This is a genomic window from Xanthomonas sp. 3075, assembly GCF_014197275.1.
Classification (GTDB): Bacteria; Pseudomonadota; Gammaproteobacteria; order Xanthomonadales; family Xanthomonadaceae; genus Xanthomonas; species Xanthomonas campestris_B.
In genome coordinates this window covers 1-57,671 of record NZ_JACIFI010000003.1, presented here as the reverse complement: position 1 = coordinate 57,671, position 57,671 = coordinate 1, and the positions used below count along the sequence as shown (strand labels likewise).

The following is a 57,671-nucleotide window of genomic DNA, read 5'->3' as shown; positions in this document are numbered from 1 at the left end:
ACGGCTGATGCAGGCCCAGCGTGGCGGCAAGGGCGGCATATACGTCAAATCGGCGGGCAATGATTTCACTACGCTGTTGGATGTGGATGCACAGGGCAAGCTGATCGATCGCTGCAGCGACCAGACCCGGCAGCTCGGCGTTGCCTGCAGCACGGCCAATATCGACAACTTCAACAGCCTGTCGACCATGATCGTGGTCGGTGCGGTCAACGCCAACGGGGTGCGCGCCAGTTACTCATCGCCCGGGTCTGCACTGTGGGTATCCGGGCTCTCCGGCGAATTTGGATTCCAACGCAGGTTCGACCCACATCCGGAGACCTTCAAGGCGTCGTACGGGCTGCTCAATGCAACCAGCCCGCAGCCGTTCTATTCGCCAGCGATCGTCACCACCGATTTGAGCGGCTGCAAAGCCGGCAACAATCGCGACCGCACGCGCGCAATGCAGAATGCGCTGGACAGCAGCAAGTCCAAGATCGATGCATCGTGCAACTACACCGCACGGATGAACGGCACCTCGGCTTCGGCCCCTACCGTCGCAGGCGTTGCGGCGTTGATGCTGAGTGCCAACCCGCAGCTGACCCTGCGCGACGTCAAATACATCCTGGCGACCACTGCGGTGCAGGTCGACCCCAAGCAGCCAAAGGTGTTCTACAACGGCAGCGTGATCGAGCCAGGCTGGATCACCAACGCGGCCGGACATCATTTCAGCAACTGGTATGGGTTCGGCCTGGTGGACGGAGCCGCCGCAGTGGAACGCGCCGTGCATTTCACCTCGCTGCCGGCGATGAAAGACACCCAGTGGACGGTCTACGACGGCAAAAGCAGCACCATCGGCGGTGCCGGGTCACCTGCACGATTGTCGATCGACATCAGCCAGTCCTTCAAGGTGGAAAGCGTGCAGCTCTACTTCTCTGGCACGCACAAGGATCCTCGCAACCTGCGCACCGTGCTGGTCTCGCCCAGCGGCACCCGCAGCACCGTGATGACGCCGTTTTCCACGCTCGACAAGAGCGACGAAGGCTTGGTGGTGTTCCTGACGTCGAGCAATGCCTTCCTGGACGAACCCTCGGCCGGACGCTGGACCCTTGAGGTGGACGACATGCTTGCCGACAACGGCAAGGAACAATTGACGGAATTCGAAATGCGCGTGGTGGGCCACTGACATGAAGACATCTCTGATCGCCCTGCTGGGTGTCGTTGCAGCCAGTGTTTGCGCGCCCGCCTCGGCACAAGTGTTCGATAGCGCACGCCTGCGCGCTGCCGCGACCGGGCAAACGGTTGTAGTGGGTCGTGCCAGTTTCCGGCTGATTCCCGGTGCGGTGGTCCGCGTGGCCGACACGGCGCGCGCCGCTGGGCGCACGGCGTCGCTGCAAAGCACGCAAACCAGCGCGGATGCGCCGTTAGCGCGCTTCGATCGCTACGCCGTCTATCTCGACAGCGCGAGCGCCGCACGCACCGCAGCGCTCACGGAACAACCGGCGACTGTCGCGGCAGCGCTGGAAACGCGCAGCGGCCAGCTGGCACTACTTGGCGCCTCGATCAAATTGTTCGACACCACCCCTGCCATCGCGCGTGCACTCGCAACGCGCACTGGCGGCAAGCTGGTCTATGCATCGGCCATCGATGGCAGCGCGATGATCGGCTACGACTCGGTGGCAACTGCCCTGAAAAACTGTGCGCAATTGCAGGGCAGCGCGGGCGTTGGAGCGATCAAGCCCGACGTGATTCCGCGCGCGGCACGGCCGTTGTAATGCGGCTGCGGTGATGCACGCCACGCTGTCACCATGGGGGGCAGCGCGGCGCAATGACGCAGCCCGCGTTACACCGGCAGCGGGCTACGTTCGGCGAAGTGTCCACGCCAATACGGGTAATACGGATACGGCGGCTCCACCGCGCTCACCGCATCCAGACGTGCGCGTTGCTCGGCGGTCAACAACCAACCGACTGCGCCCAGGTTCTGGCGCAACTGGGTTTCGTCGCGCGCGCCGATCAACACCGTGCTCACGGTGGGCCGTTGCAGCAGCCAGTTGATCGCGATCTGCGGCACGCTGCGGCCGGTTTCTTCGGCGATCGCATCGAGTACATCGACGAGCGCGAACAGGCGTTCGTCGCTGATGGCCGGACCGGCGGCCGCAGTGGCATGCAGCCGGCTGTTGTCCGGTAGCGGTTGGCCCCGGCGCACCTTGCCGGTCAGCCGCCCCCAGCCCAACGGGCTCCACACCACCGCACCCACGCCCTGATCGATGCCCAGCGGCATCAGTTCCCACTCGTAATCGCGCCCGGCCAGCGAGTAATAGGTCTGGTTGGCGACGAAGCGGCTCCAGCCCTGTGCGTCGGCCACCGCCAGCGACTTCATCAACTGCCAGCCGGCGTAGTTGGATGCACCCAGGTAGCGCACCTTGCCGGCGCGGACCAGGTCATCGAGCGTGGATAGCGTTTCTTCCATCGGCGTCATCGCATCGAAGGCATGCAGCTGCAGCAGGTCGATATAGTCGGTGCGCAGCCGTCGCAACGACGCATCCACTGCACGCAGTAAACGAAAGCGCGAAGCACCTGCGTCGTTGGGTCCATCTCCGAGCCGCAAGCCGGTCTTGGTCGACAGGATCACCTGATCGCGGCGGCCCTGCAGCGCCTGGCCGAGCACATCCTCGGAGGCGCCATCGGAATACACATCGGCGGTATCGAACAGCGTGAGGCCCGCCTCCAGGCAAAGATCGATCATGCGCCGTGCCTGCGCCACATCGGTATTGCCCCATGCGGAAAACAGCGGCCCCTTGCCGCCGAAGGTGCCGGCGCCCAAACCGAGCACCGGCACCTTGAAGCCGGAACGACCGAGAAAACGTGTATCCATCGCACTACTCCGTGAAGCCGAAAGAAACTGTGCGCGCAGTGCCGGTCAATCCGACAGCGCGCGACGCCAAGCGCAAACACCCGCTCGCCGAAGACCTGCACCGATCGCGCAGGTCTGGTGAGCGCCTGCGGTAACTGCACACGCCACGCGCGAGGCCGCAAATCAACCGGGCTGCACGCACACGCCCGGCGCGACGGCACCACGACGATGCAGATGCACACTCCACAGCGCGATGCCCAGACCGACGACGGTCAGCAGTGCGGCAACCCATGGTGTGGCCACCAGGCCGGCGCGCGTGGCGATCACCACACCGCCCAGCCAGGCGCCCAGGGCATTGCCCAGATTGAACGCGGCGATATTGAGGCTGGAGGCCAGGTTCTGGCCGGCCCCGCGCGCATATTCGAGTACGCGCCATTGCAACGGCGCCACGGTGGCGAAGGCGGCCACGCCCAACAATCCGACGCACACCACCATCGCGGTCTTGTGATGCAACACAACGCCCATCGCAGCGAGCACCACCACCAACGCCGCCAGGCTGCCCAGCAAGGCGGCAGTGGGACGCCGGTCGGCCAGACGGCCGCCCAGCAGATTGCCGACGATCATGCCCACCCCGAAGACCAGCAACACCGGCGACACCGCCGCCTGCGCAAACCCGGTGACATCCACCAGCAACGGCTGGATATAGGTAAACACTGCGAACACGCCGGCGTAGCCCACCACCGTCATCGCCAGGGCCAACACCACTTGCGCACGCCCCAGCACCGCCACTTCCAGCCGCCATGACACCGGCGCGGTAGCGCCTGCGCTCGCCGGTACCCACAGCGCGACTGCCGCCGTGGCGAACACGCCAATCACCGCCACCGCCCAGAAGGTAGCCCGCCAGCCCAATTGCAGACCCAGCCACGCACCGGCCGGCACGCCCAGCAGAGTCGCCACGGTGAGGCCGGCGAACATCAGCGAAATCGCCGAAGCGCGGCGCTCGGCCGGGACCAGCGAGGTCGCCACCACTGCGCCCACGCCGAAGAAGGTGCCGTGGGCGAGTGAGGTCAGCACACGCGCGACCATCAGGCTGGTGTAGCCCGATGCCAGCGCGCAGGCCACATTGCCCAGGGTGAAGATCGCCATCAAGCCGACCAGCACGGCCTTGCGGGGCAGCCGCGCAGTTGCCAGCGTCAGCACCGGCGCACCGACGAACACCCCCAGCGCATAGCCGCTGATCAGCAGGCCGGCGGCACTGAGCGACACCCCCAGATCGGTGGCCACCTGCTGCAGCAGCCCCATGATGACGAACTCGGTGGTGCCGATGCCGAAGGCACCGATGGTCAGCGCCAGCAGGGCTGGCGGCAGACGGGACACAGGAGAGGACATGACAGGAACCAGGCAAGGACTGCGCACAGCCTGCGCCGCACAATCCTCTTCAAGAAGCCTTGTTATGCTGATTCACTTTCAATGCCACGTTGATAATGCATGGACCGTCTCGGCGATATCGCGCTGTTCCTGCGCATGCTGGACCTGGGCTCGATCACCGCTGCTGCGCACACGCTGGATCTGTCGGTGGCGGTGGCCAGCCAGCGCCTGAAACGGCTGGAACGCGACCTGGGCGTGCGCCTGCTGCACCGGACCACCCGGCGCCTGCACCCCACACCGGAAGGGCAGCAACTGGCCGCGCGCGGCCGGGTGCTGGTGGGCGACCTGGAAGCGCTGGCCGACGACCTGCGCGAGAGTGCCCACGACATCGGCGGGACGTTGCGGGTCACGCTGTCGGCCTCGTTCGGGCGTCAGTACATTTCCCCGCTGCTGCCCGCCTTCCAGGCCCGCCACCCGCGCCTGCGCATCAGCGCGCATCTGAGCGACGACCTGGTGGATCTGGTCCAGCAGGGCTTCGACCTGGCGATCCGCATCGGCGCGCTCGACGACTCCGGCCTGGTGGCCCGGCGCATTGCCGACAACCGCCGCATGCTGGCTGCCTCGCCTGCGTATCTGCAGCGACACGGCACACCGCGCACTCCCGAGGAATTGATGCAGCACCCTGGCGTGCTGCTGATGGGCCGCGATGGCCGCCAGGACCTGTGGACGCTGCAGACGCCGGATGGCGGCCAGGTGCGGGTGCGCATGCAGAGCCGCTTCGAAAGCAACTTCGGCGAACTGGTGCGCGATGCGGTGCTCGCCGGGCAAGGCATCGCGGTGCATTCGTACTGGCATATCGCCGACGACCTGCGCGCCGGTCGCCTGGTCGAGGTGATGGCCGACTACCGGCCTGCCACCTCGCAGATCAGCGCCGTAATGCCCGCGCGCCGGCTGCAGCCGCCACGGGTGCGTGCGTTTGTGGATTTTCTGCTCGAACATTTCGGCCAGACGCCGCCGTGGGAATCGGCAACGGGCGCATGAGCGCCTGCATGACGGCCTGCTGAAAACTCGCGTCGGCGGCGCGCATGCCGCACGCTACGTGTCGCCGTCCGCAGGTCCGGGCCAACTGTGCGCGCAGCGCGTTGCCGATGCCGGCAGCGCCACCACGCGGACGCCTTATGTCCGGCTGCGCTGCAGGCGTTTGCCAAGCGCGCGTCGCTGGGCATCGCTGAGCAGATGTCCGTGCGTACTCAGCAGACCGATGATCTGCTGATGCGCCAGCTGCGTGCGCCTGGCAAGCTCGTCAGTCGCCGCCTGTTCGATCGCCTTCCAGTCGGCTGGGGTGGAGGGAGCAGCAAGGGATCGGGGGTTTGCAGGCATGACGATCGGGACACCGGAGACAGGTCGCAAGAATACGGAATGTGCGTGAGTGATCGATCAGCGACATTGGCCTGGTGGCTGCGGCTCACTGCCACGTGCAGGCATCGGCGGCATTGTCGAGTCTGCCGCTGATGGGCGCACCACGGCGTCCCTTGTAGGACCGCACTACCGCGGCTGTGCCGCACAACGCCAGCGCACGAGCGTCCCGCATGCCCTCTGCCACCGCCGACCTGACCGACATCCTGCTGCGCCATGCGCCAGCCGACGGCATCCACGCCACGCCGATCGCCGGGTTGCACGTGATGCGCAGCGCCGTCGCCACCGACTCCATCCCCACCGTCTACACGCCGATGCTGTGCCTGGTGGCGCAGGGCCGCAAGCGCGCGATGCTGGGAGCCCAGGCCTATCACTACCATCCGCAGATGTACCTGGTGGCATCGGTGGACCTGCCCATCGTCGGCTCGGTGATCGAGGCCAGCGCCACGCACCCGTACCTGTGCTTTTGCCTGGACCTGGACACAGCGGTGCTCAGCGAGCTGGCGATCCACCACGCAGAACTTGCCGAGCCGCAGCGCGACACCGCAAGCGCCGGTCTGTTGCTCAACGCAGCACGCCGCAGCTGTACGACGCTGCGGTGCGGCTGGCAGGCCTGCTCGACCGACCGCAGGAGATCGCCGCGCTGGCCCCGTTGGTCACGCGCGAATTGCTCTATCGCCTGATGGCCGACCCCGCCAATGCGGTGGTGCGCCAGATGGCGATTGCCGACAGCCGTCTCAACCAGATCTCCAAGGCCGTCGTGTGGCTGCGCGAGCACTACGCGCAGCGTTTCAGCATCGAGCAGATCGCCGATCTGTCGGCGATGAGCCGCTCCACCTTCCACGAAGCCGATCCCGAGCTATTCCAGCGTCGGCAGCACACTGGTCTCCAGCTCGCGCCACCACAACGAGTATTCGCTCTGCACCGCCGTCACCGGCTGCACCGCATGCGCGCGCCGGATGGTGTCGGCACCGGCTTCGGACAGCCCGAAATGCGTCACCTTGCCTTCGGCGATCAGGTCCTTGACCGTGCCGGCCACCTCCTCGATCGGCACCGCCGGGTCCACGCGATGTTGATAGAACAGATCGATGCGATCGGTCTTCAGACGCGTCAGGCTGGCCTCGGCCACCGCACGGATCCGCTCGGGACGGCTGTCGAGCCCGGCGTCGGCATGGCCCTCCTTGAAGCCGAACTTGGTCGCAATCACCAACTGGTCGCGGTGCGCCACCAGTGCGTTGCCCAGCAATGCCTCGTTGGCAAAAGGCCCGTAGGCCTCGGCCGTATCGAAGAAGGTGACGCCTCGCTCCACTGCCGCCTGCAGCAAAGCGACGGCCTGCGTGTGCGCGGTCGCCGGCCCGTAACCATAGCTCAGGCCCATGCAGCCCAAGCCCAGCGCCGATACCTGTAAGCCGCTGTTTCCCAACTGTCGTCTTTGCATTTTTTGCTCCTGCAGCAACCGCCGCATCGAATGAGTCGGCTACGGGCGGCGACACCGCTGCAGCACCGATGCGCGACGATAGTCCTGTGCCGCCAGCGCATTGCACCGCAGGCCGCGCTAACGCTTATGAGCGAGCCTCATCAACGCGCAGCGCGCCCGCATCATGCGGCTGGATCCGCGCCTGCGGATGCAGACAACGCGCCACCGACCACTGCCATCCATCGCGCAGTGCTGACGTTGCAGTTAGAACCCGTTCGGCGCTTCGCGCTTGCCGGCGGTGGTCACCGCCGACGGTTGCGGCCGATACGCACGCAGAAACAGCGCTACCGCACTGGCGACATACGCCTGCTGCGTTGCAGCCGGTGCCTGAAACAGCTCGCCACGCATCGTCGCACTGGCCGGCAGACCGGTCATCAGCCCGAAGAAATGCACTGATGCATCCGGCAGGTCGTCGATCGCCAGTGTGCCCTCGGTGACTTCGCGCGCCAGCAGGGCGCGCATCATGCGGTCGTAGCGCTCGAAGCACAGCATCCACATCTCCTCGCGCATCTGGCTGGGCAACAACGGCGGGCGCACCAGTGCGTACGCGGCATCGTCCAACGCACTGCGGCGGGCCACGCGCAGCAGCGCTTCGGCAACGGCAATCAGGCGCTGATCCAATGGCCCGCGCGCCTGCAGCAATACGTCCCAGTGACTGCGCGGCGCATGCGCCAATGTCTCGAGCGTGGTGCGGAACAGCACCTCCTTGGACGCGAAGTACGCATACAGCGTGGCTTTGGACACCCGCGCCTGTCGGGCGATGCTGTCCATGCTGGTGCCCTCGAATCCGTCACGCTGAAACAGCGCACGCGCTGCCGCCAGGATCGCGCCGCGCTTGCCGGGTGGCGCATGCGCAAGCGGGCCGTCGTCGGCCGGGTTGGCGTCATCCATGCGGCTGCCCGGTTGCGACGCTGGCCACCTCCGGCTCGGCCGTCTGCAACCAGCCGCCACCCATGGCCTTGTAGAACGTCACCAGATTGGTCAAGCGCGACAGCTGCGTGCCGATCAAGGTCTGCTGGGCGCTGTACAGCGAGCGTTGCGCATCCAGTGCCTGCAGATAACTGTCGATGCCGCGCTCGAAGCGCGCCTGCGACAAGCGATAGCTATCGGCGGTCGCGTCGACCAATGCCTGCTGGGCCTGCAGTTGCCGGCCCAGCGTGTCGCGTTGCGCGAGCGCGTCGGACACTTCGCGGAACGCGCTCTGGATGGATTTTTCGTAGCGGGCCACTTCGATATCGCGGTTGGCCTTGGCCATATCCAGATTGGCGCGATTACGCCCGGCATTGAAGATCGGCAAGGTCAGCGTCGGCACAAAGCTCCAGGCGCGCGTGCCCGAATCGAACAGGTTCGACAGGCTGCTGCTGGACGAGCCCACCGAGCCGGTCAGGCTGATGCTGGGGAAGAATGCCGCACGCGCTGCACCGATGTTGGCATTGGCCGCACGCAGGTTGCGCTCGGCCTCCAGGATGTCCGGGCGACGCTGCAGCAATTGCGACGGCAACCCGGCCGGCACGCTGGCCAACACGTTGCCGTCCACGCTGGCACCGTCGGGCAACACGCGCGGCAACAAGGATTCCGGCACAGCCGTGCCCACCAGCAGCACCAGGGCATTGCGATCCTGCGCCACCTGCGCGGTGTAGCGCTCCACGTCCACGCGTGCGGTTTCCACCGTGGTCTGCGCCTGGCGCAGGGTCAGCTGCGAGGCGACGCCCAGCTCGAAACTGCGTTGCTGCAGGCGATAGCTATCGCTTTGGCTGCTCAGGGTGGACTGCGCCAGTTGCAGCGATGCCTGATCGGCAGCCAGGGTCAGATAGACGGTGGCGACTTCTGCGACCAGGCTGATATGCGTACTGCGCCGGGCTTCGGCGGTGGACAGGAACTGTTGCAACGCCTGTTCCTTGAGGCTGCGCACGCGCCCGAACAGATCCAGTTCGTAGGCACTGATGCCGATGTTGGCACTGTAGGTGCGAAACACCGCCGGCTGCCCGGGGATGGCAAGCTCGCTCGGCGTGCGCGAATTGTTCGCGGTGCCGGTGCCATCGATGGCGGGCACCAACGCAGCCCGCTCCACCCGGTATTGCGCGCGCGCCACCTCGATATTGAGTGCAGCCACGCGCAGGTCGCGGTTGTTCTGCAGCGCCAGCGCGATGACCTGCTGCAACGCAGGGTCGGTAAAGACCTCGCGCCAGCCGATATCGGCCACGCTGCGCGCCTGTTCGGTGTCAGCGGCACCAGGCGTTGCGGTGGACCCGACCCCGGCGAAGTGGTCCGGTACCGGCGCGTCTGGGCGGGTGTAGCGCGGCATCATGGTGCAGCCAGACAGCACGCTGGCTACCGCGATCGCGGCAAGTGTCATGCGAATCGGTGTCATGTCAGTGTCCTGTCGGTTGCGCAGTGGCGGGCGTGGCAGGCTGCACGCGGCGCTTGAACACGCCGCTAACCAGCACGAAGAACAGCGGTACGAAAAAGATCGCTAGCACCGTGCCGGACAACATGCCGCCGATCACCGCCGTGCCCAGCGCATGCTGCGCGCCGGCACCGGCACCGCTGCCGAGCACCAACGGCACCACGCCCAGGATGAAGGCCAGCGATGTCATCAGGATCGGCCGCAAACGCATGCGCGCCGCTTCCAGCGCCGACTCGATCAGGCTCTTGCCGTTTTCGTGCAGCTCCTTGGCAAACTCCACGATCAAGATCGCGTTTTTCGATGCCAGGCCAATCGTGGTCAACAACCCCACCTGGAAGTACACGTCATTCATTTTCCAGGTCAGCATTGCCCCCAGCAGCGTGCCGAACACGCCCAGCGGCACCACCAGGATCACCGAGAACGGAATCGCCCAGCTTTCGTACAACGCCGCCAGACACAGGAACACGATCAGGATCGACAGGCCGTACAACAGGCCGGTCTGGCCGGTGGAGGATTTTTCCTGCCGCGACAATCCAGTCCACTCGTAGCCGATGCCCGGTGGCAATTTGGATGCCGCCGCTTCCACGATCTGCATCGCTTCGCCACTGGACGCCGCGCCGGGCAGCGCCATGCCCAGGATTTCCACCGACGGCACGCTGTTGTAACGCTCCAACCGCGGCGAGCCCGATTGCCAGCTGGCGGTTGCGAAGGCGTTGAACGGCACCATGGTGCCGGCGCTGTTGCGCACGAACCAGCGGTCGACGTCCTGCGGGTTCATGCGGTACGGCGCGTCGGCCTGCAGCATGACCTTCTTGACGCGTCCCTTGTCGATGAAATCGTTGACGTACACGCTGCCCCAGGCGCTGGAAAAGGTGTTGTTGATGTCGGCAATCGACACCCCCATCGCCTGCGCACGGTGCGGGTCAATCTCCAGCTTGAACTCGGGCGTGTCTTCCTGCCCGTTCGGGCGCACCGCCACCAGGCGCTTGTCCTGCGACAACTCGGCAAGCAACTGATTGCGCGCCTGCATCAAGGCGTCATGACCGAGGTTGGCGCGGTCCTGCAGCATCAGGTCGAAGCCGGTGGCATTGCCCAACTCGGACACCGCCGGCGGTGCGAACGCAAATACCCTGGCATCGCGAATGTCGGCGAAGAAGGCACTCGCCTTGGCAGCCACGTCGGTGACGCCCTGCCCCTTGCCGGTGCGCTCGTCCCACGGCCGCAGCTTGACGAACGCCAGGCCGGTATTCTGGCCGCTACCGGCAAAACTGAAACCGGACACGGCAAACACGCCTGATACCGAATCCTTCTGATCGACCAGGAAGTGATGCTCCACCTGCTTGAGTACCTCGCTGGTGCGCGCATCGCTGGCACCTGGCGGCAACTGCACCAGCACGAACAACGTGCCCTGATCCTCGTCCGGCAAGAAGCCCACCGGCAACTTCATGAAGCCGACCACCACCAGCGCCAGCAGCACGGCATAGGCGAGCATGTAGCGCCAGCCCTTGCCCAGCATGTGCCGCACCACGCCTTGATAGCGGTGGTTGCCGCGATCGAACATGCGGTTGAACCAGCCGAAGAAGCCGGTGGTGGCCATGCCATGGCCTTTTTGCACCGGCTTGAGCAAGGTGGCGCACAGGGCCGGGGTCAGGATCATCGCCACCAGCACCGACAAGGTCATGGCCGAGACGATCGCGATCGAGAACTGCCGGTAGATCACGCCGGTGGAGCCACCGAAGAACGCCATCGGCACGAACACCGCCGCCAGCACCAGCGCCACACCGACCAGCGCACCGGAAATCTGGTCCATCGATTTGCGCGTGGCGTCCTTGGGCGACAACTGCTCCTCGCTCATCACGCGCTCGACGTTCTCCACCACCACGATGGCATCGTCCACCAGCAGGCCGATCGCCAGCACCATCGCGAACATGGTCAGCGTATTGATGGTGAAACCAAATGCGGCCAGCACACCGAAGGTGCCCAGCAACACCACCGGCACCGCAATCGTCGGAATCAAGGTGGCACGGAAGTTCTGCAGGAACAGGTACATCACCAGGAACACCAGCACCACCGCTTCGATCAGCGTGTGCACCACCTGCTCGATGGAGATGCGCACGAACGGCGTGGTGTCGTAGGGCTTTTGCACCTTCATGCCCGGCGGGAAGAATTTCTCCTGCTCTTCCAGGCTCTTGTCGATGGCCCGCACCGTATCCAGTGCATTGGCACCGGTGGCCAGCTTGATCGCCAGACCGGCAGCTGGCTTGCCGTTATAGCGGCCGACCGTATTGTAGCTTTCCCTGCCCAGTTCGATGCGCGCCACATCGCGCAGCCGCACCTGCGCACCATCGGTCTGCGTGCGCAACAGGATGTTTTCGAACTGTTCGGCGGTCTTGAGCCGGGTCTGCGCGGTGATGGTGGCATTGAGCTGCTGGTTGGCCACCGCCGGCAACGCGCCGAGCTGGCCGGCCGACACCTGCGCGTTCTGCGCCTGGATTGCGGTGCGCACGTCCACCGGGGTGAGATTGAAATTGCTCAGCTTGTCCGGGTCCAGCCAGATGCGCATGGCGTATTGCGAACCGAACAAGGTGGTGTCGCCCACGCCTTCGACGCGGCTGATGGTTTCCTGCACGTTGGCCGCCACGTAATCGGACAGGTCCGAATCGCTCATGCTGCCGTCTTCGGAAGTGAAGGCCAGCACGTTGACGAAGTTGGTGGCCGACTTGGTCACCGTCACACCCTGCTGCTGCACTTCCTGCGGCAGCAACGGCGTGGCCAGCGACAGCTTGTTCTGCACCTGCACCTGCGCAGTGTCCGGGTCGGTCCCGTTGTCGAAGGTCAGCGTGATGGTCACCGCACCGCTGGATTCGCTGGTGGAGGCCATGTAGCTGAGATGGTCCAGCCCCTTCATCTTCTGCTCAATGACCTGGGTGACGGTGTCTTCCAGCGTCTGCGCCGAGGCGCCCGGATAATTGGCAGTAATGGCGACGGCGGGCGGCGCGATGCTGGGGTATTGCGCGATCGGCAAGGTGGCGATGGACAGGATGCCGGCCAGCATCACGATGATGGCCAACACCCACGCGAAGATCGGACGGTCGATGAAAAAGCGTGCCATGTCGTGTGATCCGCCTTAATTCGCCGCACGCGGCGTGGTGGGCGCAGATGGCGCGCCCGCAGCGTCGGTGCGCTTGGGTTGCCATGGCACGGTCTTGACCTGGAGGCCGTCGCGCGCGCGCGAGGCGCCTTCGACCACCACCTGTTCGCCGGGCTTCAGGCCGCTGCGCACCAGCCACTGGTCGCCGACTTCGCGGTCGGTGTCCAGCACGCGCAACTGCAGTTTGTGGTCGGCGCCGACCACGAAGACGGTCGGCTTGCCGGCACCATTGCGCGAGACCGCCTGCTGCGGCACCAGCACGCCCTGTTGCTTGACGCCTTCCTGCAGCACCGCGCGCACGTACATGCCCGGCAGCAGATCGGCGTTCGGGTTCGGGAACACTGCGCGCAGGGTGATCGAGCCGGTGGCCTGATCGACGGTGACATCGGAGAACGCCAGCTGGCCCTGCAACGGATAGCGGCTGCCGTCTTCCAGCAGCAGCGAGACCTTGGCAGCGCCCTCGCCGACCTTTTCAAGGTCGCCGCGCGCCATCGCCTGCTTCAGCCGCAATACCGCCGCGCTGGGCTGGGTGACATCGATATAGATCGGGTCCAGCTGCTGGATGGTGGTCAGCGCGGTGGCCTGGTTTGCGGTCACCAGCGCGCCCGGCGTCACGCTGGAGCGGCCGATGCGGCCGGAGATCGGAGCGTCCAGACGCGCAAATGCCAGATTGATACGCGCGGCTTCCACGCTTGCCTTGCCGGCGGCCACGTCGGCCTCGGCCTGGCCTAGCGCTGCGGCGGTGTCGTCGCCTTCCTGCTGGCTGATCGCCTTGATCTGCGCCAGCTCGGTGTAGCGCTCGGCCTTGAGCCTGGCGGTGCGCAGGTTGGCCTGCGCCTTGGCCAGGGTGGCCTGGGCACTGGCATAGCTGGCGCGGTAGGTGGCCGGATCGATCTGGTACAGCGTCTGCCCGGCCTTGACCTCGCCGCCCTCGGTGAACTGGCGCGACTGCACGATGCCGCCCACCTGCGGGCGGATTTCGGCGATCAGGTACGGCACGGTACGCCCCGGCAGCGCGGTGGTCAGCGACACCGGCTGCTGCTTGACGGTCAGCACCGCCATCTCCGGGATGCCCTCCTCCGGCGGTGGCCCCCCCGGCGGGCTGCCGCAGGCGCTGAGCAGGACGGTGGCAGCAGTGGCAACAGCGAGCAGGGGCAGGCGATACGAGGCATGAGGACGCACGAGGAGGTCTCCGAAGGGACGCAGGATGGTTAAATCTAAACGGTACGGTTCGGTATCCTAATAAGCTCATCCGTGGGCGTCAAGCATTTCTGCCCAGTTGGTATACTTAAAGTCCAAAAGCGGAGTGAGTCGATGCGGGTCAGAACCGAAGAAAAGCGCGACGCCATCGTCCAGGCGGCCAGCGAGGTCTTCCTCGAACTGGGCTTCGAAGGCGCCTCGATGTCGCAGATCGCCGCCCGCGTGGGCGGCTCCAAGCGCACGCTCTACGGCTATTTCCCGTCCAAGGAAGAACTCTTCATCGCTTTCGCCCAGGACATGTGCGACAGCTACATCGACCCGTTGCTGGATGCGCTGGAGCACGCCAACGGCACGCTCGCCGAGACCCTGCAGCGCTTTGGCGAGGACATCCTCACCTTCCTGTGCGCACCCAGCTCGATCACCATCTGGCAGACCATCATCGGCGTGTCGGGACGTTCTGACGTGGGCGCGTTGTTCTTCAACGCCGGCCCCGAAGAAGGCATGCAACGCATGGCAGATTTCCTGCAGAAACAGATGGACCGCGGCCAGATCCGGTGCGCCGACGTCGTGATTGCATCAAAGCAACTTGGTGCCCTGATCGAAGCGGAAACCCTGATGCCCTGCCTGTTCGGCGCACTCAAAGATCCCTCGCCGGAGTATCTCCGCGATGCGACGCAGCGCGCCGTGGAGCTGTTTTTGGCAGGCTATGGATGCAAGAACACCGCTGCGGCGTGATGCGCGGCGGTGGTTTGATACGTTGGGTAAGCGATCAGTCGCTAACGCTCTCGCTTCTGCGGCTGCACAGCATTCGTGCACGTGCGCGATGTTCGAAGCCTTGTTGGTGTGACAACAACAGCGCATTTGGCTGCAGCGGAGTGCTACGTCTGCGCACTGCCGGCAACTAAGCGCGGCTAACAGAACTACTCACGCCAGCCTACTGCACAGGCCGGCGGATCTGCTGCCTGGCTGCAGCCCACCGTCGCGGGACACGCCGCAAGTACGTCCTTGTAAGCGCTTACGCGGCATCCATGCCGCGTAAGGTCCCACGACGCTGGGCGGGCAAGGACCAGTCGAGATGGTCGGCATGCATGGGTTTAAACACAGCAACCAGCGGAGTCTCTGGTGCGGTGTCCTCGCCGCTGGCGGGACCGTGTGGCGGCATGGATGCCGCCACCGAGCCTCCAGGGATGGATTCACGGCGTGTCCCGCGAGCGGTGAGGGCACCGCGCATTCGACCCACTCAGTGTTTGATCTGGACTTCTGACGGCATCCACCAAGATACGGCCGACAAAACCACTGCACTCACTGACAAGCGCTCGCTCGCCAGGTTTTGTTAGCTGCTCTAAGTGAACCGCCCTGCACTTGCCTGGCGATCCTTACTCTGTCACGGCGCACTTGGCGCACAAGCCATGCACTTCCAGCGTCTGCGCCTGCGGCTGGAAACCCAGCGCCTTGGCGCGGGCTTCCAGTTGCGCCACCACCTCGCGGTCTTCCAGTTCCACCGCGCTATGGCAGCGGTCGCAGATCAGGAACGGCACCGAGTGCTGGGCGCTGTTGGGGTGATGGCAGGCGACGAAGGCGTTGACCGATTCGAGCTTGTGCACAAAGCCATTGGCCATCAAAAAATCCAGCGCGCGGTACACCGTGGGCGGGGCGTCGGCGCCGACGCCCTTGCCTTCGCGCACCCAGTCCAGCAGTTCGTAGGCCTTGACCGGCTTGCCGGCGTCGGCGATCAGCCGCAGGACATTGGCGCGGATCGGCGTCAGCCGCAGGCCGCGTTCGCTGCACGCGCGCTCCACCGCGCGCACGAAACCGTTGGCATCGTCGACGTGGTGATGCGGTGCAGTGCAGGCATGTTCGTTGGGTTTCATCACAGGCTCCGGCGGTCAGCCCGCTCCTATCTTGATGAGTGCCGCATCGATGCGTTTCAAGGCACCCTCGCGTCCGGCCAGATACACCGTCTGCGAAATGTCCGGGCTGACCTGGGTGCCGGTAATGGCCACGCGCAGCGGCTGGGCGACCTTGCCCATGCCCAGTTCCAGCGCGGCGGCAGCGTCGTGCAGCGCCGCGGAGACGCTCTCCACGCTCCACTCGCTCAGCGCAGCGAGCAGTTCGCGCGCCTTGCCCAGCGGCACTTCGGCACCCAATTTCAGGTGCTTGATCACCGCCGCCTCATCGTAGCTTTCCAGCGGCTGGTACCAGACCACGGCCTTTTCGGCCATTTCCTTCAAGGTCTGCACGCGCTCGCGCAAGGCCACCACCACGTCGGCGGGAGCCGGGCCGGCGGCGACGTCGATGCCGAGCCGGGCGAGCTGGTATTCCAGCTGCGGGGCGATGCTGGCCGGGTCGTCGGTCTTGAGGTAATGCTGGTTGACCCAGCCCAGCTTGGCCATGTCCAGCCGCGCGGCCTTGGAGTTGACGTCCTTGACGTCGAACAGGTCGAGCAATTCCTGCCGGCTGAACAACTCCTGGTCGCCGTGCGACCAGCCCAGACGGGCCAGGTAATTGATCAGCGCGTGCGGCAGATAGCCGGCGTCCTTGTACTGCATCACATCGGCGGCGCCGGTGCGCTTGGACAGCTTGGCGCCCTGCTCGTCCAGGATCATCGGCATGTGCGCGAACTTCGGCACCGGCGCGCCCAGCGCCTCATAGATATTGATCTGGCGCGGGGTGTTGTTGATGTGGTCGTCGCCACGGATCACCTCGGTGATGCCCATGTCCCAGTCGTCCACCACCACCGCGAAGTTGTAGGTGGGGAAGCCGTCGGGGCGGAAGATCACCATGTCATCGAGCTCGCTGTTGGCGATCTCGATGACGCCCTTGATCAGGTCGTCGAACACCACCGTGCCGCCGACCGGGTTTTTGAAGCGGATGACCCGGTTGGGGTCGTCGCGGTATGGCAGCTTCTGCTCGCGGGCGGCACCGTTGTAGCGTGGCTTTTCCTGCCTGGCCATCGCGGCCTCGCGCATGGCGTCGAGTTCTTCGCGGGTTTCGTAGGCGTAATAGGCCTTGCCCTGCGCCAGCAGCTGCTCGGCGACCTCCTGGTAGCGGGCCACGCGCTGGGTCTGGTAGATCGGGCCTTCGTCATAGCCCAGGCCCAACCACTCCATCGCTTCCAGGATGGCGTCGATGGCCTCCTGGGTGCTGCGCTCACGGTCGGTGTCTTCGATGCGCAGCACGAATTGCCCGCCGCGATGACGTGCCTCCAGCCAGCAATACAGGGCGGTGCGGGCGCCGCCGATATGCAGGTAACCGGTGGGGCTGGGAGCAAAGCGGGTGCGGCAGGTCATGGAGCGCTCGGCGGAACGGGTGTCGGCCGATTTTACCCCGGGCAGCGCAGACCTGCCCGCTTGCGGCTCAGCGATTGCGCAACAGGTCGCCGTAGACCACACAGTCATCGCCGCTGCGCGCCGGGCCGGGCGCGTCGTACAGCACCAGCCAGGCGGGCGTATTGCCGGCCAACTGCTTGGGCAGGTTGCAGATCGCCTCGGCGCGGTCGCTGTCGGTGCCGTGCGGCAACACCGCCGATTCCAGCAGCTCGTGCTGAAAGCGCACCGGCGCCCGGTTGGCGGCCAGCACTGCGCGCGCGCCCGGCCATTTGAACAGGCGGATTTCACCGTTCAGCACCATGGTCGGGCCGGCCAGCAGGTACAGGTCGTCGCCGGAATAGTGCAGGTCGCGGATGCCCAGACCGCCCAGTTGCAGGAAGTGCTTGCGCAACAGCGTGCCGTCTTCGTCCAGCGGCGCCAGGCGTAGATGGTCGCCATGCGCCTGGACCTGGACCTGGATCTCCAGCATTGCCGACCAACCGCGCAGCACCGGCCCGCGCAGGCCCAGCAGCAGGCGCTGGCCGTCCACCACGATGCCTTCGATGTCGAAGCCGTTGTCCTTGCCGGGGATCTTCAGGAACGGGCCGAAATGCGGATCGTCGGCCAGCAGCTCGGTAAGCTGGTTGTGCTTGGCATCGCCCTTGAGCCGCAGTGCGCGACGGCCGTCGGCGGCTTCGCGCACCAGGTGCGGCGTGCCGTCGGCAGCCTGCTCGATCGGCAGGCACGCCAGCAGGCGGCGGTTGGCATCGAGTTTGAGCTTGGTCAGGCGCTTGGCGTTTTCGGCATCGTCGCGTCCCGGCTTGGCGTTCTTGCGCTTGAGCCCATGCGAGCCGATCACCCACAAATACCCGTCCGACAGCGCCATGCCTTCCAGATCCGCCTCCTCGGCGGCCTCGCCCGGCAGGTCCAGCAACTCGGCCAGCGCAAAGCTGCGCCCTTCGCCGAAGCGCAGCGTCTCGCGCTGCACGGGGGCGAGCTTGCGCAAGCGGTCCACTGCGCAGGCCTCATCGCCGGCCACCCACAGCCAGTCGTCGGTAAATGCAGCGCCGGACAGGTTGCTGTGCACCAGCGCGCCAGGCGCGAATTCGAGACGGACGCTATGCGGAATCAGGGTTTTCTTGGCCATGGGAACCTGGTGGGTGGCGTTGCTGGGGACACACGAAGTGGCGAACAAACAGTGACCTGGCAAGCGCGTGGCGCGCAGTGCTCGGCCGGGCGCGAAGGGGGTGACGCGCACCGCAGTGTAAGAGCGATGGATGGATGCCGCAGCGCGCGCCCACCGCGCCTGCCTGGAAGTGAGCGTTGGCCGCGCTAGGTCAATCGAACGCGGCCAGCTTGGCACGCGTCACCGTGGCAGCCAACTGTCCAGGCCAATCGCGGTCGTTGGCGACCTGCGCGTGGGCGCGGCTGGCCTCGAATGCGTCGAAGTCCAGCTCCGCGTAGGCCCACACGGCGTCGCCCTGGGTCTGCGCCAGCACGCCATCGGCCGGGAAACCGACATCCATCGGCGCGAACACCGCCGCTTCGCCGGTATTGACGTCCAGCGCCGGGCTCCAGGGCGCTTCCCCAGCGGTGACCGATTGCGCGACGAACACGCGATTTTCCAGCGCCCGCGCCAGGCAGCCGATGCGTACCCGCATCGCCCCGGCGGCGGTGTCGGTGCAACTGGGCACGATCAACAAGCGCGCGCCGGCCTCGTATTGCGCGCGTACCGGCAGCGGAAATTCGCTGTCGTAGCAGATTGCAATGGCCGCGCGGATGCCGTCCAGGTCGAACACCTTCACCGTATCGCCCGGCACGATCAAACCGGTGGCCTTTTCGAAACCTGTGAGCTGCAATTTGTCCTGCCAGCCGTGCAGGCCGTCAGGCGTGAACCAGTCGCTGCGATTGCGGTAACGGCCCTGCCCCAGGTCCAGCAGAAAACTACCGGCAATCAGATGCACCCGATGTTGGCGCGCGAGGCCGGCAAACAACCCCAGCCACGGCGTGCGTAGCGCCTGGATCGCTGCCAGCGATTCGGGCAGACCGGCAGAAACCTGCGTGGCGAACGTCGCGCCCAGTTCCAGCGCCAGATACTCCGGCAACACCACCACACGTGCCCCGGCAGTGGCGGCCTCGCTCACCAACGCGGACTGGCGTGCAGCGAACGCGGCGAAATCGGCGGGCTTGCCGATCGGATATTTGGCGACGGCGATTTTCATCTGGCGGCCTTGTGATGATGGAGCGATGAGGCGACGTGGATCGGTCACGACGACAACGCGCGCGTCCACACACGCAAACTGTGGTCGATCTGCCCGTGTTGCAACTCCGCCCAGGCCAGTTGCACGCGCATGTCCGGTTGCGGCGCATACCCGCGCTTGCGCCAGAACACGTCGTTGGGCCGAGCGTCTGCCGGCTTGCGTGGATCGTCTTGCGCACGCTCCACCGCGCAAAACGCTGTGAGCGCAAACCGACCCAGCGCACGTGCATGCGCTTCGCGCCGGTCGAAGAAGGCATGCCCGATACCCTGCCCGCGATACGCCGGCAACAACACCGATTCGCCGAAATAAAACACGCTGGCCGGGTCGATGCCGGCCGCGCGAAACGGCGCATGGAAGGCCTCGCTGTCGTCGAGCAGCGGCAGGCCGGTGGAGGCACCGATCACCGCATCGCCATCGCGCGCCAGCACGAACACGCTGTCCGGCGAGGCCGCATAGGCGGCCAGGTAGGCGCGCTCGTACTCGCTATCGCCTGCATACAGATACGGCCAGGCGCAAAATACGCTGATGCGCAGCTGCGCCACCGCATCCAGATGCGGCAGCACGTCGGTGCCGCGTACCGTCTCGACAATCAGGGATGAGCCAGTCATACGCGCCATGGTAAGCCAGCCGGACGCGGTGGCGATGACATGCGTCAGCGCAGCCAACCGTCCTTGCGTCGGTCCACCGCAGCGGGTTGCTGCCACAGCAACCACACTTCCGCATCTGCACAGGCCAGCAGCACGCCAAGCAGGGCATCGGTGCTGCGGGCCCAGTAAGTGCCGTTGCTCAAACGCTGCCAGGGGCCGTAGCTGCGCGTCCTTGGTGTGCCAGCCAGCGCGGCCTCGCTCTGCTGCGCCGCCTGCAAGCATCCGGCGTCGCCCATGCGTAACGCCTGCGCGGTCTCGGCCTGCAAACGCAGACCGATCACACCGCGACGCCAGTCGTGACGGATTGGCAAGGCCGACAACGGCGAACGTTCCCAGCCGTGCGGCAACGCTGCCGGAAGCAGCGCCACCGTGTCGATCCCGGCGGGCAGCAAGCGCTGCACCCGCCGGAGTACCTGTGCGTGAGCGAGCATGCCGATCTCAGCGCAGACTGTTGCCAAGCTCGTACCAATCGACCTTACGCGTCACCCACATGATGCTGGCCAGGATGCCGAACAGCAGCAGCGACCCCATCAGCAGCGAGTTGTCTTCGGAGACCAGCAGGCTATAGAGCACGCCATACAACGCCGTCAGCATCACCGAGAATCCTGCCGCGCGCGCCCAGCTACGCAATACACCGGACAGATAGAAGAACTGCAGGCCGATACAGGCCGCGGCCGACACCAGATACGCCTGCCAGAACGCGATGTGCTCGGAAAGACTCAGCAGCAGCAGGAAGAAGATTGCCAGCGCCAGACCCACCAGCAGATATTGCAGGGGATGGATCGGCAAACGCTTGATCAGTTCGAACAACACGAATGCCACAAAGGTCAGCACCACGAACAGGATGCCGTACTTGCTGGCCCGGTCGGCCTGGGTATACACGTCCACCGGGTCGACCAACCGCACTTCCAGCGTATCCAGCGACGACTGGCCGGACTGCAACTGCAGTTGCGCATCGCCGCGCACCTGCTGCAGCGTATCGACCGAGACCTGGCCCGACTGCAACTGCGATTGGGCACTGGTGGCCAGCGACGACAACGACCAGCTCGCCTCGAAACCGCGCTCGCTGATGGTCGGCGCATTCGGCAGGAAGCGCCCGCCGAACGAGGGATGCGGCCAGGCCGAGCGCAGCGCGATGTCGTTGCTGTCGCCGATGGGTGCGATCGCCAGGCTGCGGGTGCCATCCAGCACGAACGTCATTTCCACCGTTTTACCCTCGCTCACCTTGCCGGCCAGCGGGTCGGCCAGTGGCTGCAGGTCGGCATGGATGCCGGGCGAGCGTCCCGCCAGGCCACCTGCCCCGCTCTCCAATTTCAGCTCACGGCCATCCGCGCGCAGGCTCGGCGTACCGACCAGACCGCGCACGTCGGAGATGCCCACCGCCAGATGCGGCTGCCCATAGCTGCGCCCCTCCACGGCCGGATAGTCGAGTGGATCGAACCCGGCCTTGAGCGTTGCCTTCCACGAATACACCTGCACCCGGAACAAGCCGATCTTGCGCTCGGACGGGATCAACTCGCCGCTCAGGGTGAGCGTGCGCGGGGTCTGCAGCAACTGGCCGTTGTGCTTTCGCCACACCTTGTGCGGCTTGCCTTCCTCGTCGGGCTCGCTGACCTGCACATCCTGGGTATACGGCAGCACCCGCACCGGTGCGATGAACTGCTGCTCACCGGCCTTGCTTTGCGCCACGCGCTCCACGGCCTGATTGCGATATTGCACGCGGTCCTGCACGGTGCTGCGGATCAGCAGCAACGGGATCATCAGCAACAGGACCAGTGCGCCCATGGTGGCGAACCGTAATAACAGTTTCAGGGATTTCATCGGCCTTCCTCAGTCTGGGAGGTGGCCAGGATGCGAGGCGCCGGTGTCGGGGGTTTGAGGCGAACTTGAAGCGAATGTGAAGTGGGCGAACGACATGAGCAGCGACCGCCACTGTGACGTGGTGAGGGAATCCGGTTGTCACACGTCGAAAGTGCAACACAGGCCCGAGACAGGCTTCCGTTCCATCGACAGTACTTCGCACCACCGCCGCGCGCTTCGCCGCCAGGCGCAACGATGCGGATGCAGTTGCGTACTGCAGGGCCATACCTTCGTTTTTTGTCTTGTTTTGATCGCGGCTTTCTCAGCCCGTCGTTTTCCGATGTGTTTATTCAACTTCGCGCGTGCCGTACCCGGCATCGTTCAGTCCGCGTAACCGCTTGCCGGCCCTGATTCCAGAAGTGCGCACGACTGCATTCCTCTCTAGCCTGGAGTTTGCCTTCCATGAACAAGCAACGTTCGCTCGCCCTCTGTCTGCTCTCTGCCCTGAGCCTGTCCTCCGCTGTCGCGCAGGCGGCCGTGCATGGGATGGGTCTGAAAGCTTCGCCGCTGATGCAACCGGTCACCCCGTTGTTCGGAACCGCGAGCGCCGCCAAATCCCTTCCCGCCAGCGTGGACCTGACTGCCTGGGCGATCACGCCAGGCGATCAGGGCCAGGTGGGGTCATGTGCGTCGTGGGCAACCGCCCACACCCTGACCGGCTGGTATGCCAACGCCGGCAAACAGGCGCAAACCCGCTTCGCCCCGATGTATCTCTATACCCAGGTCAACGATGGCGTCGATGAGGGGTCCACGCTGGAAGCGCCGCTGGACGTCGCGCTGGCCCAGGGCATCGACACTGAACAGCATTACTCCTGGGGCAACTACAACTGGAAGAATCCACCCACCGCAGCCGACCGCGCCAACGCTGCCAAAAACCGCACGCCGTACAGCAAGTACACCGTGCTCTATTCATCAAGCGACGGCAACGGCGGACGCGCCTTGATCGAACAAATCAAACTCGCGCTGGCCGCGTCCACGCCGGTGGCCATCGGCTTCTATGTCCGGCAGGGTTTTGAAGAACTCACGCCCCAGAACCAGGTCGACTACGACATCAAGACGCCCATCCTGGGCGGGCACGCGGTGGTCGCGCTGGGTTACGACAGCGAAGGGCTGATTGTCGAGAACAGCTGGGGCACCGAGTGGGGCAACAAGGGCTTTGGCAAGCTGTCCTGGTCGGTGGTCGCCAAGGACGTCATCGGGGCCGACGTGGTGCACTAGGACACCGCGGATGCGCACCGCAATGCGCGGCTGACACCGATGCGGCATGTGCCCTGGCGCATGCCGCATCGGCAGCACCGCAATGCTGCCGCACTGGGCAGTGGGCAGCGGGTCTTTCGCACACCGCCTGCAGCGTCGTTTAGCGGGCGGGCAGGCGCAGGGTTGCGATCGCCCCCCCGCCGTCGCGATTGCCTAACGCGACTTCACCGCCGTGCAGGCGCGCGACTTCGCGCACGAACGGCAGGCCGAGCCCGGAACTGCGTTGTCCGGTCTGTGGGCGGGCCAGCGAATAGAAACGCTCGAACACCCGTTCCAGCGCGTAGTCCGGCACGCCGCTGCCGCGGTCGTGCACCGATAGCTGCACCTGCCCTTGCTGGATCTGCGCTCGCAACTGGATGGTGCTGCCTTGCGGTGAAAACGCGATGGCATTTTCCAGCAAGTTGATCAGCGCCTGGCGCAGCAGGAATCCATCGCCCAGCACGTACTGCTCGCGCGCCTTGTCGGATGCCGCGTCGCCTTCCAGCAGCACGCCGGCCGCCGCCGCGCGCGGCAATACTGCGTCCATTGCGGCCTGCAGCATGCCGGCAACCGCGATGCGCTCGCGCGTCTGCAGCCAGCCGTGCTGTTCGACCTCGGCCAGCGCCAGTAGCTTGTCGATGGTTTCGGTCAGGCGCTGCTCCTGCGCACGGATGCTGGCGACGAAGTGCTGGCGATCGGCTTCCGGCAATGGCTCGCTCAACAATTCGGACGCCCCACGAATCGCCGCCAGCGGGCTCTTCATTTCGTGCGTCAGCGACTGCACGTACTGCTCCACGTAGGCCTTGCCTTCCAGCTTGCGGCGCATGGTTTCCAACGCCTGGCCCAGGTCGCCGATCTCATCGCCGCGCGGTTTGGGCGGCGGCACCGGAATGCCCGAACTCACCGCCTGCGCGTAGCGATTGAGCCGGCCGATGCCACGCATCAGCCACCAGGTCATGCCGATACCGATCAAGGCGGAAATGCCGATCAACCAGGCGCCGCGCTGCAGGATGTTGCGCTGGCTGGCTTCGATGAACGGGTCGATGCTGCGATTGGGCTGGGCCAGGGTGAGTACCCCGATCAACCTGGTCGGCGCGTCCGGCGCGTAGATCGGCGCGGCCACGTGCATCACCGTGGCGGTCGGGTCGCCGTCGACCTCGGGGCTGGAACGCGCGCCATATTCGCCGCGCAAGGTGCGATAGACATCGTTCCAGCGCGAGTTGTCGCGGCCCACGTCGCGGCCCAGCGAATCGAACACCACGACGCCACGCGCATCGGTGACGGTGACGCGGTAATCCACATTGCCCTTGCGGAACCGCCACACCCAGGCCTTGGGGTCGCGCCGCTGCGCCTGCGCCACGTTGCGCGCAAAGCTGCCGGTGGCGATCTTGCCGGCGGCCAGCTCGCCACTGGCCATTTCCGCCAGCACGTTGGCCGCGTCCACCAGCGTGGATTCCATCGCCTGGCGCACCCCGGGTTTGACCTCGTTGACGAACACCCGCATCACGAAGAACGCGGCCAGCCCGACGATCAGGAAGAAGCCCAGAAATAGCTTGAGACCGAGCCGCATGTCAGCGGCTGGCCTCGATCACGCCACAGTGCCCGCAGCGGCAATGGCCACTGCGCGGAGGCAGGCAATCGCCAGCCGCAGGCCGACGGCGCGAACGCAGCAGCGCAATTCCTGCTGCCAGACACGCCCTCCTTGCGCCGGCCAGGTGCCTGTGGTCGCCGCGCTCAACCATGCCTATAGCTCCAGCGCATAGCCAAGGCCCCGATGGGTGCGGATCGGATCGGCCGGTACGCCGGCCTGGCGCAACTTGCCGCGCAGTGTCTTGATATGGGTGTCGACAGTGCGGTCGGCGCTGTCGGCGCTGGCATCCCAACCGCGATCCATCAGCTGCGCGCGGCTGAGGATCGCACCAGGACGTTGCAACAAGGCCGACAGCAGCGCGTATTCGTAGCGGGTCAGCGGCAGCAGCGCATCGCCATAACGGATGCGGCTACCTTCGCGGTCGATCGCAAACGCCCCCTGCGGCTGCCACCCCTGCTCGGCCACCTGGGCCACGCTGCGCCGGCGCAGGCGCGCACGCACCCGCGCCACCAGCTCGCGCGGGGAGAACGGTTTGGCCATGTAATCGTCGGCGCCCAGTTCCAGACCGAGCACGCGGTCGATCTCGTCGTTGCGGGCAGTCAGAAAGATCACCGGCACGTCGCTGAAACCGCGCAGCGTGCGGCACACCTCGAAGCCGTTGATGTCCGGCAAGCCTACGTCCAGCACCACCACATCGGCCGGGTCGGCGCGCAGCCGCGCCAATGCATCGCGGCCCAGCAGGCAATGCTCGGGCGCGTAGCCTTCGCTGCGCAGCGCGTACAGCACGGTATCGGCAATGGCGGCTTCGTCTTCGACGACAAGTACGCGGGCGGGGGTCTCTGACATGCCGCGCAGCATAGCCGCATGCCGGCGTGGCCCATAGCGCGCGCACTGCCAGCGCGCAGCGCACAGGCAAGCGTCGGCAACAGATCGTCGGGGCGGTTGCGCGCGCCCGGCGCCCCGCCCTCAAGACCATGCCGCCGCTGCATGCCGCCACGCCGCGCACCCGCGCGCAGCGCAAACGGCCGCGCACGCTCTACACTTCCCGGATGAACTATCGCCACGCCTTCCATGCCGGCAACCATGCCGACGTGCTCAAGCACATCGCCTTGCTGGCGCTGATCGACACCCTCAAGCGCAAGGACACCCCGTTCTTCGTGCTCGACACCCACGCCGGGCGCGGGCGCTACCAGCTCGGCGGCGAGGAGAGCCGCAAGACCAACGAGGCCGATGCCGGGGTGATGCGGCTGATGGCCGAGTCGACCCTGCCCGAGGTGATCGAGCGCTATCTGCGCGCAGTACAGGCCGACAACCACACCGTCGTCCGCCCGGCTACGCCCGGCCAAAAGCCGGCGCGCCCCACCGCCGGCATCCAGATCAATCATTACCCCGGCTCGCCGTTGCTGGCCGCGCAAGCGCTGCGCGAACAGGACCGCATGGCGTTCTGCGAGCTGCAGCCGGAAGAAGCCGAAGCGCTGAAGCGCCTGTTCGCCAAGGACAGCCGCGTTCGCGTGCATGCCGGCGATGGCTACGAGGCGATTCGTGCCTTCGTCCCCCCGCGCGCGGGCGAGACCAAGATCGGCCGCGGGCTGGTGCTGATCGACCCGCCTTACGAAGCGCAGGAAGCCGAATACCCGCAGGTCATCCACAGCGTGCGCGAGACCCTGGCGCGCTGGCCGCAGGCGATCTGCATGGTGTGGTACCCGATCAAGCTGCGCCGCAGCCTGCAGCCGTTCATGCGCAAGGCGGCCACGCTGCCGGCCAAGTCGGTGCTGGTGGCCGAGCTGCAGGTGCGCCCGGACGACTCGCCGCTACGCCTGACCGGCAGCGGGCTGTTGATCGTCAATGCGCCGTGGCAGTTCGACCAGGTGCTGGCGCCCGCGCTGCCGGCGCTGAAGCAGCATCTCGGCGAAGCCGGCGCCTCGACCCGGCTGGAGTGGTTGCGCCAGGACGGATAAGCCGGCGTGTCCGGCCGCTCCGGTCCCAGGGCGCGCCACAACACCCGCCCTGCACGCCACCCGGCCGCGTCCTTGCGGGAATTGGCCGTCAGCGCCCCCCTACGCCCGCAACGCCCGTCGTGGCGCGACCAAGCCGGCCGGGATCACGCGCTGCCGGTGACGCCCGCAGCAACGCACCTGAACCGGTCTGACGGAGCTGGCGAACACTGACGCATACTCACGACTGGATCACGGTCTCGCTCGGTAGAGTGAGATGAGAAGCACTGCCACCTTTCACATGACCCCTGGCGGCGCACCGGATTCGTTCACGGTTGTGCGCCGGGCGGGTGCCAGAATCTTCCGATCTTCAAGGAACACCGGTCATGGCCATTCGTAATCGCATGCCTCCGTGGCATGAAAACTTCAGTCTGCCCAATGGCCGCACCCTTTTGCTCCGCCCGATCCGTCCCGAGGACGGTCCGCCGTTGCAGGGGGCTTTCAGCCTGTTGGGGCCGGAGGAAATCCGCGCGCGCTTCGTGCGCTCTTCCGCCGAAATCACCCCGGAGATGGTGCAGCGCCTGACCCATCCCAATCCCAAGAGCGAAATCGTGCTGGTTGCCGCCGAGCAATTGCCGCCGGGCGAAGCCCTGGTGGGCGCAGTGGCGCGTGCCGCATTGGTCCCGGGCACCCGCCAGGCCGAGTACACCATCCTGGTCAGCAGCTTCGTCGCCGGCCAGGGCCTGGGCCGGCAGCTGATGCGCAAGTTGGTGAAGTGGGCGCGCCGCAAATACCTGGACTGCCTGTTCGGCGATGTGCTGCAAAGCAACGTGCCGATGCTGCAGTTGGCCGAGTCGCTGGGCTTCAAGCCGCAGCCGCATCCGGATTCGCCGGAGCTGGTGCGGATGGTGCTGGAGCTGGATGCCTGATTTGCCGGGATTCGGGATTGGGGATTGGGGATTCGGGATTTGGCTCAGAGCTGCTGATCTGTCGCTTGGCTGCAGGGCCCTTGCCCGCCCACCGTCGCGGGACAGGCCGCAAGTACGTCCGTGTAGTCTCTTACGCGGCATCCATGCCGCGTAAGGTCCCGCGACGGTGGGCGGGCAAGGACCAGTCAAGATGGTCGGTGTGCGGGGTGCAAGCAAAGCACGACCTGCGTTGTTTGGTAACGGCGCGCCCGCTCAGCTTCCCAAAACAAGCCGAGCAACGGGCAAGTTTTTAATGAAACAACCGACTAACTGTCTGGTGCGGTGTCCTCGCCGCTTGCGGGACCGTGTGGCGGCATGGATGCCGCCACCGAGCCTACAAGGACGTACTTGCGGCGTGTCCCGCGAGCGGTGAGGGCACCGCGCGCTCGACTAATCAGGTTTGTGACCTGCGCTTCCGGCTGCAACTTGCCCAACGGGTTGCTTGCCAAGGTTTGCCCGGTACCAGCAAGTCGGTACTTGACCTGACCCCCGGGGGACGCGCTTCTGCACAGGCGACTCGACGCCCGCTTTCACGCCGGATGGACCGGTCGTAGCGGGCGCTCTGATAAAATTGCGGGCTGATGCCGTCGCCAACCACCTTCCCCTCTCCGCCGCTGCCCAAGTCCGGCCAGCTCCGTGCCTATTGGCGCGCTCCGTCTTCGCCGACTGCACTGGCCTGGTCGATCGCACGCGCTGCCGAAGCGCACACCGGCCCGCTGCTAGTGATCGCGCGCGATAACCAAAGCGCGCATCAGATCGAAGCCGATCTGCATGCCCTGCTCGGCGAACAGTCCGCGCTACCGGTGGTGCCGTTTCCCGACTGGGAAACCCTGCCCTACGATCAATTCAGCCCGCACCCGGAAATCATCAGTCAGCGGCTTGCCGCGTTGCACCGCCTGCCCACGCTGACCAAGGGTGTGGTGATCGTGCCGGTGCAGACGCTGATGCAGCAGCTGGCGCCTTTGAGCTACATCGTCGGCGGCAGTTTCGATCTCAAGGTCGGGCAGCGGCTGGATCTGGAGGCGGAAAAACGCCGTCTGGAAAGCGCCGGTTACCGCAACGTGCCGCAGGTGATGGACCCGGGCGATTTCGCAGTGCGCGGCGGCCTGCTCGATGTGTTTCCGATGGGCGAAGCCACGCCATTGCGGATCGAATTGCTGGACGAGGATATCGACTCGATCCGCGCTTTCGACCCGGAATCGCAGCGCTCGCTGGACAAGGTGGAGGCGGTCAAGCTGCTACCGGGCCGCGAAGTGCCGATGGACGACGCCAGCATCGAACGCGTGCTGGCCTGCCTGCGCGAACGTTTCGACGTGGATACCCGGCGCAGCGCGCTGTATCAGGATCTGAAGTCCGGTCTGGCGCCGTCGGGCGTCGAGTATTACCTGCCGATGTTCTTCAGCAAGACCGCGACCTTGTTCGATTATCTGGACAAGCGCGTGTTGCCGCTGGTCGCCACCGGCGTGTCCAACGCGGCCGATACGTTCTGGGCGCAGGCGCAGGACCGCTACGAGCAACGCCGCCACGATGTGGAGCGCCCGCTGCTGACGCCGGACGAGTTGTATCAATCACCGGACGCATTGCGCGAGCGGCTCAACAAGCTGGCGCGCATCGAAGTCTGGGCCAGCGACCATGCGCGCATCGACGAGGCCGCCGCACTCGGCGATCAGCCGTTGCCGCCGCTGCCGGTCGCGGCAAAGGACGCGCCGGCGGGTCAGGCGCTGGCCTCGTTCCTGAGCCATTACCCGGGCCGCGTGCTGGTGGCGTCGGATTCGGCCGGTCGCCGCGAAGCCTTGATGGAAGTGCTGGCCGCCGCGCAATTGAAGCCGGAGGTCGTCGCCGACCTGCCCGCCTTCCTGGCCGCGACCACGTTGCGCTTCGGCATCACCGTGGCGCCGCTGGAAGACGGCTTTGCATTGGACAGCCCGCAGATTGCGGTGCTGACCGAGCGCCAGCTGTTTCCCGAGCGGGCCAACCAGCCGCGTCGCAGCCGCCGGGTCGGGCGCGAGCCGGAAGCGATCATCCGCGACCTGGGCGAGTTGTCCGAAGGTGCGCCGATCGTGCACGAGGACCACGGCGTGGGCCGCTACCGTGGGCTGATCGTGCTCGATGCCGGCGGCATGCCCGGCGAGTTCCTGGAAATCGAATACGCCAAGGGCGACCGGCTGTATGTGCCGGTGGCGCAGCTGCATCTGATCAGCCGTTATTCCGGCGCCTCGGCCGAGACCGCACCGCTGCATTCGCTGGGCGGCGAACAATGGACCAAGGCCAAGCGCAAGGCCGCCGAGAAGGTGCGCGACGTGGCGGCCGAGTTGCTGGAAATCCAGGCGCGCCGCCGTGCACGTGCCGGTCTGGCCTTGCAGGTGGACCGCGCAATGTACGAACCGTTCGCGGCCGGCTTTCCATTCGAGGAGACTCCCGACCAGCTGGCCGCCATCGATGCGACGCTGCGCGATCTGGGCAGCAGCCAGCCGATGGATCGCGTGGTCTGCGGCGACGTCGGCTTCGGCAAGACCGAAGTGGCCGTGCGTGCGGCCTTCGCCGCCGCAAGTGCCGGCAAGCAGGTCGCCGTCTTGGTGCCGACCACGCTGCTGGCCGAGCAGCACTACCGCAACTTCCGCGACCGCTTCGCCGATTACCCGATGAAGGTGGAAGTGCTGTCGCGCTTCAAGAGCACCAAGGAAATCAAGGCCGAGCTGGAGAAGGTCGCCAGCGGTGATATCGACGTCATCATCGGCACGCACCGGCTGCTGCAGCCGGACGTGAAGTTCAAGGACCTGGGCCTGGTCGTGGTCGACGAAGAGCAGCGCTTCGGCGTGCGCCAGAAGGAAGCGCTCAAGGCGATGCGCGCCAACGTGCATCTGCTCACGCTGACCGCCACGCCGATCCCGCGCACGCTCAATATGGCCATGGCCGGCTTGCGCGACCTGTCGATCATCGCCACCCCGCCGCCGAACCGGCTCGCCGTGCAGACCTTCATCACCGCCTGGGATAACACCTTGTTGCGCGAAGCGTTCCAGCGCGAGCTCAGTCGTGGTGGGCAGCTGTATTTCCTGCACAACGATGTGGAAAGCATCGTGCGCATGCAGCGCGACCTGGCCGAACTGGTGCCGGAAGCGCGCATCGGCATCGCGCATGGGCAGATGCCCGAGCGCGAGCTGGAGCGGGTGATGCTGGATTTCCAGAAGCAACGCTTCAACGTGTTGCTGTCGACCACGATCATCGAGTCGGGCATCGACATTCCCAACGCCAACACCATCATCATCAACCGCGCCGACCGCTTCGGTCTTGCGCAGTTGCATCAGCTGCGTGGACGGGTCGGTCGTTCGCATCATCGCGCCTATGCGTACCTGCTGGTGCCGGATCGTCGCTCGATGACCGCCGATGCTTCAAAGCGCCTGGAAGCGATCGCCTCAATGGACGAGCTCGGCGCCGGCTTCACACTGGCCACCCACGATCTGGAAATCCGCGGCGCCGGCGAGCTGTTGGGCGAAGACCAGAGCGGGCAGATGGCCGAGGTCGGTTTCAGCCTGTATACCGAACTGCTGGAACGCGCCGTGCGCAGTATCCGCCAGGGCAAGCTGCCGGATCTGGATGCCGGCGACGAGGTGCGTGGCGCCGAGGTCGAGCTGCATGTGGCCTCGCTGATTCCAGAGGATTATCTGCCCGACGTGCATACGCGCCTGACCCTGTACAAGCGCATTTCCAGTGCCCGCGATGCCGATGCGCTGCGCGAGTTGCAGGTGGAGATGATCGACCGCTTCGGCCTGCTGCCGGGCCCGGTCAAGCATCTGTTCGCCATTGCCGAGCTCAAGCTGCAGGCCAATGCCCTGGGTATCCGCAAGCTGGACCTGGGCGAAAACGGCGGCCGTCTGGTGTTCGAGGCCAAGCCGGCGATCGACCCGATGACGGTGATCCAGATGATCCAGAAACAGCCAAAGATCTACACGATGGACGGCCCGGACAAGCTGCGCATCAAGTTGCCATTACCCGAAGGCGCCGACCGGTTCAATGCAGCGCGTGGATTGTTGGCGGCGTTGGCACCGGGCTGAAGCGCGGCCAATGGTCGCGCTTGGCTGCGTAGTCGGTTCCGACACTGAATCACGCCAAGCGCCTCACCGATGGCGCATCGGCAGCAGACACGCAGCGCGACGCGATGCGGCATTTCGATGAAAGCCCATCGCGCCACCGTCACTGGCGCGTGACAAATACCGCTTCTTTCCAGCGTGATTTCTGCAAAAAAGCCGCAAGCCGTCACGTCCTTTGCATTAAAGAAAGCGGCCGACTTGCAGTTATCTGTCTTGCAGGACTGTCCAGGACATCCTTCGCCTGAGCCTGCTTGTGACGAACCTGAGCAGTTTATGCCCGGGTGGTGATGGGCTTCTCAAATCCATCATCCTGCTGAATTTCAACTAAATATTTCTGTCACGGGCCGATACCTGCATAGACCGGCATGTCCCTGTGTGCAGACCAGCTCACAGCAAGACCCGCCAGCGATCTTCCTTCGCGTCATGGCGCGCATCCGTGCGCCATCGCATCGCTTGAGGCATCAATGAACATCCCACGTTCCGATCTACCCGCACCACTGACGCTCGCCCTCGAAGGCGAGATGACGATCCGTCGCGCGGCCGAACTCAAGCCGCTGCTGCAGCCGGCATTGCTGCATCCGGGTGGCCTGCATCTGGACCTGGGCGCGGTCAGCGAGATCGATACCACCGGGCTGCAGTTGCTGCTGGCCACCCAGCAGGCGATCAGGGCAGATGGGCGGCCGTTTTCGCTCACCGATTCCAGCCGTGCGGTGATCGATGTGATCGAACTGCTCGGCCTGCTTGAGGCCTTGTATCCGCACGCGGTTGCCGGCCTCGGCGAACAGCTTCACTAAAGGATCAACGCGCGCATGGACATGAACCAGCTGATGCAGACTTTCCTGGCCGAGAGCCGGGACCTGCTCGAAGACATGGAACGCCACCTGCTCGAAGCCGAGCGTGGCGAATCCTCGCCCGATGCGGTCAACGCGATCTTTCGCGCGGCCCATACCATCAAGGGGTCGGGCGGATTGTTCGATCTGCCGCAGCTGGTCGGCTTCACCCATGTGGTGGAAAGCGTGCTGGACCTGGTGCGCGATGGCGCGATCACCCTGAGCTCGGAGCTGATCGGGCTGTTGCTGGTGTGCTGCGACCATATCCATGCGCTGGTGGAAACCGCCGCCGACCCCGGCCATGCCGATCCGGCCGCACTGGCGGCCGAAGCAGAGCCGCTGCTGGCGCAGCTGCAGACCTATCTGCAAGCCAGCGTCTGCGGCGTCACTGCCGCCGCCGTCCAGCACATACCGGAAAAACAGAGCGGGTATTGGCGCGTCACCTTGAAGCTGTATGCCGATGCGCTGCGCTTCGGCAACTCGCCGCTCAAGCTGATTCGCAACCTGCGCGGACTGGGGTCGGTGGAATCGATCAGCACCGATGCCAGCCAGTTGCCATCCTTCGACGATCTCGATCCGGAAGCCAACTATCTCGGCTTCCAGATCCTGCTGCGCAGCGATGCCGATCGCGCCGCAATCGAAGAGGTGTTCGAATTCGTCCTGGACGATTGCGACCTGGACATCACTGCGGTGCCGGCGCCGGTCGATGCGGCGCTGCACGTGGTCGCAGAACCTGCGCCTGCGGCGCCTGCCAGTCGCGCGCCCGCAGCGGCGGTCTCCGCTGCAGCCTCGGCACCGGCGCGTGCCGCGCCGGATGCAGGCGCACGCAACGCCGACGCGCGTTCGATTCGCGTGGATGCGGACAAGCTCGATCGCATGATCGACCTGGTGGGCGAACTCATCATCGCCGTGTCCAGCACCAACGCGAACGCGCAGCGCACTGGCGATGCGCAACTGCTGGAATCGGCATCGATCCTGGCCGGGTTGGTGGAAGACGTGCGCGAAAGCGCCCTGCAGCTGCGCATGGTCAAGATCGGTGGCACGTTCAGCCGCTTCCAGCGCGTGGTGCACGATGTGGCGCGCGAGTTGGGCAAGGACATCGCGCTGGTCGTTGCCGGCGAAGACACCGAGCTGGACAAGTCGGTGGTGGAAAAGATCGGCGACCCGCTCACCCATCTGGTGCGTAATGCGATGGACCACGGCATCGAGCCGGCGGACGTGCGCGTGGCGCGCGGCAAGCCCGCACGCGGCACGGTGGGCCTGAACGCGTATCACGACTCCGGCAGCATCGTCATCCAGATCACCGACGATGGTGGCGGCTTGAACCGCGACCGCATCCTGGCCAAGGCGCTGGAACGCGGCCTGATCGAACCCGGCCGTCAACTGAGCGACCGCGACGTCTTTGCGATGATCTTCGAGCCCGGCTTTTCCACTGCCGAGAAGGTCACCAACCTGTCCGGGCGCGGCGTGGGCATGGACGTGGTCAAGCGCAACATCACCGCGCTGCGCGGCACCGTCGAGATCGACAGCACTGCGGGCGTCGGCACCACCATCTCGGTGCGGCTGCCGCTGACGCTGGCCATCATCAACGGCTTCCAGGTCGGTATCGGCAAGTCGGTGTTCGTGGTGCCGCTGGACGTGGTGGAAGAGTGCGTGGAATTCACGCCCGACTACGCCAGCGACTACATCGACCTGCGCGGCAACGTGTTGCCGTATGTGCGGCTGCGCGAGTTGTTTGCGCTTGGCGGCAAGACCCCGGCACGCGAAAGCATCGTGGTGATCCGCCAGGGCGTGCAGCGCTTCGGGCTGGTCGTGGACACCTTGCTGGGCGAATGGCAGACCGTCATCAAGCCGTTGTCCAAAGTCTTTACGCAGGTCAGAGGCATCAGTGGCTCAAGCATTCTGGGCAGCGGCGATGTCGCGCTGATTCTCGATGTGCCCAGCCTGATCCAGCAATTGCATCCACATCAGGACGCCTTGGCGGCCTGAGCATCCGCAGTACCACTCATTTCCACCTCCGCGTCGTTCGTTGTTCCCTGAGACCAGGAAGCTGCCGCCATGTCACTCCGTTTCCCCATTGCCACGCAGTTGTGGTTCACCGCTGCTGTCGCTCTCGCCTTGCCGGTTGCGGCGATCGTCGCCGGTTTCGCGCTCTCGCTGTCGCATGCCGCCCTGCTCGGCGCCAGCCTGTTGGCTGCAATCGTAAGCGGGGTGTTGCTGATCGCCGCAATCCGCAGTGCTACCGGTTCGCTCGATCTTGCCACCACCACGTTGGACGCGTTCTCGCGCGGCAATTTCGACCTGGCCCTGCCGCAGGTGCGCGACGAACAGGCCGGCGACCTGTTGCGCGCGCTGCGCAAGATGCAAAGCGGCATCCGCCACGTCAACGACGAGATCAATCGCGTCTCGCGCGAACACGATGCCGGCGAGATCGATGCGCGTATCGATGTGGCACGTTTCGATGGCGACTTCCGCACCATGGGCGACGGCATCAACCGCATGGTCGCCGGCCATATCGCAGTGAAAAAGCAGGCCATGGCGTGCGTGGCCGAATTCGGCCGCGGTAATTTTTCCGCAGAGCTCGAACGCCTGCCGGGCAAGAAGGCTTTCATCAACGAGGTGGTCGATCAGATGCGCGGCAACCTCACCGGCATGGTCGCCGAGGTCAACCGCATGTCGGTCGAGCACGACGCCGGCGATATCGATGTGGTCATCGACACGCAGCGCTTCACCGGCGATTTCCGTCGCATGGCCGAAGGCATCAATGCGATGGTGGCCGGCCATATCACGGTCAAGAAGCAGGCCATCGCCTGCGTGGCCGAATTCGGTCGCGGCAACTTCACCGCGCAGCTGCCGCTGCTGCCGGGCAAGAAGCGCTTCATCAACGAGACTCTCGAACAGGTGCGCGGCAACCTCACCGGGCTGATCGGACAGATCAACCACATGTCGGCCGAACACGAAGCCGGCGATATCGATGTGGTCATCGACAGTAGCCGTTTCGATGGCGACTTCCGCAGCATGGCCAGCGGCATCAACCAGATGGTGGGTGCGCATATCGCGGTGAAGAAACTGGCGATGGGCGTGGTGGCCGAATTCGGTCGCGGCAATTTCGATGCGCCATTGGCACAGCTGCCCGGCAAGAAGGCCTTCATCAACGAAACGGTGGAGCGCGCACGCGGCAACTTGCGCAGCATTTCCGAAGTGATTCAGGTAATGGGCGCGATGGCCGACGGCGACCTCACCCACACCGTGGAAGGTCATTACGAAGGCGCGTTCGCCGACATGCAGCGCTACGTCAACACCACCATGAGCCGGCTGACCGAGATCGTCGATGAGGTCAACCGCAATGCCGAAAACCTGGCCAGCGCCTCGGAAGAGGTCAGCGCCACGGCGCAGGCATTGGCACAGGCCGCCAGCGAGCAGGCTGCCGGCGTGGAAGAAACCAGCGCCTCGCTGGAGCAGATGACCGCCTCGATCGGGCAGAACACCGAAAACGCACGCGTCACCGACAGCATGGCCGCCAAGGCCGCCAGCGAAGCAGCCGACGGCGGCGACACCGTGCGCGCCACGGTGGTGGCGATGAAGGACATTGCCAAGAAGATCGGCATCATCGACGACATCGCCTACCAGACCAATCTGCTGGCGCTCAATGCCGCCATCGAAGCCGCGCGTGCCGGCGAACACGGCAAGGGCTTCGCGGTGGTCGCCGCCGAAGTCCGCAAGCTGGCCGAGCGCAGCCAGATCGCGGCGCAGGAAATCAGCGCGGTGGCCGGTTCCAGCGTGGAGTTGGCCGAAAGCGCCGGCCGCCTGCTCGGCGAGATGGTGCCCTCGATCCGTCGCACCTCCGACCTGGTGCAGGAAATCGCCGCCGCGTCCGAAGAACAGACCGCCGGTGTCAGCCAGATCAATACCGCCGTGGGCCAGTTGAACCAGACCACGCAATCGGCAGCGGCCAACGCCGAAGAACTGGCCGCCACGTCGGAGGAAATGAGCGCGCAGGCCGAGCAGTTGCAACAGTTGATGGGCTTTTTCCGGCTCGGCAACGGCGGACGCAGCGCGACCTCGGCCGGCAGCAAGCAGGGCCCGCGCCGGCTCGCAGCCCACAGCGGCAACACGGCCAACAGCGCGCCTCCGCGGCGGACCAACGTACGCCAGATCAGCGCGGTGGCGGCAACGGCCGATGCGGTCGACGAATCGCAGTTCGCCAGCTTCTGAGGATCCGACGATGCAACCGCATAGCGCATCCAGCACGGCGGCACCGTCATCGACGGCGCCGCAGCAATATCTGACCTTCCTGTTGAACGGGGAGATGTTCGGCCTGGGCATCCTCGGCATCAAGGAGATCATCGAATACCGCGCACCCACCGACGTGCCGATGATGCCGCAGGCCTTGCGTGGCGTGATCAACCTGCGTGGCGCCGTGGTGCCGGTGGTGGACCTGCAGCAGCGCTTCGGCCGCAACCCCAGCGCGATCACCAAGCGCAGCTGCATCGTGATCGTGGAGATCGCGCGTGACGACGCGCACCAGGTGCTCGGACTGCTGGTGGATGCGGTGAGCGAGGTGCTGGAGATCGCACCCGAGGACATCGTCGACACACCCAGCTTCGGTACCGGCATCGCCCGGGATTTCATCCATGCCATGGGCAAGATCGGCGAGCGTTTCGTATTGCTGCTCGATGCCGATGCAGTGCTGAGCAACGATGCGCTCGCTCAGCTTCCTGTCGCCGACCTGGCCGCCTGACATGCTCCACATGCACGCAAGGACTTCCATGCGCCCTGCCCCTCTCTCCTGCAATTGCGCGCTGGCCGGCCCGGTGCTGGTCGTCGACGACAGCGTCGTCCAACGTGAACATGCGGTGGCGCTGTGCCGCCAGCTCGGCGCCACGGTGGTCGACGGCGCAGCCGATGGCCACGCCGCGCTGGACTGGTTGAGTGGCGCCACCGCCCCATCGCTGTTGCTGATCGATCTGGAAATGCCGGGCATGGACGGCGTGCAGCTGCTCGATGCGCTGGCACGCGGCCACTACGATGTGCCGGTGATCGTGGTCTCGCAACGCGGCGGCGCCTTGATCGACGCGGTGATGCAGCTCAGCCGCAGCGCCGGAGTCCGCGTGCTCGGCGGGATCGAAAAGCCGATGCAGCTGCAGGACCTGGTCACCGTGCTGGATTGCGAACCCGAGGTGGCGGCCAATGCACCGGCCTTTGCGCCGGTGGCGACGTCGCCGCTGATGTCCAGCGGGGGTGCAGCCGCATCGCGGCTGGATCGTGCCATGCGGCGCGGCGAGATCCGCGTGGCCTACCAACCCAAACTCGATCTCAAGGATGGCCGCCTGCGCGGTGTGGAAGCATTGGCACGTTGGCGCCGCCCGCAGGGCGACATGATCGGGCCGGACCGCTTCATTCCGCTGGCAGAACGCGAAGGCCTGATCCATGCCCTGACCCAGCAGGTGATCGACAAGGCGATCGGGCAGCTGGTGGATTGGCGCGCAGAAGGCTTGACGCTGACGCTGGCGTTGAACCTGTCGCCCAATCTGCTCAGCGAGCAGGATTTTCTCGAACAGCTGTGCGGCAAGCTTGGCGATAACGGTCTGTGCCCTGCCGACCTGGTGCTGGAACTCACCGAAAGCGCCCTCGTAGAGCCGGCGAATGCCTTGAGCATGCTGGCGCGTCTGCGCCTGCATGGCTTCGGTCTGTCGATCGACGACTACGGCACCGGCTTTTCGTCGCTGCAGCGCCTGGCCAGCATTCCATTCACCGAACTCAAACTGGATCGCAGCTTCGTGCATGCCGCCCATCGCAGCCGCAGCCAGCGTACCGTGCTCGAATCCACCCTGGAACTGGCGCATCGGCTCGAACTCACCGCCGTTGCCGAAGGCGTGGAAACCCCGAACGACTGGCGCCTGCTGCGCGAGCTCGGTTGCGACCTGGCCCAGGGCTATCTGATGGCCTCGCCGATGCCCGGACCGATGCTGTCGGAATGGTGGCGCGAACACGCCGTGCGCATCGCGCGCCTGTGCGACAACGCACTCCCCAGTGACGCGGATATTGCCTAACACATGAGCACTGCCACCCTCATCACCGAACAAGAGTTCGGCCGCTTTCAGCGCTTCATCTTCGAAGCCGCCGGCATCACCATCTCCTCCGGCAAGAAGGCCATGCTGTGCGGCCGCCTGGGCAAGCGCCTGCGCGAGCATCAATTCAGCAGCTACACGCAGTATCTGCAGCTGCTGGAAAGCTGCCAGGACCGCACCGAGATCCAGACCGCGATCGATCTGCTGACCACCAACGAAACCTATTTCTTCCGCGAGCCCAAGCATTTCGATCTGCTGCGCAAGCTGGCTGGCGAACATCGCGGCAGCCTGCCGCTGCGCTGCTGGAGCGCAGCCAGCTCCAGCGGGGAAGAGGCCTACAGCATGGCGATGGTGCTGGACGATACCTTGCAAGGGCGTCCGTTCGAAGTGGTCGGCACCGATATCAGTACCCGCGTGCTGGCCAAGGCGCGTACCGGACATTATGCGTTGCAACGCATCGACGGCATTCCGCAGGCCTATCTCAAACGCTACTGCCTGCGTGGCCAGGGCGACTACGCCGGCACCTTGCTGGTGGAACGCCGCCTGCGCGATCGGGTGCACTTCGCACATGCCAACCTCAATGCCACACTGCCGTCGCTTGGCAGTTTCGATGTGATTTTCCTGCGCAATGTGATGATCTATTTCAACGGCCAGACCAAGCGCGAAGTGATCCTGCGCGTGCTCGCCAACCTCAAATCGGGCGGGCATTTCTGCATCGGACATTCGGAAAGCCTGAGCGAACTCGACATCGATCTGGTGCAGGTGGCACCCTCGATCTTCCGCAAAGCGTGAACCAAGGATCCATTGTGTCGACAGCGTTCAACCGCACAACCGCCAGCCCCACGCCCAACCCCAACACCATCAAGGCGATGGTGGTCGACGATTCGGCGGTGGTGCGCCAGGTGCTGGTCGGCGTGCTCAACGACGCACCCGGCATCGAAGTCATCGCCACCGCTGCCGACCCGTTGCTGGCAATCGAGAAGATGCGTCAGCAGTGGCCGGACGTGATCGTGCTGGACGTGGAAATGCCGCGCATGGACGGCATCACCTTCCTGCGCAAGATCATGGCCGAGCGGCCCACCCCGGTGGTGATCTGCTCCACGCTCACCGAAAAAGGCGCACGCGTGACCATGGACGCACTGGCCGCCGGCGCAGTGGCGGTGGTGACCAAGCCACGGCTCGGACTTAAGCAATTCCTCACCGACTCGGCCGACGAACTGGTCGCCACCGTGCGCAGCGCCGCGCGCGCCAACGTCAAGCGGCTGGCCGCGCGCATCACCGCAACGCCGCTGGAAGCGGAGGTCAAACACACTGCCGATGTGATTTTGCCGGCGCAAAGCGGGCGCGCCCTGGCACAGACCACCGAGCGCATCGTCGCCATCGGCACCTCCACCGGGGGCACGCAGGCGCTGGAAGAAGTGCTGACCGCGTTACCGCGCGTGTGCCCAGGCATCGTGATCGTGCAGCACATGCCGGAGAAGTTCACTGCCGCCTTCGCCGCGCGTTTGAACGGCCTGTGCCAGATCGCAGTGAAAGAAGCGGCCAACAACGATCGCGTCATGCCCGGCCGGGCCTTGATCGCACCCGGTGGCAAGCACCTGCTGCTGCGCCGCAGTGGCGCGCAATACTTTGTCGAAGTGCTGGAAGGCCCACCGGTCAACCGCCATCGTCCGTCGGTGGATGTGTTGTTCCGCTCGGCCGCACGCGCGGCCGGCAGTAATGCGCTGGGCATCATCATGACCGGCATGGGCGACGACGGCGCTGCCGGCCTGCTGGAAATGCGTCAGGCCGGCGCGCGCACCGTGGCGCAGGACGAGCACACCAGCATCGTGTTCGGCATGCCCAAGGAAGCGATCAAGCGCGGTGGCGCCGACCGCATCCTGCCGCTGGGCGCAATGGCGCGCGAGATCCTGACACAGCTGCAATAACGCGACGGAGGCACGCATCTTTGGCTTGCTTCGACGCGCCAGTGCAGTCTCTTTTGTCTCGTCCATGGAAGTGCGATGCAATCCCGTCTTCCTTTCACGGAAGTCCGATGCAGCCACCTCTCCCGTCCACGGAAGTCCGATACACCGCCCTCCTACCGTCCACGAAAGTTCCATGCACCGCCCTTCTCCCGTCCACGGGAGAAGGTGCCCGAAGGGCGGATGAGGGCAATCGCCCCACCAGAACGCTACAACTGCGACTCCAGCGGCAACCAGCCCAGCACCGTCGCAGCACCACGCCGCCATACACTGGCGGCCGGCTCGCTGGCCCACACTTCCGGCGGTTGCGCGGCATCGTCATGCCAACGCAGTTCCCCCTGCTGCAGCGTCACGCGATAACTCACCGGAGCGCTGGTCTTGTGGGTGTACAGCCGCTCCAGCTCCGCAGTCACCGCGTGATCGTTGAACAGCAGGCCCATCTCGGTATTGAGGTTCATCGAGCGCGGATCGAGATTGAACGAGCCGATGAACCCACTGCCATCGTCCACCACAAATGCCTTGGTATGCAGGCTGGCCCCGCTGGACCCGAACAGGCTGCCATCGGGCTTGCCCATCGGCTTGAGCTCATGCAAACGCACACCATCGGCCAGTAACGGCACCCGGTAGTCGGCGTAGCCGCTATGCACCGCAACGACATCGTTGGCGGCCAGCGAGTTGGTCAGCACGCTGACGCGTACATTGCGTCGGCGTAACGCACCGATCCAGCGCATGCCCTCGTCGCCTGGCACGAAATACGGCGAGATCACCTTGAGCTCGCGCTGCGCATGCGCCATCTCGCCGATCAATACCGGCGTCATCCAGTCGGCCTGCGGCGGCGCGCCGTCGGCCTTTTCCGGCGGGTCGGACACGATGCGCGCGTGCTCAAGCCAATGCACCGGTCGGTCGCCCTGCATCAACGCCTGCACGCTTGGCGAACGGTGCAGGCGCTGCACATACGGATGCGCGCGTGCCGACGCCAGGCCGGCGTCCAGACTGCCGCGCAGCGCATCCAGCGCCTGCGGTTCTGCCGTCACCAGCGCAGCCAGCGGCAACGCATTGGGGCTGTTCCAGTACGCATCGAACACGTGCTCGGCCTGGCCCACCGTCGGCCCCATCAGCGCCGCATCCATATCCATGAAATTGGTGTCGCGCGCGGCATCGAAATACTCGTCGCCCACATTGCGGCCGCCCACCACCGCGATGCGGCCATCGGCGATCCAGGCCTTGTTGTGCATGCGCCGATTGATGCTGAACATGCGCAGCACCATCTCCACACCGCGCATCAATGTGCCCTCACGCGCGCGGGTGGGATTGAACAGACGGATTTCGATCATCGGGTGGCTGTCCAGCGCCGCCAGCACCGAATCGCTGCCATGGATGTTCATGTCGTCCAGCAGCAGACGCACGCGCACGCCACGGTCGGCGGCACGCAGCAGTTCGTTGTGCAACAGGTTGCCGGTGAAGTCGGCATGCCAGATGTAGTACTGCAGATCCAGGCTGCGCCCGGCCGCACGCGCGGTGAGCGCGCGCACCGCAAACGCATCGATATTGTCGGGCAGGATCACCATGCCGGTTTGGTTGGCATGCGCTCGCTGCAGCGGCGCGACGACTTGATCGATCGGCGTTGCCAATGCGGTGGCTGGCAACGCATGACTCACCGGGCCACGCTGACGATCGGCAAAGCGGCCGTAGCCGTACAGCGACAGCACGCTGCCCAGCACGAGCACCAGCGCCCCGATGCCGATCCATTTGAAGATGTTTCGCTTTGTCACTGCCGACCCCGTGTTGCAGAGCGCGGCAGTCTAGATGCTGCACACGCATGTCAATGTGCAGACGCAAGCGCACAAGCGAGCTCGACAAAATCGCAACAACAGCGGGTTTTCAGCGAGCACTGCCGCAACAGCGCTCGCTGGATGCAATCACGCTTACCAGATCGCGACGCGATCCTTGTCGCCACGCACCATCGCATCGCCGGGCTTGCACTGGAACGCCTGTGCAAACGCCGGCATGTTCGACGGCGCGCCATTGGCGCGGAAATTGGCCGGCGCATGCGGGTCGGTGTTCAAGCGCACGCGCAATTCGCCATCGGTGAAGTTGCGACGCCACACTGTGGCCCAGTTCATGTAAAAGCGCTGGTCCTGCGTATAGCCGTCGATGTCCTTGTTGCTGTCGGGCTGTTCCTTCAACGCCATTTGCAGCGCGTCGTAGGCCACGGTGAGGCCACCGAGGTCGCCGATGTTCTCGCCCAAGGTCAGCTTGCCTTTGACGTGGACGCCCGGAATCGCCTCATAGCCATCGAACTGGGCCACCAGCTGATCGGTGCGCTGGGTGAACAGCTTGCGGTCCGCATCGGTCCACCAGGTAGCGAAGTTGCCCTTGGCATCGAACTGGCTGCCCGAGTCGTCGTAGCCGTGCATCATTTCGTGCCCGATCACCGCGCCGATGCCGCCGTAGTTCAACGCCGGATCGGCCTTGGGATCGAAGAACGGCGGCTGCAGGATCGCCGCCGGGAACACGATCTCGTTGCGGGTGGCGTTGTAGTACGCATTGACCGTCTGCGGCGTCATATGCCACTCGCGCTTGTCGACCGGCTTGCCGATCTTGTCCAGCATGTAGCGATAGTTGAACGCCTGCGCGGCCTGCATGTTGGCCAGGAATCCGTCGCCACGGGTCTCCAGGCCCGACCAGTCGCGCCATTGATCCGGGTAACCGATCTTGGGGGTGAAACTGGCCCACTTCTCCAGTGCGCGCTGCTTGGTGGCGGCGCTCATCCAGTCGAGCTGCTCCAACCGTGCCTTGAGTGCGACGGAAAGATGCTGCACCAGCTGCTGCATCTGCTCCTTGGACTCGGCAGGAAACGCGGACTGCACATAGAGCTGACCCAAGGCCTCGCCCATCGCCTCGTTGACCGCATTCAAGGCGCGCTTCCAGCGCGGCAGCATGTCCTGCTGGCCACGCAGCGTCTTGGCATAGAAATCGAAATTGGCCTGCTCGAACGGCTTGGCCAGGTAGGGCGCCGCCTCGTCGATGCTGTGGAAACGCAGATAGGCTTTCCAGGTGTCCACCGGCGTATCGGCCAGCATTGCATCGAACTCGGCGAAGTAGCCCGGCTGACTCAGCGAGAACGTGCCGGCCGGCACCTTGAGCGTAGTGAACAACGCCTGCCAGTCGAAGTGCGGGGTCACTGCATTGGCGCCGGCCACATCGACCGGGTTGTAGCGCTTGGCCGGGTCGCGCAACTGGATCCGCGACAGCGAGGCGTTGGCCAGACGCGTCTCGAAGGCCATCACCGCCTTGGCCTGGGTGGCGGCCTGCGCTGCCGGAACGCCGGACAACTCCAGCACGCGCGCGATGTAGGCCACGTACTGCTCGCGGATCTTGGCCTGCGCCGGATCGGTGTAATAGCCCTTCTCGGGCAGGCCCAGCCCCCCCTGCCCGGCATAGGCGATCATCTGTTCGGAATTCTTGTAGTCGGCATTGGCGCCGAACGAGAACAGGAAGCCCTGCCCCTGTGCATAGCTGTCGCGCAACCACGCGGCGATCGACGCTGCATCGGTCAACCCATCGATCGCCTTCAACTGCGGCTGCAGCGGCGTGATGCCGGCCTTGTCGATCGCCGCCTCGTCGGTGCCGGTGCGCCACAGGTCGGCGATCTTGGCATCCACCGATCCGGCCGACAGCGTGCCGCGTGCCAGTTGCTCCACCAGCGCATGCTGGATGGTCAACGAGCGCTCGGCCAGCACTTCGAAGCTGCCCCAGCTGGTGCGATCGGATGGCACCGGGTTGGCCTTGAGCCATTTGGCATTGACGAACCCGTTGAGGTCCTGGCACGCGTTGATGGACGGGTCCAGATCGCCGGCGCCGAACGCCACGATCGGCGCATCCAGCTTGGACACATCCAGCTTGGTCGGCGCAGCCTGCGTTGCTGCGGGCGCCGGCTTGGCGGTGTCGTCGGAGCTGCCACATGCCGACAGCGTGACCACAATGGCCACCGCAAGCGACAGCGGCGCGAACTTGTTCAACATGATGACATTCTCCAAGGCACAAGACCGCGTGACACGCGGTCGAATAAGCAGGTCGCCAGCACAGTGCCGCCGACCAAAAGATGACCAATCACTGCAACGGCACCACAACACCCCAGCCTCCGCTGCCGCGTCCTGGAGCGGTAAACAACACGACCGCACCACCGTCAGGCGCGCACGGCCGCTGCGCGGAATCGGCAGGTGCCACGCGTATCCTCCGGTTCTGAGTGCGCCGCCCCCACCAGCTGACGACCGCTTGCTAGGTTTCGTCAGCCCCTCTTGGCAAAGAAGACGCCCCCCTCGATAAAGCACAGCGCGCGACCGGAACGCACGCTGTCAGCGTTGGCGTCTGCGCGCACACACCAGCCAGCGTTGCGGCGCAACCTTGCGCAACGGCATGCAGTTACTTGCGGGCGTAGAACGGCGCCATCAGCAGATACACCGGATACGCCAACACCATCAACACCAGCGCAACCTCATGCCCGGACGCCGCATCGGCCCATGCTTCCATCCGCCGCGACGGTCCGAACATACCAAACGCCAGCAGCACCAGGCCGATCACACAGATCAGCAGCGCCAACAACAGCGCCGAACTGGACACCTTGCCGGTGGCCAATGCGGCAAACGCACCGCTACCACCAGCCACCAGCGCCCCCAAGGTCACCAGATACGCACGGCAGTAGGTCGCGCTCATCCGATGGTGCTTACGTTTGCCGGACATCATGTCTCGCCTGAAAAAATATGCGCGGCGTCCGTCGATCCCCGACGCACGCTGCCTGCATGTAACGCACCACGCGTTCTTCCACGCGTGGTGCAACCTTGGGCACGCGCTACACGCAACGCGCGCAGCGCTTGGATTCAACGACGCACTTACTTCACCTTGCCCTGGTTGGCCACCGCTTCGGCAGCGCGCTTGGCCGCTTCCGGGTCGCCCAGATACCGGTAGCTCTGCACCTGCAGGTTGTCGTCGAGCTCGAACAGCAGCGGGATGCCGGTCGGGATGTTGAGCTCCAGGATCTGCTCGTTGGAGACGGCGTTGAGGTACTTGTAGAGCGCGCGCAACGAGTTGCCGTGTGCGGTCACCAACACGGTCTGCCCGGCCTTCAATTGCGGCGCGATCGCGTCGTGCCAATACGGCAGCACGCGCACCAGCGTGGTCGCCAGCGATTCGGTGCCCGGCAGTGCGTTGCGATCGAGCGTGGCATAGCGACGGTCATGGCACGGATGCCCCGGATCGTTGACGTCCATTTCCGGCGGCGGAATGTCGTACGAACGGCGCCAGATCTTGACCTGTTCCTCGCCGTGCTTGGCCGCGGTTTCGGCCTTGTCCAGGCCCTGCAGGCCGCCGTAGTGGCGCTCGTTGAGGCGCCAGCTCTTGGACACCTGCAACCAATCCTGGTCGAGTTCCTTCAACGCGCCCTGCAATGTATGGATGGCGCGCTTGAGCACCGAGGTGTGCGCCACATCGAACTGCAGCCCTTCGTCCTTCATCAGCTTGCCGGCCGCAGCGGCTTCCTGGCGACCTTGCTCGGTGAGTTCCACATCCACCCAGCCGGTGAAACGGTTGTCCAGATTCCATTGGCTCTGGCCATGGCGCAGCAGTACGAGTTTGCGGGTCACTACGGTTCTCCGATTGGGGGCCGATCAGGCTGCGATTGTAGCGGCAGCCGGCGCATCGCTGGCGTGCACGAGATCGCCACGTACAGCGCGCGATGCTGCGGTCATGCAACGGATCGATCCCGTATTCGCCGGTTGGGACGGCAGCGTGATTCAGGCGCGACAGTTGCAACAGCAACTGGCACAGCGCGTGGTGCTGCAGGATCAGGTGATCGTGCCGCCGCGGTTGCTCGCCGGATTCGATGTCGGCTTCGAAGATGATGGCCAGACCACGCGTGCGGCAGCGGTGCTGCTGGATGCAGACACGTTGACGCCGCTGGAAACGCATGTCGCGCGCGTGCCCACGTCGATGCCGTATGTGCCCGGCCTGCTCAGCTTTCGCGAACTGCCGGCCTTGCTGCAGGCGCTGGCACTGCTCTCGCGCCCGCCGGATCTGGTGTTCATCGACGGCCAGGGCATCGCGCATCCGCGCAAGCTGGGCATCGCTGCGCACTTTGGCGTGGTCACCGGCCTGCCCAGCATCGGCGTGGCCAAGCAACGCCTGGCAGGCCGCTTCGTCGAGCCGGGGCCCGAGCGCGGCGACCGGAGTCCGCTCCTGCTGGGCGGCATGCAGATCGGCTGGGCGCTACGCAGCAAGCCGCGCTGCAATACGCTGATCGTCTCGCCCGGGCATCGTGTCTCGATGCAGGGCGCACTGGACTGGACGCTGCGCACCTTACGCGCCTATCGCCTGCCCGAGCCTACGCGCCTGGCCGACCGGCTGGCCTCTCGGCGCGGCGATATTCCCACGGATCCGCAACCCACCTTGCTGTAACGGCGTGTCTCGCGCAGCCATCTGCACGGCGCACGTGCGGAGCGCGTGGCCGATGGCGCACCCGCTGAAAAATTCGGCGCCGACTCTTCGCAGAACATTCCGTTCTTGCGCCACGGCGCGCCCGCTCCGCACACCGCGTGCGAAGCTTTGGTTCCTTTCGCGCAGGCTCACGGCCATGACCATGCTCATCGCTCCCCGCGTCCATGACATCGGCGGACTGGAAGTCCGCCGTGCCGTGCCCACGCTGCAGGCGCGCAGCATCGGTCCGTTCGTGTTCGTCGACCATATGGGCCCGGCAGTGCTGGAGCCCGATCACGGCATCGACGTGCGCCCGCATCCGCATATCGGCCTGGCCACGGTGACCTTCCTGTGGTCGGGCGAGATCGGCCACCGCGACACGCTGGGCTCGGATCAGGTGATCCGCCCCGGCGACGTCAACTGGATGACCGCCGGCCGCGGCATCGCCCATTCCGAACGCACGCCCGGCCCCGAGCGCGCCCGCACGCATGCGCTGCACGGCATGCAGACCTGGATTGCGCTGCCACGCGCGGCCGAGGAAACCGCGCCCGCCTTCCATCACCACGCCGCCGCCAGCCTGCCGCAGCAACGCCGCGCTGGCGTCTGGCTGCGCGTGATCGCCGGCCGCGCGTACGGCGAAGAGTCGCCGGTGCGGGTGTTCAGCGGCACGCTCAACGTGGCACTGGATCTGGCGCCGGATGCGGAGATCGACCTGGACACCGGCCATCTCGAGCGCGCGCTCTACATCCTGGAAGGCGATGCGCAACTGGATGGCGCCGACGTGCCCGCACGCCACCTGATCGTGCCCTCGCCCGGCGCACGCGGGCGCCTGCGCGCCAAGACGCCACTGAAGGCGATGTTGCTCGGCGGCGAGCCGCTGGATGGGCCGCGTCACCTGTGGTGGAACTTCGTCTCCAGCTCCAAGGAACGTATCGAGCAGGCCAAGGACGACTGGCAGGCCGGTCGCTTCGGGACCATTCCCGGCGACGACAAGGACTTCATCCCACTGCCGCAGACCCCGGCGCCCCAGCCGGTCGATTACCCCTGACAGCAGCCAACGAGCAGGTCGGCGGCGCGCACTATGCCCAGGTCTCGCTGCGGACGTGACCGCACGCGGCCGATTGCAGTCGAGCCCGCGCGCCACGCTTGAGCTTGCAACCACAACTGTGGTAGTGATATCCACATTGGTTGGGGACATGTTGCGTGCGAGGCACGGCCGGGCGGGGAGCGCACGGGCTGATGCAGCGACACGGTAGGCGACGTCGTCCCTGTGCAGTCATCCATTGCCGGGGAACATTTGAATGAAGTCCGCATCCTGCCTTGTCGGTTTGAGCTTGCTGTTGGCCGCAGCCGTTGCCCACGCACAGACCGCGCCGGTCTGCCCGCCATTACCGCCGGCTTCCGGTCTGCAATGGTCCGAGCTCGCAGGCGCCGATTACCTGGTCTGCAAGGCGATGACTGCCGACGGGCGCCAGGTGGTGGGCATCATGCTCACCACCCGCGACCCGTCCATGGTGCTGGCGCGCGATCGCCGCGCGGAGAAAGGCCAGATCCAGCAGGAAGACTTCTACTGGTACAAGCTCGACCTGGGCGGCCGCGATGTGCCGGGCATGGAATCGCGCCGCGTCACCGTGGTCGAGCTGGGCAAGAAGCGCTACGCGCAGTTGTGGATCGATGGCGCCAGCACCGAAGAGCTGGCCTCGATGCAGTCGCTGGTGCAGAACATCGATCTGCAGCCGGCCAGCCTGGCACTGCAGCGCTGATCCAAAACGCCAATACAGCGCGGAGGCCCCGCGCTGTTTGGTGCGCTGCAGCGATAGTCAGCCGGCCAGGCGCTCGCTACCGGTCCAACCGTGCCGACTGTGTTGGGCGCTCACGCTGTAGCGCGCCTGCCAGTCCCAATACCGACGCAGCGGTCACGTAGAGCGGCGAGTCCGCGTGCAGCGAGCGCGTCGGTTCAGAACCGCCCTTCCTGGAAATCGACGAAGGCCTGCATCAACTCCTGCTTGGTGTTCATCACGAACGGGCCGTGCCGCATCACCGGTTCGTTCAGCGGGCGGCCGGCGACCAGGATCAGTTGCGCACCGTTGGCACCTGCGCGCAGGTGCAACCGCTCGCCACCGCCGAGCACGGCCAGTTCCTGCGCCGGCAGCGCACGAGTCGCACCGCCCTCACCCACCGCCACCTCGCCTTCGAAGACATACGCAAACGCGTTGTGGCCGCTCGGCAATACATGCTCCCAGGCCGCGTCCGGCGCCAGCGCGATGTCCAGATACACCGGGTCGGTGGCCGGCTGCACGATCGGGCCGCGCACCTCGCCCACCGTTCCGGCGATCACCTTGACCGTAACGCCAGGCGCCGGCTGCGCAACCGGAATGCGGTCCGGCGCGTACTCCTGGTACTTGGGGTCGGTCATCTTGTCGCGCGCCGGCAGGTTCACCCACAGCTGGAAACCGCGCATGCGGCCGGATTCCTGCTCCGGCATTTCCGAATGGATCAGCCCGCGCCCGGCGGTCATCCACTGCACGCTGCCGGGGGTCAGCAGCCCCTCGTTGCCGTGGTTGTCCTTGTGCCGCATGCGCCCGTCGAGCATGTAGGTCACCGTCTCGAAGCCGCGATGCGGATGGCTGGGGAACCCGGCCAGATAGTCTTCGGCCTTGTCGGTGCCGAACTCGTCCAGCATCAGGAACGGGTCCAGCTCCGGCAACTGCGACGTGCCGATCACCCGGGTCAACTTGACGCCCGCGCCGTCGGAGGTGGGCATGCCGCGAATCGTGCGCAGCACGTGTGCCGCTGCGGTGGTGGTAACGCTCATCGAACTCTCCCTGTGCGGAATATGTGGGTCTCATCATGGGTGCACCGGGCGCGCGGCCCAACCGCGACAGACGCAACCGATCGTTCCATTAAGCCCTTTCTGCAACCGCATGCCCCGGCACGCAAACGGGCGCCCTCTACGACCAAAGTTTTAGTCCCGACCGAAACAGTTTCATTGACCGCAGGCAGGCAGAGGGCGACCCTTGGGTGAATCGTTCCTGAGGGGTATGCATGAAAGGGTTCTCGAAGCTGGCCTGGGGCGCGCTGGCGCTGCTGGCCGCGTTCTGCCTGGGTACCGTGGCGCTGCGGCGTGGCGAGCACATCAATGCGCTATGGATCGTGGTGGCGGCGGTCTCGATCTATCTGATCGCCTACCGGTTCTACAGCCTGTTCATCGCCGACAAGGTGATGCAACTGGACCCAACCCGCGCTACCCCGGCGGTCGCCAACAACGACGGCCTGGACTACGTGCCCACCAACAAGCACGTGCTGTTCGGCCACCACTTCGCCGCCATTGCCGGTGCCGGACCGCTGGTCGGCCCGGTACTGGCCGCACAGATGGGGTATCTGCCCGGCCTGCTGTGGCTGGTGGTCGGCGTGGTATTTGCCGGCGCGGTGCAGGACTTCGTGGTGCTGTTCCTCTCAAGCCGCCGCAACGGCCGCTCGCTGGGCGATCTGGTGCGCGAGGAGATGGGCCAGGTGCCCGGCACCATCGCGTTGTTCGGCGCCTTCCTGATCATGATCATCATCCTGGCGGTGCTGGCGATGGTGGTGGTGAAGGCATTGGCCGAGAGCCCGTGGGGCATGTTCACGGTGATCGCCACGATGCCGATCGCGCTGATGATGGGCGTGTACATGCGCTACATCCGGGTCGGCAAGATCGGCGAGATTTCGGTGGTCGGCCTGATCCTGTTGCTGGGCGCGATCTGGCTGGGCGGCAAGGTCGCCGCCGATCCGAGCTGGGGCCCGGCGTTCACCTTCACCGCCAAGCAGATCACCTGGATGCTGATCGGCTACGGCTTCGTCGCCTCGGTGCTGCCGGTGTGGCTGCTGCTGGCGCCGCGCGATTACCTGTCCACCTTCCTCAAGATCGGCACCATCCTGGCGCTGGCGATCGGCATCCTGGTGGTGATGCCGGACCTGAAGATGCCGGCACTGACCCAGTTCGCGTCCACCGGCGACGGCCCGGTCTGGAAGGGCGGCATCTTCCCGTTCCTGTTCATCACCATCGCCTGCGGCGCGGTCTCCGGCTTCCATGCGCTGATCGCCTCCGGCACCACGCCCAAGTTGCTCGCCAATGAAGGCCACATGCGCTACATCGGTTACGGCGGCATGTTGATGGAATCGTTCGTGGCGATCATGGCGCTGGTGGCGGCCTCGATCATCGAGCCGGGCATCTACTTCGCCATGAACAGCCCCGCCTCGCTGGTCGGGACCGACACCGTGGCGGTGGCGGCCAAGATCAGCGAATGGGGCTTTGCGATCACGCCAGAGGTGCTGGAAGCCACGGCCAGGGACATCGGCGAGCACAGCATCCTGGCCCGCGCCGGCGGTGCGCCCACGCTGGCGGTGGGCATCGCGCAGATCCTGCATCAGCTATTGCCGGGCGAGGACACGATGGCGTTCTGGTACCACTTCGCCATCCTGTTCGAAGCATTGTTCATCCTCACGGCGGTGGATGCCGGCACGCGTGCGGGTCGCTTCATGCTGCAGGACCTGCTGGGCAACTTCATCCCGGCGCTGAAAAAGACCGAGTCGTGGACCGCCAACATCATCGCCACCGCCGGGTGCGTGGCACTGTGGGGCTATCTGCTCTACACCGGGGTGATCGATCCGTTCGGCGGCATCCAGACCTTGTGGCCGTTGTTCGGCATCTCCAACCAGATGCTGGCGGGCATCGCACTGATGCTGGGCACGGTGGTGCTGTTCAAGATGAAGCGCGACCGCTATGCATGGGTCACCATCGTGCCGGCGCTGTGGCTGTTGCTGTGCACGACCTACGCCGGACTGATCAAGATCTTCGACAGCAATCCGGCGCAGGGCTTCCTGGCGCAGGCGCATAAGTACCAGGACGCGATCGCCAGCAACACCATCACTGCGCCGGCCAAGACGGTGGCGCAGATGCAGCAGATCGTCACCAATGCCTACGTCAACACCGGGCTGACGGTGCTGTTCCTGTTCGTGGTGGGCTCGATCCTGATCTACGCGGTCAAGACCATCGTGATTGCACGCCGCAACCCGCAGCGTAGCGACCGCGAAACCCCGTACGTGGCCTTGCAGCCACACCAGATGGCGGACCTGTAATGGGCACCCAACTCGTACTTGCCAGCCAATATCAGGTGCATCGCCGCATCTGGCGGCGGCTGATCCAGACCGCGCGGCTGTGCTGCGGCATTCCCGACTACGACAACTATGTGCGCCACATGCTGGAAAAACACCCCGACAAACCGGTGATGGACTACCCGGCCTTCTTCCGCGAACGCCAGGATGCGCGGTACGGCGGCAAGAGCGGGTTTCGCTGCTGTTGATCGGTGATCGACAGATGCAAACGCAACAGGGCGCGATGCGAATTGCGCCCTGTTGCGTTGATGGCAGGCTCATCCCGCCGAACTTGCTGAGCTACAGATAGTACGAGGCCTCGCTCAAGCAATGGCGCAGGCACAGGTCCTTGATTGCCACGCTGGCTTCGGCTCCGTGAGGGACGCCGATGATCTGTTCTTCGAAAAAAACGCTTCTTCACGTCCAATCTCCTCAAGGTAGGGAGTTGGACTCCAAATTGGAGCGCCACTCAAAGTCGAGTGGACGTCGGGCCCTGTGTGTCTACGCAACCCTGGGCGTATCAATGCGAGCACCGAGTCCGCGACCACCAGATCCACACTCAGGAACCGCCCCAGGTCCTGCTCGTAATAGCGCTGCTGCATGTAGGTCAGCTCCGGTCGCCCCGTCCATGGCGTGTCCGGTCAGGCGGCGGTTCTATTCCACCAAGGACGCCGCACGCACCGAGGTGTTCGACTACATCGAAATGCTCTACAACCCAAAACGCCGTCATGGTTCAAATGGCGACCTGTCGCCTGTAGAGTTCGAGCGGCGCTACGCGAAACGAGGGTCCTGAGTGTCTACGGAACCCTGCGTGTATCAGTCCTTGACGGAAATTTAAAGATCGGCACATCTTTACATTCAACGGACTCTCCAACACTGTTGCAACCCCTAAAATTTTCTACAAACTCCTTCGCAAGAGCCAGGTTTGCATCAGTTACACCCCTGACTATTAAATGTGTTGAATTTACATTTCTTGCTTTTGAATAGACAGCCTCGACTACCCCGCCCTGAAAATCGATAAATTTACACACCCCATCACCGTCAGTGCAATCCTCAAACTTACGGTCAACAATCTTGCTCTGAATGTTAGAATTCCTCCCGGAATAAACGGAGACACTTAAACCGCCAGCCATCTCGACCTCGTACACGAAAAAATCGGAAGGCAAACTAACTTTCACTTTCTCGCCGGGCGCTATACCAAAACAGGAGTTATCAGTGTAGATATTGCAGTATAAATAATTAATTCTTTTACTCTCAGCTGAAGCACCTGCAAAACCCATAAGGACAATCAACCCCAAAGCCAATCTAGGCGCGAAACTCAAATTTCTCATGTCCAAACTATTCCCCCCCTATATAAATGTTCTTTTTACTTGAAAGTATCTCACTAATATTCCTATCATCAGGAGGATTACCAAGCTCACCCATGAGGTTTTTTTCATATCCAGCTTCAGGAGTGCTCACGCGGTTCCCACTCGCGTCAACGGTAGCGGAGTAGTGATCGTCCGCCCTCATCAAATGTCCTCCTTCATGAGCTGCCTCCCCAGATGGCATTCCGCGGGAGGTTACATTCCACTCCCCAGTCTTACCATCACTGTTGACAAAGGACGCGCCCTGAGACGCTTTGTCTGACGTAGGCCCGGTAGTTAACGTTATTGTATTTTGCACTTTCTTTGGAGTGTCTTTAGTCACAGGAACAACCTGAACACTTACTTGTACGGACTTCCCCTTTACATTATAAGCCCTACTCCATCGAGCCGATATATCACCCTTTACTGAATCTATATTTGCTTGAGCAGCCCCCGGCCCAACGAAATTAATTGGAATATCAATACTTATTGAACCATCCTTCGCAGTAGTTATAACTGAATTGCGTCCATCCGGGTCCGTAAACCGATACGGATTGTTGTTCGCATACCAGTAGCGATTGAAGTTAGCCGCCAACACCGAATCTGCGGCCACCGGATCCACGCTCAGGAACCGCCCAAGGTCCTGGTCGTAGTAGCGCTGCTGCATGTAGGTCAGCCCGGTCGCCCCGTCCATGGCATGACCGGTGTAGCCGATGCCATCGACCGTCTTGCCGATAGGGCTGCCGTAGGGCTGGTAGTCGGTGCGCTCTACTACCTGCCCGGCCGTGTCAGTCACTGCAATCGGGCTGCCTAGCGCATCGGTATGCTGGAACTTGATGGCACCTGCACTGCGCGTGGCGAGCAAGCTCCCGTTGAGATAGACGTATTCGGTAGCGGCCTTCCCCGAGGCGTCTGTGTAGAACAGCTGCCCTGTATGGGTGTAAACCTGAGTCGTGAGGGTTGTTGACCGGCCAGCTAAGGTGCGGCGGCCGTATGCGTCGTAGGCGTAGTATTCCTTGCCGGTGACTTCTCGCAGACGGTTTCCGTAGTCAAAGGTGTAGGCTTGGGCATTCTTATTTTTGAGGTTGCCCTGCGGGTCGTAGCTCAGGCCAACGGTGGTGGCTCCTGCATTGTTCTGGACGTTGGTCAGACGGTTCTTGGTGTCATACCAGTAATTGTTCTCTCGAATACCTGGAAGCTTTGCGGTGAGGATGTTGTCCAGCACGTCGTAGGTGTAGCGGTTCCAGTTGTCGCCACCGAACCGCTCCGAGCCCGCCTCCATCAGGCGATCCAGTCCGTCATACCCCATGTAGCGGTTGTAGCCCGTGCCCCGCTGCTGATCGACAATGGCGCTGACATTTCCATTGGCGTCGTATTGATACTCGAACGAAGCGACGTTGTTGTCCCGCACCTGCTGGGGCATCTGACGCCCGTTGAGCACGAGCGAGTGACTCACACCATTGCCATAGGTGAACTGCCGCGCGGCTCCATTGGGGTAGTAGCCAATCCCCGTGGCGTAGTTGCTCCCCGCCTGGTCACGGACTGCAGTCGGCTGACCTAAGGCATTGGGTGCATAACTGATGACCAGCCCTGTCGGATACGTCTGATTCGCCAGCGCTCCGTTCGCGTCGTAGCCGTAGCCGATGGACCAGTTATACCAGCCGGTCTGGCCTGACGATTCGGACGTCATCATCCGGCGCTTGTTGTAGCTGTAGACGTTGACGAACGATGAGCCGCCCGAGTCGTTTAGGGTCGTCACCTGGCCAGGAAGCCCATCCGGTGTGTAGGACCAGTCCTGATTGCCATTCTTGTCGGGAAACCTAAGCGTCTTGAGGCGATTGCGAGTGTCATAGGTGCGCACAACCTGGCGGCCACTGGCAGCAGCGGCATCCAAGTCACAACTGGTCGTGCTGGGGAGGTCAAGGCCGCTGGCGGACCAACTCAAATTGCCGGCGGCATCGTAGGCCATGACCGTAGACCCGCTCTCGGGCTCAATCACTTTGCACAGCTGCTGGTTCGCGTCATAAACGTAACTACGAGCAGCAAGGCCCACGCCATGCTCAACTGGTGGCGGCGCAACCACTTGCACTACTTGGTTGCTGGACTCGTTTCCAAAGTCACCAACGGAATCCCGCATCCGCCAGCGCAGGTTGTATCCCCCTGCACCGAGGGGTGCCCGGAGGCTGAAGTTGAAGTCCACGCTGCCACCCGGTGGAACGTCTGAAACCAGGCCCACTTCGCCTGGAGACCACCCGCGCGTATCGCCAACCAACACTGTCCGATAGCCTTGGCCCTGACGCCAAGTAACGTTTCCAGTGTTCGTGAAGCGCACAGACCCGCTAACAGAACGTCCGGTCGAAAGCTGCGCGGGCATGTTCTGAGACACGAAGGCAGCATTACGCTGCATGGCAGGAATCGAGAGCGTTCCCGACCCATCAATGAGATTACTTGGCCCACCAATCGGCGAAATGCCGTGGATGTAGAACGGCTTGCCACCGTGGTTTCGGATTAGGTCTTCAGTGATCGGAATAGAAAAGCGGTAGTTGCTGCCTGACGCAGAGCACGCGCTTGCGATACCTGGCTCACTGGGAAGATTCGCACCTGCGCTGGCCACCGCTGCACCGCTACCAGCAGGACCACCCGCATACAGGTGAACGTCAATCGATCGGCGAAGCGCCGTGGAGCAAGCCCAACCGACAATGGCATTGTTTTGGATGCCATCGATGCGCCCCTTGACCACCGAAGCGGGCACAACCACTTCACCCGATCTAGAAATGGTGTCGTTAGCGGCACCCACTGGCGATATGCCGTGGATGTAGATCGACTTCCCGCCGTTCTGGACGATGAAGTTCTCGTCGATGGGGAACGAAAACCGATAGTTGCTGCCAGAAGCGCTACAGGCACTCGCAATACCAGACTCACTTGGCAACGTAGCAGCGGTGGCCCCAGCAAAGGTTCCGGACCCAGCGGAGCCACCCAGATACATATGCACATCGACCGAGCGGTTCAAATACGTGGAACAGGCCCAGCCAGAGATTGAGCCGTATGTGGCGCTGTCGATATTCCCCTTGATCAGCGAGGGGAGCACCTGAATAGAAGGTGCTCCAAACCCTCCGAACCACTCCTTCCCTTCCTGCATCATTCGCCAAGCAAATGAATATTGGCCTGGCGTCGATGGCGCAGTGACATTGAAATTGAAGGTTACGTTGCTGCCAATCGAGACGTTACCTGGCAATTCCACCCTTGAAATTCCCCAAGGGCTGACAGGAACCGAGCTGCCTCCATATCCGAGCTTATGGCCGATGCTTGAGCCCCACACCTGGTTGCCCATGTTTTGGTAGGTCGCGCTGACCGCATACGTCTGCCCAACAACCATCTGGGATGGCACGTTATAGCCCACCCAGCGGGCCTCATTGTCTGGAACGTCCGGACAAATGTTTCCTCTACCCGCAGGGCTGCCGTCTGGACATTGGCGAGCTGCGTGCGCAAATCCGGGCAACACGAGGAGTAGAAGGAAAACGACGCTGCATCTAAAGGTCCGAAGAGCCCTGAACTTGCCAGTGGAGCCAAGAACGTCCTTCGTCCTTTGACCAATTGCATCCATGCATTGAATCATTGCGCGCCTCGCTCAATCTTGATCGCCTTGCCGAAAACGTCACGAGCAATGCTGGTCCTGCTGGACTCTGGTAGCTCCACCCAGACAGGTGCGTCATAGACCGGTTGATCGAACACCTGGTAACCCGTGCGCGTCTGAGCACCACGCGGGTTGGTGACCAGGGTTTGAGCGCCAGGCAAATACTGCGTGATCGTGGTCAGGAGTCCCTGCTCACTGTCCTGGGATACGGCCGTGGACCCGACATCCCCCCGCCCTGAGTAGCGGCTTGGTTTAGAGTCCGGGGGTAATGATATCGGTGTTGGCCAGATGTTGGGCATAAGCAGCCGGGGTCATGCCGCCGATTGCTTTCTTGGGTCGTTCTTCGTTGTATTCGCGTCGCCAGCGTTCGATCTCGGTGCGCGCATGCAGCAGTGTCGGGAACCAGTGCTCGTTGAGGCATTCGTCGCGTAGTCGGCCGTTGAACGATTCGACGTAGGCGTTCTGGTTCGGTTTGCCGGG

44 protein-coding genes, 1 other RNA gene and 5 pseudogenes (1 of these 50 running past the window's edge) are annotated in these 57,671 nt (G+C 64.5%); 23 read left to right on the top strand and 27 right to left on the bottom strand.

The window, feature by feature from the left end; all coding sequences use genetic code 11:
• Positions 1–1,162, top strand: the 3' portion of a protein-coding gene (locus GGR62_RS03915) for a S8 family serine peptidase (RefSeq protein WP_260305494.1). The gene continues 623 nt to the left of window position 1, outside the view; the window shows 1,162 of its 1,785 coding nt (coding positions 624–1,785); its start codon lies beyond the left edge, outside the window; the stop codon is at positions 1,160–1,162.
• A 1-nt stretch (position 1,163) separates the two neighbouring features.
• Positions 1,164–1,751: a hypothetical protein gene (locus tag GGR62_RS03910; RefSeq protein ID WP_184406672.1), complete on the top strand. Its 588-nt coding sequence runs from the start codon at positions 1,164–1,166 to the stop codon at positions 1,749–1,751.
• 68 nt (positions 1,752–1,819) lie between these two features.
• Here GGR62_RS03910 and GGR62_RS03905 read toward each other — a convergent pair whose 3' ends face one another.
• Positions 1,820–2,851, bottom strand: coding sequence for an aldo/keto reductase (locus GGR62_RS03905; RefSeq protein ID WP_184406671.1), 1,032 nt, complete (start codon positions 2,849–2,851; stop codon positions 1,820–1,822).
• A gap of 162 nt (positions 2,852–3,013) precedes the next feature.
• Positions 3,014–4,219 (bottom strand): MFS transporter, encoded by a 1,206-nt coding sequence (locus tag GGR62_RS03900; protein WP_184406670.1) that lies wholly within the window; start codon positions 4,217–4,219, stop codon positions 3,014–3,016.
• A gap of 99 nt (positions 4,220–4,318) precedes the next feature.
• On the opposite strand from GGR62_RS03900, the gene GGR62_RS03895 reads away from it, so the two are divergent.
• Entirely contained in the window at positions 4,319–5,239 is a 921-nt protein-coding gene (locus tag GGR62_RS03895) for a LysR family transcriptional regulator (RefSeq protein WP_184406669.1), read from the top strand.
• A gap of 135 nt (positions 5,240–5,374) precedes the next feature.
• Here the strand turns inward: GGR62_RS03895 and GGR62_RS03890 are convergent, their stop codons facing one another.
• Positions 5,375–5,578 (bottom strand): hypothetical protein, encoded by a 204-nt coding sequence (locus GGR62_RS03890; RefSeq protein WP_184406668.1) that lies wholly within the window; start codon positions 5,576–5,578, stop codon positions 5,375–5,377.
• A gap of 209 nt (positions 5,579–5,787) precedes the next feature.
• On the opposite strand from GGR62_RS03890, the pseudogene GGR62_RS03885 reads away from it, so the two are divergent.
• Positions 5,788–6,458: pseudogene (locus GGR62_RS03885) on the top strand (AraC family transcriptional regulator N-terminal domain-containing protein); the annotation flags it as partial.
• A gap of 18 nt (positions 6,459–6,476) precedes the next feature.
• On the opposite strand, the pseudogene GGR62_RS03880 reads toward GGR62_RS03885, so the two are convergent.
• The 5 genes and pseudogenes from GGR62_RS03880 to GGR62_RS03860 all read right to left on the bottom strand — a co-directional run.
• Positions 6,477–7,052, bottom strand: a pseudogene (locus tag GGR62_RS03880) (aldo/keto reductase); the annotation flags it as partial.
• A 243-nt stretch (positions 7,053–7,295) separates the two neighbouring features.
• The gene (locus GGR62_RS03875) at positions 7,296–7,982 is read right to left on the bottom strand and encodes a TetR/AcrR family transcriptional regulator (RefSeq protein WP_184406667.1); all 687 of its coding nucleotides are present in this window, start codon (positions 7,980–7,982) and stop codon (positions 7,296–7,298) included.
• Entirely contained in the window at positions 7,975–9,462 is a 1,488-nt protein-coding gene (adeC, locus tag GGR62_RS03870; RefSeq protein WP_184406666.1) for an AdeC/AdeK/OprM family multidrug efflux complex outer membrane factor, read from the bottom strand. The genes GGR62_RS03875 and adeC overlap by 8 nt, the downstream gene beginning before the upstream one ends.
• Position 9,463: 1 nt before the next feature.
• Positions 9,464–12,610 (bottom strand): efflux RND transporter permease subunit, encoded by a 3,147-nt coding sequence (locus GGR62_RS03865; RefSeq protein ID WP_184406665.1) that lies wholly within the window; start codon positions 12,608–12,610, stop codon positions 9,464–9,466.
• 15 nt (positions 12,611–12,625) lie between these two features.
• On the bottom strand, positions 12,626–13,831 hold the full coding sequence (locus GGR62_RS03860) for an efflux RND transporter periplasmic adaptor subunit (RefSeq protein WP_184406664.1): 1,206 nt from the start codon (positions 13,829–13,831) through the stop codon (positions 12,626–12,628).
• Between the two features lie 132 nt (positions 13,832–13,963).
• On the opposite strand from GGR62_RS03860, the gene GGR62_RS03855 reads away from it, so the two are divergent.
• Positions 13,964–14,584 (top strand): TetR/AcrR family transcriptional regulator, encoded by a 621-nt coding sequence (locus GGR62_RS03855; RefSeq protein ID WP_184406838.1) that lies wholly within the window; start codon positions 13,964–13,966, stop codon positions 14,582–14,584.
• 641 nt (positions 14,585–15,225) lie between these two features.
• On the opposite strand, the gene GGR62_RS03850 is transcribed toward GGR62_RS03855, so the two are convergent.
• The 7 genes from GGR62_RS03850 to creD all read right to left on the bottom strand — a co-directional run bounded on the left by GGR62_RS03850 (position 15,226) and on the right by creD (position 21,886).
• A complete protein-coding gene (locus GGR62_RS03850) occupies positions 15,226–15,720 on the bottom strand; it encodes a transcriptional repressor (RefSeq protein ID WP_184406663.1) in 495 nt (164 codons plus the stop codon).
• A 15-nt stretch (positions 15,721–15,735) separates the two neighbouring features.
• Positions 15,736–17,139 (bottom strand): glutamate--tRNA ligase, encoded by a 1,404-nt coding sequence (gene gltX / locus GGR62_RS03845; protein WP_184406662.1) that lies wholly within the window; start codon positions 17,137–17,139, stop codon positions 15,736–15,738.
• 67 nt (positions 17,140–17,206) lie between these two features.
• Positions 17,207–18,304: a DUF3616 domain-containing protein gene (locus GGR62_RS03840; protein ID WP_184406661.1), complete on the bottom strand. Its 1,098-nt coding sequence runs from the start codon at positions 18,302–18,304 to the stop codon at positions 17,207–17,209.
• A 190-nt stretch (positions 18,305–18,494) separates the two neighbouring features.
• The gene (locus GGR62_RS03835) at positions 18,495–19,379 is read right to left on the bottom strand and encodes a carbon-nitrogen hydrolase family protein (protein ID WP_184406660.1); all 885 of its coding nucleotides are present in this window, start codon (positions 19,377–19,379) and stop codon (positions 18,495–18,497) included.
• Positions 19,380–19,423: 44 nt separating this feature from the next.
• Positions 19,424–20,035: a GNAT family N-acetyltransferase gene (locus tag GGR62_RS03830; RefSeq protein WP_184406659.1), complete on the bottom strand. Its 612-nt coding sequence runs from the start codon at positions 20,033–20,035 to the stop codon at positions 19,424–19,426.
• A 35-nt stretch (positions 20,036–20,070) separates the two neighbouring features.
• Positions 20,071–20,496: a hypothetical protein gene (locus GGR62_RS03825; protein ID WP_184406658.1), complete on the bottom strand. Its 426-nt coding sequence runs from the start codon at positions 20,494–20,496 to the stop codon at positions 20,071–20,073.
• A gap of 7 nt (positions 20,497–20,503) precedes the next feature.
• Positions 20,504–21,886 carry a cell envelope integrity protein CreD gene (creD, locus tag GGR62_RS03820; RefSeq protein ID WP_184406657.1) on the bottom strand — a complete coding sequence of 461 codons (1,383 nt, stop codon included), beginning with the start codon at positions 21,884–21,886 and terminating at the stop codon, positions 20,504–20,506.
• 441 nt (positions 21,887–22,327) lie between these two features.
• Here creD and GGR62_RS03815 point away from each other — a divergent pair, with 441 nt between their 5' ends.
• Positions 22,328–23,143, top strand: a complete 816-nt coding sequence (locus tag GGR62_RS03815) for a C1 family peptidase (RefSeq protein WP_184406656.1) — start codon at positions 22,328–22,330, stop codon at positions 23,141–23,143.
• A 139-nt stretch (positions 23,144–23,282) separates the two neighbouring features.
• Here the strand turns inward: GGR62_RS03815 and creC are convergent, their stop codons facing one another.
• Positions 23,283–24,731 (bottom strand): two-component system sensor histidine kinase CreC, encoded by a 1,449-nt coding sequence (creC, locus tag GGR62_RS03810; protein WP_184406655.1) that lies wholly within the window; start codon positions 24,729–24,731, stop codon positions 23,283–23,285.
• Positions 24,732–24,905: 174 nt separating this feature from the next.
• Entirely contained in the window at positions 24,906–25,610 is a 705-nt protein-coding gene (gene creB / locus GGR62_RS03805; RefSeq protein WP_184406654.1) for a two-component system response regulator CreB, read from the bottom strand.
• Between the two features lie 191 nt (positions 25,611–25,801).
• Here creB and rlmJ point away from each other — a divergent pair, with 191 nt between their 5' ends.
• From rlmJ to GGR62_RS03755, 10 genes are all read left to right on the top strand, one after another.
• On the top strand, positions 25,802–26,710 hold the full coding sequence (gene rlmJ / locus GGR62_RS03800) for a 23S rRNA (adenine(2030)-N(6))-methyltransferase RlmJ (protein WP_184406837.1): 909 nt from the start codon (positions 25,802–25,804) through the stop codon (positions 26,708–26,710).
• Positions 26,711–27,072: 362 nt separating this feature from the next.
• Positions 27,073–27,615, top strand: a complete 543-nt coding sequence (locus GGR62_RS03795; RefSeq protein WP_024939889.1) for a GNAT family N-acetyltransferase — start codon at positions 27,073–27,075, stop codon at positions 27,613–27,615.
• Positions 27,616–28,235: 620 nt separating this feature from the next.
• Positions 28,236–31,706, top strand: coding sequence for a transcription-repair coupling factor (gene mfd / locus GGR62_RS03790; RefSeq protein WP_184406653.1), 3,471 nt, complete (start codon positions 28,236–28,238; stop codon positions 31,704–31,706).
• Positions 31,707–32,206: 500 nt separating this feature from the next.
• Positions 32,207–32,536 (top strand): STAS domain-containing protein, encoded by a 330-nt coding sequence (locus GGR62_RS03785; RefSeq protein ID WP_184406652.1) that lies wholly within the window; start codon positions 32,207–32,209, stop codon positions 32,534–32,536.
• A gap of 15 nt (positions 32,537–32,551) precedes the next feature.
• Positions 32,552–34,561: a chemotaxis protein CheA gene (locus GGR62_RS03780; RefSeq protein ID WP_184406651.1), complete on the top strand. Its 2,010-nt coding sequence runs from the start codon at positions 32,552–32,554 to the stop codon at positions 34,559–34,561.
• Between the two features lie 69 nt (positions 34,562–34,630).
• On the top strand, positions 34,631–36,787 hold the full coding sequence (locus tag GGR62_RS03775) for a methyl-accepting chemotaxis protein (RefSeq protein WP_184406650.1): 2,157 nt from the start codon (positions 34,631–34,633) through the stop codon (positions 36,785–36,787).
• A gap of 10 nt (positions 36,788–36,797) precedes the next feature.
• Positions 36,798–37,313: a chemotaxis protein CheW gene (locus tag GGR62_RS03770; RefSeq protein WP_184406649.1), complete on the top strand. Its 516-nt coding sequence runs from the start codon at positions 36,798–36,800 to the stop codon at positions 37,311–37,313.
• 28 nt (positions 37,314–37,341) lie between these two features.
• Positions 37,342–38,625 (top strand): EAL domain-containing response regulator, encoded by a 1,284-nt coding sequence (locus GGR62_RS03765; protein WP_184406648.1) that lies wholly within the window; start codon positions 37,342–37,344, stop codon positions 38,623–38,625.
• Between the two features lie 3 nt (positions 38,626–38,628).
• Complete coding sequence (locus GGR62_RS03760; protein ID WP_184406647.1) at positions 38,629–39,435, top strand: protein-glutamate O-methyltransferase CheR; 807 nt, start codon at positions 38,629–38,631, stop codon at positions 39,433–39,435.
• The gene (locus GGR62_RS03755) at positions 39,432–40,571 is read left to right on the top strand and encodes a chemotaxis response regulator protein-glutamate methylesterase (RefSeq protein ID WP_184406646.1); all 1,140 of its coding nucleotides are present in this window, start codon (positions 39,432–39,434) and stop codon (positions 40,569–40,571) included. The genes GGR62_RS03760 and GGR62_RS03755 overlap by 4 nt, the downstream gene beginning before the upstream one ends.
• Before the next feature lie 245 nt (positions 40,572–40,816).
• On the opposite strand, the gene GGR62_RS03750 is transcribed toward GGR62_RS03755, so the two are convergent.
• Together GGR62_RS03750 and GGR62_RS03745 are read right to left on the bottom strand one after the other, a co-directional pair.
• Positions 40,817–42,379, bottom strand: a complete 1,563-nt coding sequence (locus tag GGR62_RS03750; protein WP_184406645.1) for a phospholipase D family protein — start codon at positions 42,377–42,379, stop codon at positions 40,817–40,819.
• Between the two features lie 153 nt (positions 42,380–42,532).
• The gene (locus GGR62_RS03745) at positions 42,533–44,635 is read right to left on the bottom strand and encodes a M13-type metalloendopeptidase (RefSeq protein WP_184406836.1); all 2,103 of its coding nucleotides are present in this window, start codon (positions 44,633–44,635) and stop codon (positions 42,533–42,535) included.
• Between the two features lie 193 nt (positions 44,636–44,828).
• On the opposite strand from GGR62_RS03745, the gene GGR62_RS03740 reads away from it, so the two are divergent.
• A non-coding RNA gene (locus GGR62_RS03740) (sX9 sRNA) lies at positions 44,829–44,904 on the top strand.
• Positions 44,905–45,032: 128 nt separating this feature from the next.
• On the opposite strand, the gene GGR62_RS03735 is transcribed toward GGR62_RS03740, so the two are convergent.
• Positions 45,033–45,350 carry a hypothetical protein gene (locus tag GGR62_RS03735; RefSeq protein WP_184406644.1) on the bottom strand — a complete coding sequence of 106 codons (318 nt, stop codon included), beginning with the start codon at positions 45,348–45,350 and terminating at the stop codon, positions 45,033–45,035.
• Between the two features lie 149 nt (positions 45,351–45,499).
• Positions 45,500–46,249: a 2,3-diphosphoglycerate-dependent phosphoglycerate mutase gene (gene gpmA / locus GGR62_RS03730; protein WP_184406643.1), complete on the bottom strand. Its 750-nt coding sequence runs from the start codon at positions 46,247–46,249 to the stop codon at positions 45,500–45,502.
• Between the two features lie 103 nt (positions 46,250–46,352).
• Between gpmA and nfi the strand changes: the two genes are divergently transcribed.
• From nfi to GGR62_RS03715, 3 genes are all read left to right on the top strand, one after another.
• A complete protein-coding gene (gene nfi, locus GGR62_RS03725) occupies positions 46,353–47,060 on the top strand; it encodes a deoxyribonuclease V (protein ID WP_184406642.1) in 708 nt (235 codons plus the stop codon).
• A gap of 175 nt (positions 47,061–47,235) precedes the next feature.
• A complete protein-coding gene (locus GGR62_RS03720) occupies positions 47,236–48,126 on the top strand; it encodes a pirin family protein (RefSeq protein WP_184406641.1) in 891 nt (296 codons plus the stop codon).
• Positions 48,127–48,379: 253 nt separating this feature from the next.
• On the top strand, positions 48,380–48,841 hold the full coding sequence (locus GGR62_RS03715; RefSeq protein WP_184406640.1) for a hypothetical protein: 462 nt from the start codon (positions 48,380–48,382) through the stop codon (positions 48,839–48,841).
• 194 nt (positions 48,842–49,035) lie between these two features.
• Here GGR62_RS03715 and GGR62_RS03710 read toward each other — a convergent pair whose 3' ends face one another.
• Positions 49,036–49,893 (bottom strand): pirin family protein, encoded by an 858-nt coding sequence (locus GGR62_RS03710; RefSeq protein ID WP_184406639.1) that lies wholly within the window; start codon positions 49,891–49,893, stop codon positions 49,036–49,038.
• A 230-nt stretch (positions 49,894–50,123) separates the two neighbouring features.
• Between GGR62_RS03710 and GGR62_RS03705 the strand changes: the two genes are divergently transcribed.
• Both GGR62_RS03705 and GGR62_RS03700 read left to right on the top strand, forming a co-directional pair.
• On the top strand, positions 50,124–52,196 hold the full coding sequence (locus tag GGR62_RS03705; RefSeq protein ID WP_184406638.1) for a carbon starvation CstA family protein: 2,073 nt from the start codon (positions 50,124–50,126) through the stop codon (positions 52,194–52,196).
• Positions 52,196–52,420 carry a CstA-like transporter-associated (seleno)protein gene (locus GGR62_RS03700; RefSeq protein WP_005926176.1) on the top strand — a complete coding sequence of 75 codons (225 nt, stop codon included), beginning with the start codon at positions 52,196–52,198 and terminating at the stop codon, positions 52,418–52,420. The genes GGR62_RS03705 and GGR62_RS03700 overlap by 1 nt, the downstream gene beginning before the upstream one ends.
• A gap of 94 nt (positions 52,421–52,514) precedes the next feature.
• Here the strand turns inward: GGR62_RS03700 and GGR62_RS21080 are convergent.
• A pseudogene (locus tag GGR62_RS21080) lies at positions 52,515–52,647 on the bottom strand (IS3 family transposase); the annotation flags it as partial.
• A 204-nt stretch (positions 52,648–52,851) separates the two neighbouring features.
• On the opposite strand from GGR62_RS21080, the pseudogene GGR62_RS03695 reads away from it, so the two are divergent.
• A pseudogene (locus GGR62_RS03695) lies at positions 52,852–53,004 on the top strand (IS3 family transposase); the annotation flags it as partial.
• Positions 53,005–53,008: 4 nt separating this feature from the next.
• Here the strand turns inward: GGR62_RS03695 and GGR62_RS03690 are convergent.
• The 4 genes and pseudogenes from GGR62_RS03690 to GGR62_RS03675 all read right to left on the bottom strand — a co-directional run.
• Positions 53,009–53,542: a hypothetical protein gene (locus tag GGR62_RS03690; RefSeq protein ID WP_184406637.1), complete on the bottom strand. Its 534-nt coding sequence runs from the start codon at positions 53,540–53,542 to the stop codon at positions 53,009–53,011.
• A gap of 7 nt (positions 53,543–53,549) precedes the next feature.
• A complete protein-coding gene (locus GGR62_RS21075; RefSeq protein ID WP_184406636.1) occupies positions 53,550–56,957 on the bottom strand; it encodes an RHS repeat-associated core domain-containing protein in 3,408 nt (1,135 codons plus the stop codon).
• A gap of 212 nt (positions 56,958–57,169) precedes the next feature.
• Positions 57,170–57,406: pseudogene (locus tag GGR62_RS03680) on the bottom strand (type IV secretion protein Rhs); the annotation flags it as partial.
• Positions 57,407–57,443: 37 nt separating this feature from the next.
• Positions 57,444–57,671 (bottom strand): integrase core domain-containing protein (locus GGR62_RS03675; RefSeq protein ID WP_184406635.1); only part of this gene is annotated, 228 nt, incomplete at its 5' end.

Excerpts from the sequence above, each read along its gene's own strand:
- GGR62_RS03910 (WP_184406672.1), top strand. The coding sequence starts at position 1,164 with ATGAAGACATCTCTGATCGCCCTGCTGGGTGTCGTTGCAGCCAGTGTT.
- GGR62_RS03905 (WP_184406671.1), bottom strand. The coding sequence starts at position 2,851 with ATGGATACACGTTTTCTCGGTCGTTCCGGCTTCAAGGTGCCGGTGCTC.
- GGR62_RS03900 (WP_184406670.1), bottom strand. The coding sequence starts at position 4,219 with ATGTCCTCTCCTGTGTCCCGTCTGCCGCCAGCCCTGCTGGCGCTGACC.
- GGR62_RS03895 (WP_184406669.1), top strand. The coding sequence starts at position 4,319 with ATGGACCGTCTCGGCGATATCGCGCTGTTCCTGCGCATGCTGGACCTG.
- GGR62_RS03890 (WP_184406668.1), bottom strand. The coding sequence starts at position 5,578 with ATGCCTGCAAACCCCCGATCCCTTGCTGCTCCCTCCACCCCAGCCGAC.
- GGR62_RS03875 (WP_184406667.1), bottom strand. The coding sequence starts at position 7,982 with ATGGATGACGCCAACCCGGCCGACGACGGCCCGCTTGCGCATGCGCCA.
- adeC (WP_184406666.1), bottom strand. The coding sequence starts at position 9,462 with ATGACACCGATTCGCATGACACTTGCCGCGATCGCGGTAGCCAGCGTG.
- GGR62_RS03865 (WP_184406665.1), bottom strand. The coding sequence starts at position 12,610 with ATGGCACGCTTTTTCATCGACCGTCCGATCTTCGCGTGGGTGTTGGCC.
- GGR62_RS03855 (WP_184406838.1), top strand. The coding sequence starts at position 13,964 with ATGCGGGTCAGAACCGAAGAAAAGCGCGACGCCATCGTCCAGGCGGCC.
- GGR62_RS03850 (WP_184406663.1), bottom strand. The coding sequence starts at position 15,720 with ATGAAACCCAACGAACATGCCTGCACTGCACCGCATCACCACGTCGAC.
- gltX (WP_184406662.1), bottom strand. The coding sequence starts at position 17,139 with ATGACCTGCCGCACCCGCTTTGCTCCCAGCCCCACCGGTTACCTGCAT.
- GGR62_RS03840 (WP_184406661.1), bottom strand. The coding sequence starts at position 18,304 with ATGGCCAAGAAAACCCTGATTCCGCATAGCGTCCGTCTCGAATTCGCG.
- GGR62_RS03835 (WP_184406660.1), bottom strand. The coding sequence starts at position 19,379 with ATGAAAATCGCCGTCGCCAAATATCCGATCGGCAAGCCCGCCGATTTC.
- GGR62_RS03830 (WP_184406659.1), bottom strand. The coding sequence starts at position 20,035 with ATGGCGCGTATGACTGGCTCATCCCTGATTGTCGAGACGGTACGCGGC.
- GGR62_RS03825 (WP_184406658.1), bottom strand. The coding sequence starts at position 20,496 with ATGCTCGCTCACGCACAGGTACTCCGGCGGGTGCAGCGCTTGCTGCCC.
- creD (WP_184406657.1), bottom strand. The coding sequence starts at position 21,886 with ATGAAATCCCTGAAACTGTTATTACGGTTCGCCACCATGGGCGCACTG.
- GGR62_RS03815 (WP_184406656.1), top strand. The coding sequence starts at position 22,328 with ATGAACAAGCAACGTTCGCTCGCCCTCTGTCTGCTCTCTGCCCTGAGC.
- creC (WP_184406655.1), bottom strand. The coding sequence starts at position 24,731 with ATGCGGCTCGGTCTCAAGCTATTTCTGGGCTTCTTCCTGATCGTCGGG.
- creB (WP_184406654.1), bottom strand. The coding sequence starts at position 25,610 with ATGCTGCGCGGCATGTCAGAGACCCCCGCCCGCGTACTTGTCGTCGAA.
- rlmJ (WP_184406837.1), top strand. The coding sequence starts at position 25,802 with ATGAACTATCGCCACGCCTTCCATGCCGGCAACCATGCCGACGTGCTC.
- GGR62_RS03795 (WP_024939889.1), top strand. The coding sequence starts at position 27,073 with ATGGCCATTCGTAATCGCATGCCTCCGTGGCATGAAAACTTCAGTCTG.
- mfd (WP_184406653.1), top strand. The coding sequence starts at position 28,236 with ATGCCGTCGCCAACCACCTTCCCCTCTCCGCCGCTGCCCAAGTCCGGC.
- GGR62_RS03785 (WP_184406652.1), top strand. The coding sequence starts at position 32,207 with ATGAACATCCCACGTTCCGATCTACCCGCACCACTGACGCTCGCCCTC.
- GGR62_RS03780 (WP_184406651.1), top strand. The coding sequence starts at position 32,552 with ATGGACATGAACCAGCTGATGCAGACTTTCCTGGCCGAGAGCCGGGAC.
- GGR62_RS03775 (WP_184406650.1), top strand. The coding sequence starts at position 34,631 with ATGTCACTCCGTTTCCCCATTGCCACGCAGTTGTGGTTCACCGCTGCT.
- GGR62_RS03770 (WP_184406649.1), top strand. The coding sequence starts at position 36,798 with ATGCAACCGCATAGCGCATCCAGCACGGCGGCACCGTCATCGACGGCG.
- GGR62_RS03765 (WP_184406648.1), top strand. The coding sequence starts at position 37,342 with ATGCGCCCTGCCCCTCTCTCCTGCAATTGCGCGCTGGCCGGCCCGGTG.
- GGR62_RS03760 (WP_184406647.1), top strand. The coding sequence starts at position 38,629 with ATGAGCACTGCCACCCTCATCACCGAACAAGAGTTCGGCCGCTTTCAG.
- GGR62_RS03735 (WP_184406644.1), bottom strand. The coding sequence starts at position 45,350 with ATGTCCGGCAAACGTAAGCACCATCGGATGAGCGCGACCTACTGCCGT.
- nfi (WP_184406642.1), top strand. The coding sequence starts at position 46,353 with ATGCAACGGATCGATCCCGTATTCGCCGGTTGGGACGGCAGCGTGATT.
- GGR62_RS03720 (WP_184406641.1), top strand. The coding sequence starts at position 47,236 with ATGACCATGCTCATCGCTCCCCGCGTCCATGACATCGGCGGACTGGAA.
- GGR62_RS03715 (WP_184406640.1), top strand. The coding sequence starts at position 48,380 with ATGAAGTCCGCATCCTGCCTTGTCGGTTTGAGCTTGCTGTTGGCCGCA.
- GGR62_RS03710 (WP_184406639.1), bottom strand. The coding sequence starts at position 49,893 with ATGAGCGTTACCACCACCGCAGCGGCACACGTGCTGCGCACGATTCGC.
- GGR62_RS03705 (WP_184406638.1), top strand. The coding sequence starts at position 50,124 with ATGAAAGGGTTCTCGAAGCTGGCCTGGGGCGCGCTGGCGCTGCTGGCC.
- GGR62_RS03700 (WP_005926176.1), top strand. The coding sequence starts at position 52,196 with ATGGGCACCCAACTCGTACTTGCCAGCCAATATCAGGTGCATCGCCGC.
- GGR62_RS03690 (WP_184406637.1), bottom strand. The coding sequence starts at position 53,542 with ATGAGAAATTTGAGTTTCGCGCCTAGATTGGCTTTGGGGTTGATTGTC.